Raw genomic sequence first — 41374 nt, 5'->3', positions numbered from 1 at the left:
GATCGGGGTGGAGTGAGGGGCGGGAGGCATGGTTTTCTTCGCCCCCGCCGCCCCTACCCGTTCCCATCCCTGGGGGGGGGCGCCCCCCGCCCCCCCCGGGGGGGGGGGGGGGGGGGGGGGGGGGGGGGGGGGGGGGGGGGGGGGGGGGGGGGGGGGGGGCCGCGGGGGGGGGGGGGGGGGGGTATGGGGGGGGGGGGGGGGGGGGTGGATCGGCCTGGACGGCCTCGTCCTCAAACGCCGGACGGGCTGAATGGTGCCGGCCGGTGCTTGGCACTTCAGCCCGTCCGGCGTTTGAGGACGAGCGCGTTCAGCGCGATTGCGGGGGTCTGGGGGCGCAGCCCCCAGAAGGATGGGAACGGGTAGGGGCGGCGGGGGCGAAGGAAAAAAGGCCGTTACCCGGGCTCCTGTTCCTCCATCAGCTGCAGCATCTGTTCCGCCTCCGCTCGCCGTGCCTGTGCCGAGTCCGCATCCGCGTTCTCTGCGTACGCGGACAGAACCCCCCGCGCCCGCGCCGCCGCCTCCGCGGGCCTGCTCAGGTCCGCCTCCAGCCAACCCGCCGCCAGCTCCGCGCCCGTGCGCCCGTGCAACCCCTCCTCGCCCAGGGACGCGAACACCGCGATCGCCTTCGTCATCTGGGCCAGTGCCTCCTCGAACGCCGCCTCGATCGCGCCGTCCTCCGCGTCCTCCGCGGCGGAGCGGGCCAGCAGGTCGCCGAACTGGCGGTGGGTGTGGGCGAGTTCGGCGCCCAGTTGTTCCCGGGACTCCAGGTCGTCCGCCTCCGACAGGGCTTGCGCGCACTCACCGATCGCGTCCCTCATCCGGAGCCGGGCCCCGGGCAGGCCCGACTCCGTGCGCAGCGCCAGCCACGCGCGGGCGCGCAGGGCGCGGACCAGGCCGTGCACATTGCCCAGCGAGCGCCACAGGTCGCCGGCGCGTTCGTAGGCCCGGTCGGCCTCCGCGGGGAGCCCGGCCTGGCCGAGGGACTCCGCGGCGAGGTGGGCCAGGGTCGCGTGGTCCTGCTGTTCCGGCCAGTGCCTGGCGATCTCCGCGGCCTTCAGGCGACGTTCCGCCGACTCGCGGTGCTCGCCCAGTTCGGACAGGCAGTCGGCGAGCCACCACAGGGTCTGCACCATCGCCCCGTCGCCGTGCGTCTCGGCGCCCAGGTCGGGCAGCGCGGACTCCAGCACCTCCGCCGCCTCCGCCCACCGGCCCTGCCGCAGCAGGAACCCGCCGAGCAGATGCCGGGCCCAGGCGCCGAGCGTCGGCCCCTCGCCCGCCTCGTCGGCCCAGTGCGCGGCCTCCAGGGCGTGGTCGGCGGCCTCGGCGACCTCGTCGCGCGCACCGAGGATCTCGGCGAGCTGGAGGTTCAGCTGGGCCTGGCCCGCCGCCTCCAGGTACGCCCCGCCGTGCTCCAGGGCTCCGCGCAGCGCCCGTTCGGCCCCGGCGACGTCGCCGAGGTGGTGGGCGAGTCCGGCCAGCCGGGCCTCGTACTCCACCGCGAACCAGGGCAGCCCCGCCGCGACGAACGCCTCCGTGGCCGAGGCGAAGAGGTCCGCCGCCCCGGACAGGTCCCCGGCACGCGTCGCCAGTTCGCCGAGCATGGCCTGCGCCTCGGCGCCGCGCGAGGCCAGCCGTACGTCGTCCCCGGCGTGGCCGTCGACGAGGGCCAGCAGCTCCCGTACGGCGTTCTCGGCGGCGGCCAGGGCGCGGTCGGTGCCCGTCTCCTCGACCCGGCGCATCAGGATGCGGGCGCGTCCCATCAGGACGGCGGCGGCCTGTCGTACGCCGGTGCCCTCGTCGGAGTAGAGGGCGAGGACCTCCTCGTACGGCTCGGAGACGGCCTCCAGGGCCGCGTCGATGTCGCCCTCCAGGGCACGGGCGTACGCGGCGCGGGCGCGGGCGGCCAGGGACTCGCCGGGGTCGCCCGCCTCGGCGTACAGCTCGGCGGCCCGCTCGAAGAGCGCGATGCCCTCAGGACCGCCCTCCATAGCCCTGTGATCGACGATCTCCGCCCGGTCGGCCACGGGTAGCTCGACGCCCTCGGCGGCCCGGGAGACGGCCGCCCACGCCTCCATCGCGTTCGGGAGCAGCCCGTCCGACATCCGGCGGGCCTCGGCGAGCAGCGCGGGCAGGTCGTCCGGGAGTGGGGGAGCGGGCGGGGTCCGCGGGTCGGCCGACTTCGCGGATTCCATGGGGCTGGTCACCGGCGGCCTGCGGGGAGCCGGGACGCCGGACGCCCGCACGCCCAGCGGGAGCCGGTCCACCAGCGGGCTCCGCGCCATGCGCGCGCGGACGTCCTCGCCGACGTACGGCGTGCCGTTGCGGGTGTCGAAGCGGGCGGAGAGCGAAAGGGCCTCCTCGCGCGCGTGGGCGGCGAGTTCGCGGGCGGTCCAGTCGCGTCCGGCCGGGCCCGGCACCGACTGGGAGCCCATGCCCAGGACGGTGAGCCGGTCCATGAGGAGGGCCACGGCGGCCATGAAGTCCATCCGGCTGCGCGGTTGTCCGGAGTCCGTGAAGTACGCGGGGCGCTCCGCGAGCAGCTCCAGGCCGCGCGCCTCGTTGCCGGTCAGCGCGCAGAACTCGACGTGGTCCGCGTACGCGCCGCGCATGCTCTCCATGGGCCGCACCAGGCGGAAGCCGCGGAGGTGGTGTGCGCGGGCCTCGTCCAGCCGCCCGAGCCGCAGCAGCGGGCCCAGGGAGGACGCCAGGACGGTGTGCGGTTCGTGGGCGCAGGTGAACTCGCCCTCCAGGACCGGCCGCCACAGGTCGAGCGCCTCCGCGTCGGCGCCCCGCTCGGCCTGCCACCAGCCCTGGCTGTGCAGTTCGCAGGCATGGCAGTCGGCCATGCTGTCGCGGTCGGCGGCCAGCCAGGCCGCGTACGCCCGTTCGGCCCGCGGGAGGTCGCCGACATGCGCGGCCACGCTGAACTCGGCGCCGCGCACGGCACGTTCGGAGTGCCCGGCGAGCCGGTAGCGGTGCTCCATCTCGCCGAGCCACTTCTCGATGGAGGCCAGCGGGATGTGCGGCTGGTCCAGCATCCCCGAGGTCATCCACTTGAAGACCCAGTGCAGCGTGTGGACCTCGTACTCGTCGAAGTCCTCGGGGCGTTCGTCCCACATGCGCAGCAGCCGCGCGAAGGGGACGAACATCTTGTCCTTCTCGGAGCTGTAGTTGTAGGCCTTCAGCTGGTGCCCGAGCGCCTCGATCACGGCGAGCGGGATGTTCAGCTTCTCCGCCTCGGCCAGCAGCTGCTCCGCGCGCGCGTTGCGGGCCGGTCCCTCGGGCTGCTCGCCGTTGAGCGCCATGGCCTCGCGGAGCGCGTCGAAGTCCTTGATCTCGCTCATCGCCGGCCGTCCTCCGTGGGCTCCGTGGGATCGCTGTGGGTGGCCCACTCCAGGAGGCCGATGAACGCGCGGTTCAGCAGCGCGGAGTCCGCGGGCCGCAGCGGGCGCTGCGCCATGAGCAGTGCCTGCCCGTACAGGGACTCCGTGGCGGTGCCGATCAGTTCCGGGGTGGCCAGGGAACTGATCCTCCGGATCAGCGGGTTGAGATGGTTGAGCACCAGCCGCGCGCGCGGGGCACTGCCCCGCAGCGAGCCGAGGATGCCGGCCCACAGGGCGTCGGCCTGCTCCTCGGCGTCCGCGCGGGCCTGCTCGTGCCGGGCCGCCCTGTCGTCCAGGTGCAGCGCGGGCACCGACAGCGGGTGGAAGGCCCGCAGCACGACATCGCACCCCAGGGGGTCGAGTTTGGCGCGTGCGGCCCCCAGGAAGGCCGCCAGGGCCAGCTCCTCGGCCGGGTCGACCGCGTCCAGGTGGGCGGTCACGGTGTCGGCGTCCAACTCGGCGACCACGGTCCCCGGGCGCACCGAGGGCAGCGCCTCGATCAGCTCGCTGTCGTACGTGTAGCCGCCGTTGATGACGCCGACGCCCTGCGCGGACGCGATCGGCGCCACCTGCCGGTACTCCTCGACGGACCGCGTGAAGTGCACCACCGGGTGCCGCTGCGCGAACTCCTCCAGGGACAGCTGCCCGTCGGTCGTCTCGAAGGGGAGCCACGGCAGCATCGTGCGCAGCATCTCCTTGTCGTGCCTGGCCAGCGACTTGACGCCCAGATGGTGCACCGACAGGAACGCGGCCAGCCGCTCCGGATCACCGGCGGCGAGCCCGGTCAGCCAGGAGCGAATCCTTTCGCCGAGGGCCTCGCGCACGGCGGCCAGCGTCTCGTCCTCGTACAGCGACTCGCGCGAGGCGGTCGGCCGCAGGCTGTCGGTGTCCAGCACGCACCGCACGAAGAACGCCCAGTCGGGCAGCAGCTGTTCGGCCCGCTCGGTGAGCAGCATGCCCTTGAGGTGCACGCGGTGACTGGCCCGCTGCGCCGGACTCACCGACGACGGCAGGACGTACGCCACCCCGCGGATCCCCGCGAGCGGCACGTCCAGGTCGATCGAGTCCAGCGGCGTGAACCCGAACAGGTCGTGACAGTGCCGCTGAAGGGCCACCCTCCGGGTGGCGGGCGACGGGTACGGCCGGTTCCAGGGCGCCGGCAGATCGGTGACCGCCTCGTCGCCCACCCGTACGTCGTACGGCAGCAGCGACCCGAAGTCCCGTGCCAGCGCGAGCACCCGCTCTTCGGTGAGCCACTCGCCGGCCCCCGGCCGCGCCACCAGGTGCACGGTGGTGCCCGGTTCGGGCCGGGCGTCGTCCGGGAGCGTACGCACGGTGTACGAACCGTCGTCCGCGGCCGTCCACTCCACGGGCGGCGCGTCCGGCGTACGGGCACTGCGGCTGACGACCCTGATCCGCTCGGCCACGACGAAGCAGGCCAGCAGCCCGATCCCGAACTGGCCGAGGAACTCCGAACGAGCTTCCTGGATGTCGCCGGGGTCCGCCCGCTTGGAGCTGCGGCCGATCGTGGCCAGCAGGTTGTGCACGTCCGCCTCGGTGAGACCGACCCCGGAGTCCTCGACCCGCAGGGTGCCGCCCTCGGCGTACAGCCGCACCCGCGCGGGTGCGTCGGGCTGCTCCGCGCGCCGGGCGGTGATCGCGTCCACGGCGTTCTGCAGCAGCTCGCGCAGGTAGACCTTGGGGCTGGAGTAGAGGTGATGGGAGAGCAGGTCCACCAGGCCGCGCAGGTCGACCTGGAACGTATGCGGTGACTGGGATGCCTGGGATGACTGTGAGGTCTGGGAGTCCATCGTCGCAGCGCCGGAGGGGGGACCAGGTTCTGGCGACGGCGCGGGGTCGGGCGGTCCCGGTGAGGCGGTGACCGCGGGGGATGGCCGGTGGCGCGTCATCCTAGGCCCGGAACGAGCCGTCTGACCAGCGGATTCGGCAGACGTATACGGCGATGTCAGTGCTGTGGTGTGCAATGGATCTCGTGCCCGCACTGGAAGAACCACTGAAGCAACCACTGAAATCAGTGCTCGGCCCCGCCACCGCGAAGGTGATGGCCGAGCACCTCGGCCTGCACACCGTCGGCGACCTCCTGCACCACTATCCGCGCAGGTACGAGGAGCGGGGCCAGCTCACCCACCTGGCCGACCTCCCCATGGACGAACACGTGACGGTGGTCGCTCAGGTCGCCGACGCCCGCCTGCACACCTTCGCCTCCTCGAAGGCCCGCGGCGGCAAGGGCCAGCGCCTGGAAGTCACCATCACGGACGGCAGCGGCCGGCTCCAACTGGTCTTCTTCGGCCACGGAGTCCACAAACCCCACAAGGAACTCCTCCCCGGCACCCGCGCCCTGTTCGCGGGCAAGGCGTCGGTCTTCAACCGCCGCCTCCAACTCGCCCATCCGGCGTACGAATTGCTGCGAGGCGACACCGACGAGGCGGCGGAGGCGGTCGGTTCCTGGGCGGGCGCCCTGATCCCGATCTACCCGGCCACCGCCAAACTGGAGTCCTGGAAGATCGCCAAGTCGCTGCAGACGGTGCTGCTCAGTGCCCCGGACGCCGTCGACCCGCTGCCCCCCTCCCTCCAGGAGGGCAGGGGCCTGGCCACCCTCCCGGAGGCGCTCCAGAAGATCCACCGTCCGCACACCAAGGCGGACATCGAACACGCCCGCACCCGCCTCAAGTGGGACGAGGCCTTCGTCCTCCAGGTGGCCCTGGCCCGCCGCCGTCACGCGGACGCCCAACTCCCGGCGGTCCCCCGCCGACCGACCCCGGACGGCCTTCTCACCGCCTTCGACGCGAAACTCCCCTTCACCCTCACGGAGGGCCAGCAGAAGGTCTCCAAGGAGATCTTCGACGACCTGGCGGCGGAACACCCGATGCACCGGCTGCTCCAGGGGGAGGTCGGATCGGGGAAGACAATGGTGGCCCTGCGCGCCATGCTCGCCGTCGTCGACGCGGGCGGCCAGGCCGCGATGCTCGCGCCCACCGAGGTGCTCGCCCAGCAGCATCACCGGTCGATCACCGAGATGATGGGGGAGCTGGCCGAGGGCGGAATGCTCGGCGGTGCCGACAAGGCCACCAAGGTGGTCCTTCTCACCGGCTCGATGGGCACTGCCGCCCGCCGCCAGGCGCTGCTGGACCTCGTCACCGGTGAGGCGGGGCTCGTGATCGGCACGCACGCGCTGATCGAGGACAAGGTCCAGTTCCACGACCTCGGCCTGGTCGTCGTCGACGAACAGCACCGCTTCGGTGTCGAACAGCGCGACGCCCTGCGCGGCAAGGGCAAACAGCCCCCGCACCTGCTGGTGATGACGGCCACGCCCATCCCGCGCACGGTCGCCATGACCGTCTTCGGCGACCTGGAGACGTCCGTCCTGGACCAGCTCCCGGCCGGGCGTTCGCCCATCGCCACCCATGTCGTCCCCGCCGCCGACAAGCCCCACTTCCTCTCGCGCGCGTGGGAGCGCGTGCGAGAGGAGGTCGAGGGCGGCCATCAGGCGTACGTGGTCTGCCCGCGCATCGGGGACGAGGAGGAGGACCCGAAGAAGGCCAGGAAGTCGGCCCAGGACGAGGCCGAGAAGCGTCCGCCGCTCGCCGTCGTCGAGGTGGCCGACCAGCTCACCCGGGGCCCCCTCCAGGGGCTCAAGGTCGAGATCCTGCACGGCCGGATGCACCCCGACGACAAGGACGCTGTGATGCGCCGCTTCGCCGCCGGGGAGACCGACGTCCTGGTGGCCACGACCGTCATCGAGGTCGGCGTCAACGTCCCCAACGCCACCGCGATGGTGATCATGGATGCCGACCGCTTCGGCGTCTCCCAGCTCCACCAGCTCCGGGGCCGCGTCGGCCGGGGCTCCGCCGCCGGTCTCTGTCTCCTGGTCAGCGAGATGCCCGAGGCGAGCGCCGCCCGCCAGCGCCTCAACGCCGTCGCCGCGACCCTCGACGGCTTCGAACTCTCCCGCATCGACCTCGAACAACGCCGCGAGGGAGACGTCCTGGGCCAGGCCCAGTCCGGCGCCCGCACCTCCCTGCGCATGCTCACCGTCATCGACGACGAGGAGATCATCGCCGAGGCGAGGGAGGAGGCGGCGGCCGTGGTCGCCGCCGACCCCGACCTGGAGAACCTCCCGGGCCTGCGCACAGCGCTGGACGCCCTGCTGGACGAGGAGAGGGAGCAGTACCTGGACAAGGGGTGAGCCGGACGTGCCCCAAAGGGGCGCGGGGAACTGCGCGAGCAACCACGACGAACCCGCAGTCGCCAACACCACAACGCACCCCCCACCCCCTCCTGCGAAACTGGACCCGCAACCACCCCTCCACCCCTCGGCCACGGACAAGGACCCCAGATGACCCGCGTGATCGCCGGCACAGCCGGCGGACGACGCCTAGCCGTCCCGCCGGGCACCGGCACACGCCCCACCTCGGACCGCGCCCGAGAGGGCCTCTTCTCCACCTGGCAAGCCCTCCTCGGCGGCCCCCTGGCCGGCGAACGCGTCCTCGACCTGTACGCCGGCTCCGGCGCCGTGGGCCTGGAGGCGCTCAGCCGCGGCGCCGGACACACCCTCCTCGTCGAGGCCGACCCCCGCGCCGCCCGTACCGTCCGCGAGAACGTGAAGACGCTCGGGCTGCCCGGCGCCGAGGTCCGCGCGGGCAAGGCGGAACAGGTTGTTCAGACGGCGTCCACAGAGCCGTACGACATCGTCTTCCTCGATCCGCCGTACGCCGTCGCGGACGACGATCTTCGCGAGATCCTGCTCACACTCCTGGCCGGGGGCTGGCTCGCGGCCGAAGCCCTCGTCACCGTGGAGCGCAGCACCAGAGGCGGCGAATTCGGCTGGCCGGACGGCTTCGAAGCGCTCCGGACCCGTCGCTACGGCGAGGGAACGTTTTGGTACGGTCGCGCCGCCTCTACGTGCGAAGACGCACGATGACCGGACCGGAGAGCGAGGGATCACTAGTGCGCCGCGCCGTCTGTCCCGGGTCGTTCGACCCGATCACCAACGGACACCTCGACATCATTTCCCGCGCCTCCCGTCTGTACGACGAGGTCTATGTCGCGGTCATGATCAACAAGTCCAAGAAGGGCCTCTTCGAGGTCGACGAACGCATCGACCTGATCCGCGAGGTCACCGCCGAGTTCGGCAACGTCCGGGTCGAGGCTTTCCACGGCCTGCTCGTCGACTACTGCAAGCAGCGCGACATCCCGGCGATCGTCAAGGGCCTGCGCGCGGTCAGCGACTTCGACTACGAACTCCAGATGGCCCAGATGAACAACGGGCTGAGCGGTGTCGAGACCTTGTTCGTGCCGACCAACCCCACCTACAGCTTCCTGTCCTCCTCGCTCGTCAAGGAGGTCGCCACCTGGGGCGGCGACGTCGCCCACCTCGTGCCGCCCACCGTTCTCGAAGCTCTGAACGAGCGGCTCCGCAAAGACTGAGGGGGCTACAGTCGACCCGTCCGTCTTCATCACAGCTGTAGAGAGTGGCGAGCACCCGGTGGACGTGCAACAGAAGCTCGACGAGATCGTCTCCTCGGTCTCCAGTGCCCGGTCGATGCCCATGTCGGCCTCGTGCGTGGTCAACCGCGCCGATCTGCTCGCGATGCTGGAAGAGGTGCGCGCGGCCCTGCCCGGCTCCCTCGCCCAGGCGCAGGAGCTGATCGGCGACCGGGAGCAACTGGTCGAGCAGGCCCGCCAGGAGGCCGACCGGATCATCCGGACCGCCCACGAGGAGCGCGGCTCCCTGATCTCCGACACGGAGGTCGCCCGCCGCTCGCAGAACGAGGCGGACCGCATCCTCGCCGAGGCCCGCAAGGAGGCCGAGGACGTCCGCGCCGAGGCCGACGACTACGTCGACTCCAAGCTCGCCAACTTCGAGGTCGTCCTCACCAAGACCCTCGGCTCGGTCGGCCGCGGCCGGGAGAAGCTCCTCGGCACCGGACCCGGCCTCGACGACCAGGGATACGAGGACGAGGACGCCCCCGAGCGCAGCCTCGACCCCGAGACCCTGCGCGTCAACGCCGACAAATACGTCGACGTCAAGCTCGGCGCCTTCGAGGCCGTCCTCGCCAAGACCCTGGAGGCGGTCGGCCGCGGCCGGCAGACCCTGCACGGCCGGATCGCCTCCGACGACCTCGGCGCCCTCGGCCAGGACGACGACGGCAGCCCCAGGCAGCACACCAGCGACGCCGACTACCTGGCCGACCTCGCCGCCGTCCCGGACTCCCCCGCCCAGCTGCCCCGCCCGGCGGAGATCCCGGCCCAGCAGCAGTACGGCCAGCAGGACCAGTACGGCTACCAGCAGCCCGCGGACCCCTACGGCGGCTACCAGCAGGCGTACGCCCAGCAGCCGGACCCCTACGGCTACCAGTCCGCCGACCCGTACGCCTACCAGGGCTACGACGGCCAGCAGGCCGCCTACGACCCCGCCCAGGTCCAGCAGGGGCACCTCCAGCCGGAACAGCAGCAGCACCAGCCGCAGCAGCCGCACGCCCTCGACGAGACCAGCTTCTTCGACACCACCATGATCAGCGCCGAGCAGCTGCGCGCCTACGAACAGGGGCGCGGCGGGCAGTAGCGGCGGGCGGCAAGTGCCCGTACGGGGACCGGATTGGGCCGTGGGCGGAAGGTCCAGTATCCTGGCTCTTCGGTCGCCTGTAACTCGGCGATCACCGCTGCCCGGAACCCGGGTTGCCGAGCGACGAAGATCGAAAGCAGGAATGGCTCTGAACGCCCGCCTCGACCACCGCAATCCTCTCGTGTTCGACACACACGAGCTGGGGCGGCGTCCTGGCGCGCTGCAGCGCCTGACCCGTGAGATCGACGCTCCCAAGGACTTCGGTCTCGCGGGAGTCATCGGAGTGCCGGAAGGCGCACCGGTGGAGCTCGGACTCCGTCTTGAGTCGGTCATGGAAGGTGTGCTTGTCACAGGCACCGCCCGTGCACGCGCCAAGGGGGAGTGCGTAAGGTGTCTGGAACCGCTTGAGCAGCAGCTCGAAGCGGAGTTCCAGGAGATGTTCTCGTACCCTGACGCCGACGACCGGGGCCGTGTGAAAGCGGAACCGGCCGACGACGCCGAGGACGACGAGGAGACTCTCTTCATCGAGGACGGCCTGTTCGACCTCGAACCCGTGCTGCGCGATGCGGTGGTGCTCGCACTGCCGATGCAGCCGGTGTGCCAGGACGACTGCCCCGGCCTGTGCTCCGAGTGCGGAGCCCGGCTGGCTGACGAACCGGGCCACCACCACGACGCCGTCGACATCCGTTGGGCGGCACTGCAGGGACTCGCCGGTTCACTCGAACCCGGCGAGAAGGACGAGATCAGCGGCGCCGACGCGCAAGCGGGCACCGACGAGAAGCAGGAGAAGTAGCCGTGGCTGTTCCGAAGCGGAAGATGTCGCGCAGCAACACGCGCCACCGCCGGTCGCAGTGGAAGGCTGCGGTCCCCAACCTGATTGCGTGCGAGCGCTGCCAGGAGCCCAAGCTGCAGCACATCGCGTGCCCGTCTTGCGGCACTTACAACAAGCGCCAGGTCCTCGAGGTCTGAGCGGCTGGTGAGAGGCACAGTGTCTAGCCCCAAAAAGGCGGATGACGTCAAGAAGCAGGTGCTCCGCGCAGGCGGAAGCGCCTCGGTGGACACGGCCTCGTCCCACACGCTTCTGGAAGGGCGGCTCGGCTACCAGCTCGAGTCCGCCCTTCTGGTGCGCGCGCTGACCCACCGTTCGTACGCGTACGAGAACGGCGGTCTGCCCACCAACGAGCGGCTGGAGTTCCTCGGGGACTCCGTGCTCGGCCTGGTGGTCACGGACACGCTGTACCGCACCCACCCCGACCTCCCAGAAGGCCAGTTGGCCAAGCTGCGGGCCGCGGTGGTCAACTCTCGTGCGCTCGCGGAGGTGGGCCGTGGGCTCGAACTCGGCTCCTTCATCCGGCTCGGCCGGGGTGAAGAGGGCACGGGCGGGCGGGACAAGGCGTCCATCCTCGCCGACACCCTCGAAGCGGTGATCGGCGCTGTCTATCTCGACCAGGGTCTCGACGCGGCGGGCGAACTCGTCCACCGTCTCTTCGACCCGCTGATCGAGAAGTCCTCGAACCTCGGTGCCGGCCTGGACTGGAAGACCAGTCTCCAGGAGCTCACCGCGACCGAGGGGCTCGGTGTCCCCGAGTACCTGGTCACGGAGACCGGTCCGGACCATGAGAAGACCTTCACTGCTGCCGCCCGCGTCGGAGGCGTCTCGTACGGCACCGGCACCGGCCGCAGCAAGAAGGAGGCGGAGCAGCAGGCCGCGGAATCGGCCTGGCGTTCCATCCGGGCTGATGCGGATGAACGTGCCAAAGCGGCTGCCGAGGCTGTCGTTGCTGAGGCTACGGTGCCTGTTGAGGAGGACGCGGACGTGTCTTCTTCTTCCCCTGCCTCTGCCTGAGGTTGCTCGCGTGCACCAGTGCTTGTCCCTGGCGGGACTTGCACTGGTGTTTTCGGTTGTTCTTCGGCTGCGGGCCCGTCGTGGCTTGTCGCGCAGTTCCCCGCGCCCCTAAAAGACAGGGCGTCTCCTGTGCCTGAGTTGCCTGAAGTTGAAGTTGTTCGGCGCGGGCTTGCTCGGTGGGTTGCCGAGCGGACCGTTGCTGATGCCGAGGTTCTGCATCCTCGGGCCGTGCGGCGGCACATCGCCGGTGGGAACGACTTCACTTACCGTCTCAAAGGGCATCGCTTCGGGACGCCCAGGCGTCGTGGGAAGTATCTGTGGCTGCCGTTGGAGGACAGCGGGCAGTCGGTGCTCGCGCATCTCGGGATGAGTGGGCAGCTGCTCGTTCAGCCGAACGACGCCGTCGACGAGAAGCATCTGCGGATCCGGGTGCGGTTCGCCGACGAGCTGGGTACCGAGCTGCGGTTCGTCGATCAACGCACCTTCGGTGGGCTGTCGTTGCACGACAACACCCCGGACGGACTGCCCGATGTCATCTCCCACATCGCGCGCGACCCCCTCGACCCGCTCTTCGACGACGAGGCCTTTCACGAGGCGCTGCGCCGGAAGCGTACGACGATCAAACGGGCCCTGCTCGACCAGTCGTTGATCAGCGGAGTCGGCAACATCTATGCGGACGAGGCCCTTTGGCGCTCGCGCGTCCACTACGAACGTCCCACCGCCGGCTTCACCCGGCCGCGTACGGCCGAACTCCTGGGCCATGTACGGGATGTGATGAACGCGGCGCTGGACGTGGGCGGTACGAGTTTCGACAGTCTGTATGTCAACGTCAATGGCGAATCGGGGTACTTCGACCGCTCGCTCGACGCCTACGGACGTGAGGGGCTGCCCTGCGGGCGGTGTGCGACGCCGATGCTCCGGCGGCCCTGGATGAACCGGTCCAGCTACTTCTGTCCGAAGTGTCAGCGGGTTCCGCGCGTGGTGTCGTAGCGCTCGCGCGCCGCCAGTACGGTGTCCATCCGGCCCTCCACGCAGTGGATGAGCGCGAGCAGACGCTCGGCGACCTCGTGGCCGAGGGGGGTCAGTTCGTAGTCCACGCGGGGCGGGTTCGTCGGCTGGGCCTCGCGGTGGACCAGGCCGTCGCGCTCCAGGGCCTGGAGGGTCTGCGACAGCATCTTCTCGCTCACGCCGTCGACCCGGCGGCGCAGCTCGTTGAAGCGGAGCGAGCCCTCCTGGAGGGCACCGAGCGTGAGCGCGCCCCAGCGGCCCGTGACGTGTTCCAGGGTGCCGCGCGAGGGGCAGGCCTTGGCGAACACGTCGTAGGGGAGGTCCTGTGCCTCCGTGGTGTTCATCATGGGTCCAGCGTACGCGAGCACAGCGCTGACCTGAAGATTGCGCTAACTGTTGGTTAGTGCAATCTTCAGGTCGCCCGGCCGGGGGTGCCGGTCAGTAGCCGAAGTCCTGCGTCCACCAAGGGCCGCCGGAGCCGAAGTGGACACCCACGCCCAGCGTCTTGAAGTCGCAGTTCAGGATGTTCGCCTTGTGGCCGGGGCTGTTCATCCAGGCCTCCATCACCGCGGCGGCGTCGGCCTGGCCCCGGGCGATGTTCTCGCCGCCGAGGTTCGTTATGCCGGCCTTGTCCGCCCGGTCCCAGGGCGAGAGGCCGTCGGGGTCGGTGTGGTCGAAGAAGTCCCGTGCGGCCATGTCCTCGCTGAACGACTCCGCCAGCTCCCGCAGCGCGCTGTTCGCGGACACCGCGCTGCAGCCGACCTTGGCCCGCTCCTCGTTCACGAGCTGAAGCACCTCGGCCTCGGCGGCGGCCTCCGCCGTCACCGTGATCGGGGCGGTGGACTGCTGCTTCTCCTTCGACTTCGTCGGCGTGGGCGCCGGCGTCGTCTCCGGAGCCTCGCTCGGCGTCACGGCCGACTTCTTCGGCGGAGCCTTGGTCGTCGGGGCCGCCGAGGCGGTCGACGTCGAGGGGGAGGGCGACGGGGACGTGGTGTCGCGGTCCGTGTCGCGGCTCGTCGACGTCCCGCTGTCGCGGTCCGGGTCGGCGCTGCCCGACGTACCGCCCTGCTGGGTGTCGTCGTTCGTCGGCGAGTCCGCGGCCTGCACCTTGTCGCCGCTGCTGCCGCCACCGATCGTGTACTTGTCACTGCCGCCGGGCAGTACGCCCGTCGCGACCGCGACCGTGCCGAGGGCCACCGCGGCGGAGACGCCGAGCAGTCCCGTACGGATCGGCCTGGACGAGCGCTTCTTGCGGCGGCGCGTGCCGCCCGGGCCCCGTCCGTCGAAGGGGCCGTCGCCGTGTGCCGCGTGGGCGCCGGTGTCGTCCGGGGCGAAGAGGTAGGCGTTGCTCTGCGCGTAGGCGTCGGAGTGCGCCTCGGGGTTCAGGTAGGGGGCGATGCCCACGGTCGTGGGCGCGTCCTCCCACAGCGTGCTGTAGGCGGTGTGCGGTATGTGAGGCGTGGGCGGGACCTCGGAGTCGTACGGTCCGTGATCGGATCCGTAACCGCCCGTGCCCGAATCGTATGTTTCCGTGACCCCCGTGGCGCGACCTGTGGCGGCGCGGCCGGCGGCGGAGCGTCGGTGGCGTCCCATGTTGTGGCCTTCCTCGTCCTTGCGGTCCGGGTGACTCACTCGATCGAGTGAGTTTCATATGAGATTCGTTGGGTGGGGACGGTACCCCATGGCGCAAGAGGAGGAAGTGCTGAGAGAGACATTGGCCCGTTAGCGTGCACCCATGAACGAGGATGTACGGCTGGTCGCCTGGGTGCGCGGACGCGTCCAAGGTGTGGGTTTCCGCTGGTTCACGCGGGCGAAGGCCCTGGAGATCGGCGGCCTGAGTGGTTTTGCTCTCAATTTGGACGACGGACGCGTGCAAGTGGTCGCGGAAGGGCCCCGTCCGGACTGCGAGGGACTGCTCGACTGGCTGCGGGGGAGCGACACGCCCGGCCGCGTGGACGGCGTCACCGAGATCTGGGACACACCCCGCCGGATCTACGAGGGCTTCGCCATCCGCTGAGGCGGTTCTGTAAAGCGGTCCAGGCGGCGGCCCGTGGGCATGCCACACGCACCTGTCCATGGCGGAAACGGGCAGGTGGTTGCCAAGAAGCGCAGGTCGTGGCAGGCTCCGCGGAAAACGCTTGTTGCCACGCCCTCGGGCCCCGCCGGAGTCGCAGCGCCGCCCCGCGGGGGCCGCGCGCCCCGGCGCCGCCCGCCAATACCGGGCGTGATCGTGTTGACCGTCAAACTTTTTGGTGAGACGCTGAAAACCCCGCGCACCTTAGCTGTTTGGCATGTAAGAACGGCAGCAAGAACTCCAGAGTGCCAAGCATCGCGGGTGCGATTCCCTCACGACCCACACCGCTTCGGTCGGTCACTCAGTGTGGAGGACCATCCATCATGGCAAAGGCGCTTCTCGGTTACGTCGGCGGCTCCGACCCGCGACTCCTCGCCGAGATGCGACGGCTCCAGCAGCGCGTACAGGACCTGGAATCCGAACTCGGACGCATCCAGGCGGAGAACGACGCGCTGACGGCTGCCGCTTCTCACGACTCGCTTCTCGAGAGCATCGACGCACGCCAGGCGGAGCCCGCGCTCACCTGATCGCTGCATCGGTACGACAGACACGCAGTGGTTGGGCTGCCCGTCTCGATCGCGTCAACAGCGCATCAACCGCTGAGTCGTCAGTGTTCAGTTTTTCGGCCAGAGTATTGCAAGGGACGCTTCGGCGTCCCTTCTTTATTTCCCCCGTGCTCCCTCGTGCTCCGTCGACCGACGGTCACCTCAAGCGCTTGCACTCTTCATTACGTCTGGTGTGCCCTGCACGTTCATCCGTGAAACCGCGGGGTATCCGGGGTTCAGTGTGTGACATACCGGCGGAAGGTAGAGTCCAGCGGCGTGCACCTCAAGGCCCTGACCCTCCGAGGGTTCAAGTCGTTCGCCTCGGCGACCACGCTCCGGTTCGAGCCCGGCATCACATGTGTCGTGGGACCGAACGGCTCGGGCAAGTCCAATGTCGTGGACGCGCTCAGCTGGGTCATGGGCGAACAGGGCGCCAAGTCGCTGCGCGGCGGCAAGATGGAGGACGTCATCTTCGCCGGCACGACGGGCCGCCCACCGCTGGGCCGCGCCGAGGTGTCACTCACCATCGACAACTCCGACGGCGCGCTGCCCATCGAGTACGCCGAGGTCACCATCACGCGGATCATGTTCCGCAACGGCGGCAGCGAGTACCAGATCAACGGCGACACCTGCCGCCTCCTCGACATCCAGGAACTGCTCTCCGACTCCGGCATCGGCCGCGAGATGCACGTCATCGTCGGCCAGGGCCAGCTGGACTCCGTACTGCACGCCGATCCCATGGGCCGCCGCGCCTTCATCGAGGAGGCGGCGGGCGTACTGAAGCACCGCAAGCGCAAGGAGAAGGCGCTGCGCAAGCTGGACGCGATGCAGGCGAACCTGGCCCGCGTCCAGGACCTCACCGACGAACTGCGCCGCCAGCTGAAGCCGCTCGGCCGGCAGGCTGCGGTCGCCCGCAGGGCCGCGGTCATCCAGGCCGACCTGCGCGACTCCCGGCTGCGGCTCCTCGCCGACGACCTCGTACGGCTGCGCGCGGCGCTCCGGACGGAGGTCGCGGACGAGGCCGCGCTCAAGGAGCGCAAGGAGGCGGCGGAGGCCGAGCTGCGGAAGGCACTCCAGCGCGAGGCGCTCCTGGAGGACGAGGTACGGCAGCTCACCCCGCGCCTCCAGCGCGCCCAGCAGACCTGGTACGAACTCTCCCAGCTCGCCGAACGCGTACGCGGCACCGTCTCGCTGGCCGACGCCCGCGTGAAGAGCGCCACCTCCGCGCCCGCCGAGGAACGCCGTGGCCGTGAGCCCGAGGACATGGAGCGCGAGGCCGCACGCGTCCGTGAGCAGGAGGCCGAGCTGGAAGCGGCCCTGGAGGCGGCCGAGCACGCGCTGGAGGACACGGTCGCGCACCGCGCGGAACTGGAGCGCGAGCTGGCGGTGGAGGAACGGCGCCTGAAGGACGTGGCCCGCGCGATCGCCGACCGCCGCGAGGGCCTGGCCCGGCTGAACGGCCAGGTCAACGCGGCCCGTTCCCGCGCGGCCAGCGCCCAGGCCGAGATCGACCGCCTGGCCGCCGCCCGCGACGAGGCCCAGGAGCGGGCGTTCACGGCCCAGGAGGAGTACGAGACCCTGAAGGCGGAGGTCGACGGCCTCGACGCCGGCGACGCGGACCTGGCGGAGCGGCACAATGCGGCGAAGGTCGCCCTAGCCGACGCGGAGACGGCCCTTACGGCGGCCCGTGAGGCGACGACAGCGGCCGAACGCCGACGCGCCGCGACCCAGGCCCGCCGCGAGGCCCTGGCACTGGGCCTGCGCCGCAAGGACGGCACAGGCACCCTCCTGGCCGCCCAGGACCGCCTCAGCGGCCTGCTGGGCCCGGCCGCAGAACTCCTGACGGTCACCCCGGGCCACGAGGTCGCCGTGGCGGCAGCCTTCGGAGCGGCGGCGGACGCCATCGCGGTGACGACCCCGTCCTCGGCAGCGGCAGCGATCCGCCTGCTGCGCAAACAGGACGGGGGGCGGGCTTCGCTGCTGCTGGCGGGGGCGCCGGAGGGGGCGGGGGAGCGGGGTGCTCTTGGCTCGGCGGGTGCCTCGCTCGGCGCTGCGGGTGAGGGGTCCGGCGGTGGCCTCGGAGCGCCGCGGCATGCTGTGCCCGCGCCGGACGGCCCGGCCCCCGGGGGCGTGAGCGGCTTCGGCGCCGGGGGTGATCCCGGTGCCCGAGGGCCCGGCGCGGGGCCTGCTCCGGGCGAAGGATCCGCTTCCGGCGATGCCCGCGATGCCGGTGCTGTCGGTGCCGTCGCTGGACAGGGCGCCGGATCTGGTGATGTGGGGGGCGTGGACGCCCTCGATCGGCCGGGTTCCGGAGGGTTGGGCGGGGGATTCGCCCCCCGCGATGCCCGCGATGCCCGCGATGCCCGCGATGCCCGCGATGCCCGCGATGCCCGCGATGCCCGCGATGCCCGCGATGCCGGTGCCGTCGCTGGACAGGGCGCCGGACTTGGTGATGTGCGGGGCGTCGATGCCCTCGATCGGCCGGGTTCCGGAGGGCCGGGCGGTGGAGCCGCCTCCGGCGAAGGCGCCGCTGCCCGACGCGGCATGCCCCTCCTCGCTGCCGACCTCGTCCGCGGTCCCGTCGAACTTATGCCCGCCGTACGCCGGTTGCTGCGGGGGATCGTCGTCGTGGAGACGCTCGAAGACGCCGAGGAACTCGTCTACTCGCGGCCCGAGTTGACCGCCGTGACCGCCGAAGGGGACCTGCTGGGCGCCCACTTCGCGCACGGTGGGTCCGCCGGGGCGCCCAGCCTGCTCGAAGTGCAGGCCTCCGTCGACGAAGCCGCCGCCGAGCTGGCCGAACTGGCCGTGCTGTGCGAGGAGTTGGTCGGGGCGCAGCAGAGCGCGGGGGAGCGGCGCAAGGAGTGTGCCGCGTTCGTCGAGGAGGTCGGGGAGCGGCGGCGGGCCGCCGACCGGGAGAAGTCGGCCGTCGCCCAGCAGCTCGGGCGGCTCGCCGGGCAGGCCCGGGGTGCCGCCGGGGAGGCCGAGAGGTCCACCGCGGCTGCGGCGCGGGCGCAGGAGGCGCTCGACAGGGCCGTAGAGGATGCCGAGGAGCTCGCGGAGCGGCTCGTCGTCGCCGAGGAGATGCCCGTCGAGGAGGAGCCCGACACCGGGGTGCGGGACCGGCTCGCCGCCGACGGGGCCAACGCGCGGCAGACCGAGATGGAGGCGCGGCTCCAGGTCCGTACGCACGAGGAGCGGGTCAAGGGGCTGGCCGGACGGGCCGACTCGCTCGACCTGGCCGCCCGTGCCGAACGTGAGGCACGCGCGCGTGCCGAGGAGCGGCGGGCGCGGCTGAGGCACGAGGCGGCCGTCGCCGAGGCCGTCGCCTCCGGGGCGCGGCAGCTGCTCGCGCACGTCGAGGTGTCGCTCGGGCGGGCCGAGGCCGAGCGGGTCGCCGCCGACGCCGCCAAGGCGCGGCGGGAGCAGGAGCTGGGCGCCGCTCGTGCACAGGGGCGCGACCTCAAGGCCGAACTCGACAAGCTGACGGACTCCGTGCACCGGGGCGAGGTGCTCGGCGCCGAGAAGCGCATGCGGATCGAGCAGCTGGAGACCAAGGCGCTGGAGGAGCTGGGCGTGGAGCCCGAGGGGCTCGTCGCCGAGTACGGTCCGCATCAGCCGGTGCCGCCCTCGCTGCCCGCCGAGGGCGAGGAACTGCCCGAGGACCCGGAGGACCCGCGCAACCAGCCGAAGCAGTTCCACCGGGCCGAGCAGGAGAAGCGGCTGAAGGCGGCCGAGCGGGCCTATCAGCAGCTCGGCAAGGTCAATCCGCTGGCCCTGGAGGAGTTCGCCGCGCTGGAGGAACGCCACAAGTTCCTGAGCGAGCAGCTTGAGGACCTGAAGAAGACGCGCGCCGATCTGCTCCAGGTGGTGAAGGAGGTCGACGAGCGCGTCGAGCAGGTCTTCACCGAGGCCTACCGGGATACGGCTCTGCAGTTCGAGGGCGTCTTCAGCCGGCTGTTCCCGGGTGGTGAGGGGCGGCTGATCCTGACCGATCCCGACAACATGCTCACCACCGGTGTCGATGTCGAGGCGCGTCCGCCGGGCAAGAAGGTCAAGCGGCTCTCGTTGCTCTCCGGTGGCGAGCGCTCACTCACCGCCGTAGCGTTGCTGGTGTCGATCTTCAAGGCTCGACCGAGCCCCTTCTACGTCATGGACGAGGTCGAGGCGGCCCTCGACGACACCAACCTCCAGCGGCTCATCCGGATCATGCAGGAGCTGCAGGAAGCCTCACAGCTCATCGTGATCACGCACCAGAAGCGCACGATGGAGGTCGCCGACGCGCTCTACGGCGTCTCCATGCAGGGTGACGGAGTGTCGAAGGTGATTTCGCAGCGGCTCCGCTAGCCCTTCTTCGCTTCTTCAATACTTGAACACAAATTGGCAGTCGATGCCTCTCATCTCACACTGGGCCCCCTCTTGACTTCGAAACTTGAAGGAATAGTCTCGGCAACGTAATTTTTACCTTCAGGTACCACCTACCTGGGAGTCGTACGTGACCAGCGCTGAGCAGACAAGCAAGTCGGGAGCCGGGACGGCTCACCCCGAGCATCTCGGGCATGTCATCTTCATCGCGGCGGCGGCTGCGATGGGCGGTTTCCTCTTCGGCTACGACAGTGCCGTGATCAACGGCGCCGTCGAGGCCATCCGGGGCCGTTATGACATCGGTTCCGCCGCTCTGGCGCAGGTCATCGCCATCGCGCTGATCGGCTGTGCGATCGGCGCCGCCACCGCCGGACGTATGGCCGACCGCATCGGCCGTATTCGCTGCATGCAGATCTCCGCCGTGCTGTTCACGATCAGCGCCGTCGGCTCCGCGCTGCCCTTCGCGCTGTACGACCTGGCCTTCTGGCGGATCATCGGCGGCTTCGCCATCGGCATGGCCTCCGTCATCGGTCCCGCCTACATCGCCGAGGTGGCCCCGCCCGCGTACCGGGGACGGCTCGGCTCCTTCCAGCAGGCCGCGATCGTCGTCGGCATCGCCATCTCGCAGCTGGTCAACTGGGGCATCCTGAACGCGGCCGGCGGTGACCAGCGCGGTCAGCTGCTGGGCGTCGAGGCCTGGCAGGTCATGCTCGGTGTGATGGTCGTACCGGCCGTGCTGTACGGGCTGCTGTCCTTCGCGATCCCCGAGTCGCCGCGCTTCCTGATCTCCGTCGGCCGGGACGAGCGCGCCCGTGAGGTGCTGCGCGAGGTCGAGGGCGACGGCATCGACATGGACGCCCGGGTCGCCGAGATCGAGCACGCCATGAAGAGCGAGCACAAGTCGACCTTCCGGGACCTGCTCGGCGGCACCTTCTTCTTCAAGCCGATCGTCTGGATCGGCATCGGGCTCTCGGTCTTCCAGCAGTTCGTCGGCATCAACGTCGCGTTCTACTACTCCTCGACGCTGTGGCAGTCGGTCGGCGTCGACCCGACGGAGTCGTTCTTCTACTCCTTCACCACGTCGATCATCAACATCATCGGCACGGTGATCGCGATGATCTTCGTCGACCGGATCGGCCGCAGGCCGCTCGCGCTCATCGGCTCGGTCGGCATGGTCGTCGGGCTCGCCCTGGAGGCCTGGGCCTTCTCCTTCGACCTCGTCGACGGCAAGCTGCCCGCCACCCAGGGCTGGGTCGCCCTGGTCGCCGCCCATGTCTTCGTCCTCTTCTTCGCCCTCTCCTGGGGTGTGGTCGTCTGGGTCTTCCTCGGCGAGATGTTCCCGAACAGGATCCGCGCCGCCGCCCTGGGCGTGGCCGCCGCGGCGCAGTGGATCGCCAACTGGGCCATCACCGCGAGCTTCCCGTCCCTGGCCGACTGGAACCTCTCCGCGACCTACGTGATCTACACGTTCTTCGCCGCGCTCTCGATCCCGTTCGTGCTCCGGTTCGTCAAGGAGACGAAGGGCAAGACGCTGGAGGAGATGGGGTAACCCACGCCTCCCCCCGACTCGGGGAGGCGGGCCAAGTCCCCGCTGCCCGCCTCCCCGTACCTCCCGCCGTCCCGGCTCGGCCACTGCCCGAGCCGGGGCGGCGGTCCCCGTACGTCACCGGGTTTCACCAGATGAGGACGCCGCCGCCGATCTCCAGGGCCTTGTGGGCGCTCTCCTCGATGATCCGCAGCCGGTCCTCGATGCCCTCGCGGTGCTCTGCCAGGGTCCGGGGCCGCTCCGTGCCGGCGGCGACCGCGTCCAGGTGGGTGCGCAGGAGGGAGACCTCCTGCAGCAGGGCCGGCACCTCCTCGGCCTCGACATAGAGATCGGCGTCGGCCAGTTGCGGCAGGAGGCGGGCGCCCAGCGCGCGTACCGGCTCCGATCCCCACACCGTCCTACGCCATGACTCGAAGCCGCCCGACTGGTACACGTCGGCAGGCACTTCGAGCAGCCGCAGCTTTCCGCTCGGCTCGCGGACGAACACTTCCACCAACAGGCTCATGACCGCAGGGAACCACTCGCGGACCCGACCGGACCACCGGATTTCGCAGGAGCAGGTCAGCCGCCCAGCGCCGGTACCACCCGCTCCCCGAACAGCCGCAGGCTCCGCCAGCCCTCCTCCACCGGCATCCCGCCCGACAGCGGATGCAGTACGTAGTTGTCCAGACCCTGCGCCACGCACTCCTCCGGCGTCAGGATCCGGTAGACGCCCTCGGCGCGCAGCTCCTCCACCGTCGTCGCCGCCGACTTCACGGCCGAGCGGATGTCGCCGGACTGCCAGGAGGCGTAGGTGCGGGCCTCGTGCAGGAAGTGGTGGCCGTGTTCGGACCAGGTCCGGTCCGGGTCCTCGGCGATGTGCAGGAGCGGGGTCTCGGCGGCCGGCATCATCGTCCAGCCGTCGGTGCCGTACTCGACCAGGCGTTCCTTGTAGTAGGCCTCCAGCTCGGGCAGGTGCGCGCTGGGGAAGAGCGGGAGGCCCAGGCGGGCGGCTCGCCTCGCCGCCGCCTTCGAGGAGCCGCCCACCAGGAGGAGCGGGTGCGGGGCGGTGTACGGGCGCGGGGTGACCCGTACCGTACGGCCCCGGTACTCGAACTCCTCGCCGGTCCAGGCCTTGAGGAGGGTCTCAAGCAGCTCGTCCTGGAGCTTGCCGCGCCGCTTCCAGTCGGCGCCGAAATGGGCGTACTCCTCGGGGCGGTAGCCGATCCCGGCGACCGTGACCAGGCGTCCGCCGCTCAGGAGGTCCAGTACGGCTATGTCCTCGGCGAGTCGCAGAGGGTCGTGCAGTGGGCCGATCACCGCCGACACCGTCACCGCGATCCGGCGCGTCGCCCCGAACACCGCTCCCGCGAAGGCGAACGGCGACGGCAGCCAGTTGTTGGCGACGCCGTGGTGCTCCTCGGTCTGGACGGTGGTGATGCCGTGGGCGTCGGCGTACGCGGCCATCTCGATCGCGGCCTGGTAGCGGGCGCGGAGGTCGGCGGGGGTGGCGTCGGGGGCGACCAGGTTGAAACGTACGACGGTGACGGCCATGGGTGTCCCTTCCGGCGGGTGTGCCGGGGGAGATTAGCTGACGGTGTGTCAGATCGCCAGGGGTAGCGGCAGAGGTAGGGAGAGGGGGCCGGGCGGGCTACCGGGGACGGACGCCGCGGAGGGCGGTCGCGCATACTGGTGCCGTTATGGAAACCGTCATCCTTGCTGTAGTCATCGCCGTGGTCGTGCTCGGTGTGCTCGGCGGGCTTGTCGTCGGCAGCCGCAGGAAGAAGCCGCTGCCCCCGGCGCCCCCCACGACACCCGACCTCACCGCCCCTCCGGCCGAGCCGCACATCGGCGACGAGGCCGAGACGCCGCGCGACGAAGCGCGCCGCACGATAGAGGAGGTGGATCTTCCCGAGGCGGGGGACGGCGCGGCCGTCGCCGTGGAGGAGCCTCCCTCCGCTCCCGTGATCGAGGTCCCGGAGCCCACCGCCGGGCGGCTCGTCCGGCTGCGCGCCCGGCTCTCCCGGTCGCAGAACGCGCTCGGCAAGGGGCTGCTCACGCTCCTCGCGCGCGAGCACCTCGACGACGACACCTGGGAGGAGATCGAGGACACCCTCCTCACCGCCGATGTCGGCGTCACGCCCACCCAGGAGCTGGTCGAACGACTGCGCGAGCGGGTGCGGGTGCTCGGTACGCGGACCCCTGAAGAGCTGCGCGGGCTGCTCCGTGAAGAGCTGCTCAAGATTCTCGAACCCGGGTTCGACCGGGCCGTGAACACCGACTCGCCCCTCGACACCCCGGGCATCGTGATGGTCGTCGGCGTCAACGGCACCGGCAAGACCACCACCACCGGCAAGCTCGCGCGCGTGCTCGTCGCCGACGGGAAGAACGTCGTCCTCGGTGCCGCCGACACCTTCCGGGCCGCCGCCGCCGACCAGCTCCAGACCTGGGGCGACCGGGTCGGGGCCCGTACGGTGCGTGGTCCTGAGGGGGGTGATCCCGCCTCCATCGCCTTCGACGCCGTCAAGGAGGGCATCGAGGCCGGCGCCGATGTCGTGCTCATCGACACCGCGGGGCGGCTGCACACCAAGACCGGGCTCATGGACGAGCTGGGCAAGGTCAAGCGCGTCGTCGAGAAGCACGCCCCGCTCGACGAGGTGCTCCTCGTGCTGGATGCCACGACCGGGCAGAACGGGCTCGTGCAGGCCCGGGTCTTCGCCGAGGTCGTCGACATCACCGGCATCGTGCTCACCAAGCTCGACGGCACCGCCAAGGGCGGCATCGTCATCGCCGTACAGCGCGAACTGGGCGTACCGGTGAAGCTGATCGGGCTCGGCGAAGGGGCCGACGACCTGGCTCCGTTCGAGCCGGAGGCGTTTGTTGACGCACTTATCGGCGACTGAACGGCCGGAGTGCCCGGGAGAGCCACCACCTGCTCAAAAAGTAGGTGCTCCAGCAAGGAAGAGGCCCGCCGCATGGTGCAGATGCGGTGGGCCTCTCGTTTCGGTGAGGTCCGGCGCTACGCCCGCGAGCGGTGCGCCACATACGCCAGTGTGCCCAGCAGCAGCCTCGCCGCCGGAGGCCGCGTCGCCGTGTCCAGGGCCGGCGGGCGCAGCCAGGTGACCGGGCCCAGGCCGCCCCGGTCGGACGGGGGCGCCGTCAGATACGTACCCGTGCCCAGGCCGTGCAGGTCGAGGGACGCGTCGTCCCAGCCCATGCGGTAGAGGAGTGCGGGCAGTTCGGCGGCGGCGCCGGGGGCCACGAAGAACTGGGCGCGGCCCTGCGGGGTGGCCGTGACCGGGCCGAGGGGGATGCCCATGCGCTCCAGCCGGACCAGGGCGTGCCGGCCGGCCGGTTCGGCGACCTCGATGACGTCGAAGGCGCGGCCCACGGGGAGCATGACGGCGGCGCCGGGGAACTGGCCCCAGGTGTCCATGACCTCGTCGAGCGTGGCGCCCGCCGCGACCCGGGGCGCGAAGCCCAGCGGGTGTGCGCCCGGCGCGGGACAGCCCGTCAGACCGCAGGAACAGGCGCCGCCCGCCGCGCGGGCGCCGGCCACCACGTCCCAGCCCCAGAGGCCCGTGTACTCGGCCACCGCGGTGCACTCCGAGGACGACCGGCCACGGCGGCGCGTGCCCGTCCGGATCTCGCGGATGCCCCGGCTGCTGCCGATGCTGCCGATCGTGAAGCCCATGCCCCCTCCAACGGGTCCGACGCGCCGGTGGTTACGAACCGCGTGCGGAACGTGACCCTGTGTTTCCGACTGCCCGGCACCCCTGCCCGCCACGACCTGTTCCAGTCGGCGCCCGGAGGTGCCCCGGGTAGTGCGTTCGCCGGCGCGCGCCCTCGTGTGCATCGCTCCGCCCACTCCCGGCTGTCCTCTGTCAAGTGAATCCTGTGCGGGCGTCCGGGAGTTCATTCGAAGGGGTGGCGAATGGTGGCGTTTCCTGGATCGCCATGGCTAGAGCCGTGATCGTAGGATTACTTTGAGTGCACGAGGCCTGAGGGTGCATGCGCTTGTGGGTATGCCGGAGGCAAGTCGGGTTCCCGTTCGAAGGGTGAGAACCGGCGGACGCGAAGCCTATTTACCGGCATTCTGATAGGGCTTGGCGCACTCGGCGTACAAGTGGTCTCAGGGAATGGGGGCGTTCCAGTGGGCGGCAACAGCGGAAGCGCGACGACCTCGGCAGGCGCTGACAAGCGGCCGAACGAGCTGCTCGGCTCGTGGTTCGTGCGCAGCGGCTGGTCCAAGGGCGAACTGGCGCGCCAAGTCAACCGCCGGGCCCGCCAGTTGGGCGCCAACCACATCTCCACCGACACCTCCCGGGTGCGGCGCTGGCTCGACGGCGAGAACCCGCGCGAGCCGATCCCGCGCATCCTGTCCGAGCTGTTCTCCGAGCGCTTCGGCTGCGTCGTCTCCATCGAGGACCTCGGGCTGCGCACCGCCCGCCAGTCCCCGTCCGCGTCCGGCGTCGACCTGCCCTGGACCGGACCGCAGACCGTCGCCCTGCTCAGCGAGTTCTCCCGCAGCGACCTGATGCTGGCCCGGCGCGGCTTCCTCGGCACCGCGCTCGCCCTCTCCGCCGGACCGACCCTGATCGAGCCCATGCAGCGCTGGCTCGTCCCCGTGCCCCCCGCCCCGCCCGAGGAGCCCGAGCACCCCGCCGCGCCCCGGGTCGGCCGGCTCTCCAAGCCCGAGCTGGAGCTGCTGGAGTCGACCACCGCGATGTTCCGGCAGTGGGACGCCCAGTGCGGCGGCGGCCTGCGCCGCAAGGCGGTCGTCGGCCAGCTGCACGAGGTGACCGACCTCCTCCAGGAACCCCAGCCCGACTCCACCACCCGCAAGCTGTTCAAGGTCGCCGCCGAACTGGCCGAACTGGCCGGCTGGATGTCGTACGACGTGGGGCTCCAGCCGACCGCCCAGAAGTACTTCGTCCTCGCGCTGCACGCGGCCAAGGAGGCCGGGGACAAGCCCCTCGGCTCGTACATCCTGTCGTCCATGAGCCGCCAGATGATCCACCTCGGCAGGCCGGACGACGCGCTCGAACTGATCCATCTCGCGCAGTACGGCAGCCGTGACTGCGCGAGCCCCCGCACCCAGTCGATGCTGTATGCGATGGAGGCACGCGCATACGCCAATATGGGACAGCCCGGAAAGTGCAAGCGGGCCGTTCGTATGGCCGAGGACACGTTCGCGGACGTACACGATTGGGACGAGCCCGACCCCGACTGGATCCGCTTCTTCTCCGAGGCCGAGCTGTGCGGCGAGAACTCCCACTCCTTCCGCGACCTGGCCTATGTCGCCGGCCGCAGCCCCACCTACGCCTCCCTGGCCGAGCCGATCATGCGCAACGCCGTCGACCTGTTCGCGAAGGACACCGATCACCAGCGGTCGTACGCGCTGAATCTGATCGGCATGGCCACCGTCCACCTCCTCCAGCGCGAGCCCGAGCGGGCCACGGTGCTGGCCGGTGAGGCCATGGTCATCGCCAAGAAGGTGCGCTCCGAGCGGGTCAACACTCGTATCCGAAAGACCGTCGACACGGCTGTACGCGATTTCGGGGATCTCACCGAGGTCGTCGACCTGACGAACCAGCTCGCCATCGATCTGCCCGAGACCGCCGAGGCGGTCTGAAACCCCGGAACCCCGGCCGCGGCAGGCCTTCCCGACAGCCCGACTCGGCTCCCCCGCCAGGTCATCGGAAGGCCCGCCGCGGTCGGCTCAGGGGCAGGGGTGAAGGTTGCGCCACGATAACGATCGGCGCGTCCGAGATCTGCCAGTTCATCGATCCGTAACACGCAAGGCACCTTCGTCACTGCGGCGAAACATCGAGGGGCGTCCACCGAAACGGCGCTGCGCCAATCTCTGGCCCATAACCGGCCCACCCCTCAATCCGCTCAGGCTTCGCCCGCACGGGGCCGTACCAATGACGAGGAGACGCCGATGGCATCAGCCGCCATCACGCTAGCCGCAGACGCGCCCACGCTGTCTGCCGCCAACACCGGGTTCATGCTGATCTGTTCGGCCCTGGTGCTGCTCATGACCCCCGGACTCGCCTTCTTCTACGGAGGCATGGTCCGGGTCAAGAGCACTTTGAACATGCTGATGATGAGTTTCATCAGCATCGGCATCGTCACCATCCTGTGGGTGCTGTACGGCTTCTCCCTCGCGTTCGGCACCGACAAGGGCAGCCTCATCGGCTGGAACTCGGGCTGGGTCGGCCTCAGTGACATCGGCACCGCCGACCTCTGGGACGGCTACACCATCCCGATCCTGGCCTTCATGGTCTTCCAGATGATGTTCGCCATCATCACGCCCGCCCTGATCAGCGGTGCCCTCGCGGACCGCGTCAAGTTCACCGCCTGGGCGCTGTTCGTCGCCCTCTGGGCCACGATCGTGTACTTCCCCGTCGCCCACTGGGTATGGGGCGCCGGCGGCTGGGCCTTCGAGCTCGGCGTCATCGACTTCGCCGGTGGTACGGCGGTCCACATCAACGCGGGTGCCGCGGCGCTCGGCGTGATCCTGGTCATCGGCAAGCGGGTCGGCTTCAAGAAGGACCCGATGCGCCCGCACAGCCTCCCGCTGGTCATGCTCGGCGCCGGCCTCCTGTGGTTCGGCTGGTTCGGCTTCAACGCCGGCTCGTGGCTGGGCAACGACGACGGCGTCGGCTCGCTGATGTTCGTCAACACGCAGGTCGCCACCGCCGCCGCCATGCTCGCCTGGCTCGCCTACGAGAAGATCCGCCACGGCGCCTTCACCACCCTGGGCGCCGCCTCCGGCGCGGTCGCCGGTCTGGTCGCCATCACCCCCTCGGGCGGCGCGGTCTCCCCGATCGGTGCCATCGCGGTCGGCGTCATCGCCGGTCTGCTCTGCGCCATGGCGGTCGGCCTCAAGTACAAGTTCGGCTACGACGACTCGCTCGACGTCGTCGGTGTCCACCTCGTCGGCGGTGTCGTCGGCTCCCTGCTGATCGGCTTCTTCGCCAGCGGCAAGGGCCAGTCCGACGTCCAGGGCCTCTTCTACGGCGGCGGCCTCGACCAGTTCTGGAAGCAGTGCGCCGGCGTCTTCGCGGTCCTCGGCTACTCCCTCGTCGTCTCCGCGGTCCTCGCCTTCCTCCTCGACAAGACGATCGGTATGCGCGTCTCCGAGGACGACGAGATCGCCGGCATCGACCAGGCCGAGCACGCCGAGACCGCATACGACTTCAGCGGCGCCGGTGGCGGCGCGGCCCGTACGTCCGTCACGGCGGCCGTCGGTGGCGAGAGCAAGAAGGTGGACGCATGAAGCTCATCACCGCCGTTGTGAAGCCCCACCGGCTCGACGAGATCAAGGAGGCCCTCCAGGCCTTCGGGGTCCACGGCCTGACGGTCACCGAGGCGAGCGGCTACGGTCGTCAGCGGGGCCACACCGAGGTCTACCGCGGCGCCGAGTACACGGTCGACCTGGTACCCAAGATCCGTATCGAGGTCCTCGCCGAGGACGACGACGCCGAGGGTCTGATCGACGTCATCGTCAAGGCGGCCCGGACCGGCAAGATCGGTGACGGCAAGGTCTGGTCCGTCCCGGTCGACACGGCCGTCCGGGTCCGGACCGGCGAGCGCGGCCCGGACGCGCTCTGAGGCAGGAAAGAAGAACAGGAGTCGCTGGGTGACGAGTACGAACGTGCGTAAGGATGCAGAGGACTCCGGACCCAGCGGCTATGCGGCGGCCCGGCTGCGTCTCCTCACCGAGGGGACGCGGTCCGGGCCGCCGCGCCGTGCGGCCCTCGCCGAACTGACCGACGACTGGCTGGCCGGCCTGTTCACGGCGGCTGCCGAAGGCCTGCAAGGACTCCGCGGGGTCTCCCTGGTCGCCGTCGGCGGCTACGGCCGGGGCGAACTCTCCCCGCGCAGCGACCTCGACCTGCTCCTCCTCCACGACGGCGGCGACTCCGCCGGGGTCGCCGCCCTCGCGGACCGCCTCTGGTACCCCGTCTGGGACCTGGGCCTCGCCCTCGACCACTCCGTCCGCACCCCCGCCGAGGCCCGCAAGGTCTCCGGCGACGACCTCAAGGTGCAGCTGGGCCTGCTGGACGCCCGCCACCTGGCCGGCGATCTCGGCCTCACGGCAGGACTGCGCACCGCCGTCCTCGCCGACTGGCGCAACCAGGCCCCCAAACGCCTCCCCGAACTCCAGGAACTCTGCGCCGAACGGGCCGAACGCCAGGGCGAGCTGCAGTACCTCCTCGAACCCGACCTCAAGGAGGCCCGCGGCGGCCTCCGCGACGCCACCGCCCTGCGCGCCGTCGCGGCCTCCTGGCTCGCCGACGCCCCGCGCGAGGGCCTCGCCGACGCCCGCCGACGCCTCCTCGACGTCCGCGACGCCCTCCACCTGACGACGGGCCGCGCCACCGACCGCCTCGCCCTCCAGGAGCAGGACCAGGTGGCGGCGGAACTCGGCCTCCTCGACGCCGACACCCTTCTCCGCCAGGTGTACGAGGCCGCCCGCGTCGTCTCGTACGCCAGTGACGTCACCTGGCGCGAGGTGGGGCGCGTGCTGAGATCACGCGCCGTACGCCCGCGCCTGCGCGCCATGCTGGGCGGCGGCAAGCCGGTGGCGGAACGTTCCCCCCTCGCCGAGGGCGTCGTCGAACAGGACGGCGAGGTGGTGCTCGCCCGCGCCGCCCGTCCCGACCGCGACCCCGTCCTCCCGCTCCGCGCAGCCGCCGCAGCAGCCCAGGCGGGCCTCCCGCTCTCCCTGCACGCGGTGCGCCGCATGGCGGTGGCGGCCCGCCCGCTGCCGACCCCCTGGCCGGCAGAGGCCCGCGAACAACTGGTCACGCTGCTCGGCTCCGGCCGCCCGACCATCGAGGTCTGGGAGGCGCTGGAGGCCGAGGGCCTGATCACCCACCTCCTCCCCGACTGGGAGCGCGTCCGCTGCCGCCCGCAGCGCAACGCCGTCCACATCTGGACGGTCGACCGCCACCTGATCGAAACAGCGGTGAGGGCCTCCGAGTTCACCCGCCGGGTCAGCCGCCCCGACCTCCTCCTCGTCTCCGCGCTCCTCCACGACATCGGCAAGGGCTGGCCGGGCGACCACTCCGTCGCCGGGGAGATCATCGCCAAGGACGTCGCAGCCCGCATCGGCTTCGACCGCGCGGACGTGGCGGTACTGGCGACACTCGTACGGCACCACCTCCTCCTCATCGACACCGCCACCCGGCGCGACCTGGAGGACCCGGCCACCGTGCGCTCGGTCGCCGAGGCGGTCGGCTCGCAGAGCACCCTGGAACTCCTCCACGCGCTCACCGAGTCCGACGCCCTTGCCACCGGCCCGGCCGCCTGGTCGACCTGGCGCGGATCGCTCGTCGCCGACCTGGTCAAGCGCGTCGCAGCCGTCCTCGCCGGGGACGCCCCCGAGGAGCCCGAGGCAGCCGCCCCCACCGCCGAACAGGAACGCCTCGCCATCGAGGCCTTCCGCACGGGCGGCCCGGTGCTGTCACTGCGCGCCCAGACGGAGTCCCCGGCGGAGGCGGCAACGGAGGAGGAACCCTCGGGCGACCCCGAACCCCTGGGCGTGGAACTGCTGATCGCCGTACCCGACCAGCCGGGCGTCCTGCCCGCGGTGGCCGGCGTGCTGGCGATGCACCGCCTGACCGTCCGCACGGCGGAACTCCGCGCACTGGACCTCCCCGACGGCGTCGAGGGCGCGGTCCTGCTCCTGGACTGGCGGGTAGCGGCGGAGTACGGCTCCCTGCCCCAGGCGGCCCGCCTGCGCGCCGACCTCGTACGGGCGCTCGACGGCTCCCTGGACATCGCGGGCCGCCTGGCGGAGCGCGACGCGGCGTATCCACGGAGGCGGGGCGTGGTGGCGCCGCCGGCCCGGGTGACCGTACATCCGACGGCTTCGCGGCTGGCCACGGTGATCGAGGTGCGCGCGCAGGATGCTCCGGGGTTGCTGCATCGGATCGGGCGGGCGCTGGACGATGCGGGGGTTCGGGTGCGGAGTATGCATGTGAGCACGCTGGGGTCGAATGCGGTGGACGCTTTTTACGTCACCGGCAGCGAGGGTGCGCCCCTGCCGGGGGGCGAGGCGTCCGCGGTGGCCCGGAAGCTGGAGGAGACGCTGCGGGCGTGAGCGCCCGGACGTGTTCCTGTCCCCGCCCGCTGAATCAGCGGGCGGGGACGAATTGCTTGCAGGGCCCGATACCCTGGAGAACAGCCCACTCTGCCCCCTACTCCGAGGACCGACGCCGCCGTGTTCGATACTCTCTCCGATCGCCTCCAAGCCACCTTCAAAACGCTCCGGGGCAAGGGCCGGCTTTCCGAGGCGGACATCGACGCGACGGCCCGCGAGATCCGTATCGCGCTCCTCGAAGCGGACGTGGCCCTGCCGGTCGTGCGGACGTTCATCAAGAACGTCAAGGAGAGGTCGCTCGGGGCTGAGGTCTCCAAGGCCCTCAACCCGAGCCAGCAGGTCCTCAAGATCGTCAATGACGAGTTGGTGACCATCCTCGGCGGCGAAACCCGCCGCCTCCGCTTCGCCAAGAACCCCCCGACCGTCATCATGCTGGCCGGTCTCCAGGGTGCCGGTAAGACGACTCTCGCGGGCAAGCTCGGCAAGTGGCTCAAGGACCAGGGACACTCGCCCCTCCTCGTCGCCGCCGACCTCCAGCGCCCCAACGCCGTCAACCAGCTGAGCGTCGTCGCCGAGCGGGCCGGGGTCGCGGTCTACGCGCCCGAGCCGGGCAACGGGGTCGGGGACCCGGTCAAGGTCGCCAAGGACTCCATGGAGTTCGCGAGGACCAAGGTCCACGACATCGTGATCGTGGACACCGCAGGCCGCCTCGGTATCGACGCCGAGCTGATGCAGCAGGCCGCGGACATCCGGGATGCCGTGAGCCCGGACGAGATCCTCTTCGTCGTCGACGCGATGATCGGCCAGGACGCGGTCAACACGGCCGAGGCCTTCCGGGACGGTGTCGGCTTCGACGGTGTCGTCCTGTCGAAGCTCGACGGTGACGCCCGCGGTGGTGCCGCGCTCTCCATCGCCTCGGTGACCGGCAAGCCGATCATGTTCGCGTCGAACGGCGAGAAGCTCGACGACTTCGACGCGTTCCATCCTGACCGGATGGCCTCCCGCATCCTCGACATGGGTGACCTCCTCACCCTGATCGAGCAGGCGGAGAAGACGTTCAGCCAGGAAGAAGCGGAGGCCATGGCCTCCAAGCTGGCGTCCAAGAAGGGCCAGGACTTCACCCTGGACGACTTCCTGGCCCAGATGGAGCAGGTCAGGAAAATGGGGTCGATCTCCAAGCTCCTCGGCATGCTGCCCGGCATGGGGCAGATCAAGGACCAGATCAACAACCTCGACGAGCGCGACGTCGACCGCACGGCGGCCATCATCAAGTCGATGACGCCCGCCGAGCGCCAGGACGCGACGATCATCAACGGCTCGCGCCGCGCCCGTATCGCCAAGGGCTCCGGTGTCGACGTCAGCGCGGTCAAGGGCCTGGTCGAGCGGTTCTTCGAGGCCCGCAAGATGATGTCCCGCATGGCCCAGGGCGGTGGCATGCCGGGGATGCCCGGGATGCCGGGCATGGGTGGCGGCCCGGGTCGGTCGAAGAAGCAGCCCAAGCAGGCCAAGGGCAAGCAGCGCTCCGGCAACCCGATGAAGCGCAAGCAGCAGGAGCAGGAGGAGGCCGCGCGCAGGGCCGCCGGTGCCCAGGGGGCTCCGGGCGGCGCGTTCGGTCTGCCGGGTCAGCAGGGCGGCCAGGACTTCGAGCTGCCGGACGAGTTCAAGAAGTTCATGTGAGAACCCGATGAGCTGATCACCGAATATCCGTACGTCGTTCAGGGCGCCCCTCTCCGGAGGGGCGCCGTCGCGCTTTCTGTGCGTGCCGTGCCCGTGCCCGAGGCGTACCGGGTCGCCGGGATCGCGCGTCTGGGCAAGGGCGACTGAGCCGGTTCACGCCGTGCGGGCGATGAGGTACCGGAAGACGTTCGGCATCCAGATCGTCCCGTCCCGCCGCTGGTGCGGGTGCAGGGCCTCCGCCAGTTCCTTGTCGACCTGTTCCTGGCCGGCCGCGGTGATCGCCGCGTCGAAGATCCCCGTCGACAGCAGTCCGCGTACGGCGCTGCCCAGGTCCGCGTAGCCGAACGGGCAGGCGACCCGCCCCGAGCCGTCCGGGCGCAGGCCGGCCCGCTGGGCGACCTCCTCCAGGTCGTCGCGGAGGGCGGGGCGCCAGCGGCTGCCCGGGACGCGCAGGGGTTCCGCGAGGCGGGTCGCGACGCGCAGGGCGGCCGACGTGGCGCAGCGCTCCGGTGGGCCCCAGCCCGCGAGCACCACCGGGGTGCCCCGGCCGACCTGCGGTACGGCCGCCGCGAGTGTCCCGGCGAGGCCCTCTTCGGCGCCCGCCGGTGAGCCGATCGGCTCGAAGGCGGTCACCAGGTTGTACGGGGGAGTGTCCGCCTCGCCGGGTCCCCCGGGGAGGCGCGACAGGAGCCGGGTGTCGGCACGCGCGTGTGTGCCCGGCGGTTCCGGCAGTAAACGCTCCCGGGCGAGGCTCAGCCGTTCCGGTGATGCGGCCTCGACGCCGGTGACGGCGGCGCCTCTGGAGGCGGCCATCAACAGGGCCAGGCCCGCGCCGCAGCCGAGGCCGAGGAGCCGGGTGCCGGTGCCCACTTCGAGCCGTTCGTAGACGGTCTCGTAGAGCGGTACGAGCATGCGCTCCTGGATCTCCGACCAGTCACGCGCGCGTGCGCACAGGTCCACGCGGGTCGCCGGACCCGTATGAGGCTGGTGCTGCCGCACGAGCGTAGGTGTCATCGAAAGCGCCCCAATCCGCCGAGAGTTGCCGCTGTGATCGATGTGGTGGCCCCCGTGCAGTGCGCTCGCACTTCCCCCGTATGCCAGGAAACTCCGCACCCGTCCTGCCGTCCAGGGGTTGTGGAGCCGAGGTTGTGCGCCGGCTGTGCTCACGAAAAGAATTCACATGCCGGCAACGTGGGCCCGTAGCATCGCGTCATGGCAAAGGCACCCGTACTCACGCCGCAGGCAATTGACTTCCCCCGCTGGTACCAGGATCTGGTCGGCAAGGCGGAGTTGGCCGACAACGGCCCGGTGCGGGGCAGCATGGTCATCCGGCCGTACGGCTACGGCCTGTGGGAGCGGATGCAGGCCGAGATGGACGCGCGGATCAAGGAGACGGGCGCGCAGAACGCCTACTTCCCGCTGCTGATCCCGCAGTCGTACTTCACCAAGGAGGCCGAGCACGTCGAGGGGTTCGCGCCGGAGCTTGCCGTGGTCACGCACGGCGGCGGCAAGGATCTCGACGAGCCCGTGGTGGTGCGTCCCACCTCCGAGATGATCGTCAACGACTACTTCTCGAAGTGGGTGCAGAGCTACCGCGACCTGCCCCTGCTGATCAACCAGTGGGCGAACGTGGTGCGCTGGGAGCTGCGCCCCCGGCTGTTCCTGCGCACGACGGAGTTCCTGTGGCAGGAGGGGCACACCGCGCACGCGTCCCGGGAGGACGCCCGGGAGTTCGCCGCGCACATCCACCGGGAGGTCTACGAGGACTTCATGGTGAACGTCCTGGCGATGGACACGGTTCCCGGTCGCAAGACGGTCAAGGAGCGGTTCGCGGGCGCGATCAACACACTCACCCTCGAAGGCATGATGGGCGACGGCAAGGCGCTCCAGATGGCGACCAGTCATGAGCTGGGCCAGAACTTCGCCAAGGCGTTCAACACCCGCTTCCTGTCGAAGGAGGGCCGGGAGGAACTCGTCTGGCAGACGTCCTGGGGTTCGACGACCCGGATGATCGGCGCCCTGGTGATGGCGCACGGCGACGACGACGGCCTGCGGGTGCCGCCGCGGCTGGCCGCGATCCAGGCCGTGATCGTGGCGGTGAAGGGCGACGAGGCGGTTCTGGCCAAGGTCCGCGAACTCGGCGACCGGCTGAAGGCGGCGGGCGTACGCGTGCGCGTGGACGACCGTACGGACGTGCCCTTCGGCCGCCGCGCCGTCGACTGGGAGCTGAAGGGCGTGCCCGTGCGCGTCGAGGTCGGCCCCCGTGACCTGGAGAGCGGCACGGCGATGCTCGTCCGCCGCATCCCGGGCGGCAAGGAGCCGGTGGCCCTCGACAGCCTCGTACGACTGCTGCCCGCTGTCCTCGAAGAGGACCAGGCGCTGCTGCTGGCCCAGTCGCGCGAGCGGCGGGAGGCGCGTACGGCGGAGGTGTCGACGTTCGGGGAGGCCGTCGAGGCGGCGACGGCCGGCGGCTGGGCGCGGATTCCGTGGGCGGTGCTCGGCGAAGAGGGCGAGGCCAGGCTGGGTGAGCACGGGGTGACCGTACGGTGTCTGGTCGCGGCGGACGGGTCGGTGCCGGACGCGGACGACGCACCGGGTAACGTCGCGGTCGTCGCGCGCGCTTACTGACGTAGGGGCGAGAGCGACCGAAACGCCTCTTGCGCACCCGACGACCCCAGGTGCCCCGGCGTGCGGACGGCGTCTACACGCCGGGTCGTACGTGGGGCTACGCACCGGCTTGGTATGAGCTGTGAGGCTTCTCCGCAGATCAGCGCACCCGCCCTCGTCCGGACGCATCAGCGGCAACTGACGGGTACGTGCAAATTATTTGGGATGGCCCGGAATCGGAACACAGCGGCACTCAGGCTCGTTGTCATTACGTGAGCACGACACAGACACCACCTGTTCTCGCCGCAGAACTGGCGCAGGCGTGGGCCGACATTCAGCGGTACCACCCCGAGCTGCCCGATCTTGCCGCGCCCGAGTCCCTGATCGGAGAGTCGTCGTCCGCCTGCGGGCACGCCCTCTCCTTCGAGCGACTGCTTCATGAGGCAGTCCATGGCATCGCCGCCGCCCGCGGAGTCCGCGACACCTCCCGGGCCGGCCGCTACCACAACCGCAGATTCCTCGCGATCGCCGAGGAGCTGGGCCTGGACCACCCCGAGGAACCGCATCCCAGCAGCGGCTTCTCGCTGGTCACGCTCAACCCCGAGGCCAAGCGGCGCTACCGCCCCACCATGGAGCGGCTGCAGCGCGCGCTGAAGGCACACACGGTGGCCACCTCCGCGGACACGACCCGCGCCTTCCGCGGCCCGGCCGCGCGCCATGGCTCCTCCGGGGGCGGGGTGCGCGTGAAGGCCGTCTGCGACTGCGGTCGCAACGTGCGCGTCGTCCCGTCGGTGCTGGCGCAGGCGCCGATCGTGTGCGGGGGCTGCGGCAAGCCGTTCAGAATCCCCGAGATCGTGGGCGCGGGCGCCGCGTGAGGCTCCGCTCCGTCGCGTGATCGAGCCCGGCATCTCGTGGGTGCCGGAGGAACACGTGGGGAAGATGTTCGCCGGGGTGCCGCCGGGGGCGGCACCCCGTACAGCTCCGGGCTGCGCGACGCGCCCGGACGGCACTCGTACGCCGGGTGCCTCTGAGGCGTGCGCCCACGTACCCTCCGGTGCAGGCGGCCCGCAGGGTGTGGCAGAATGGCCAGCTGTACTCGACAGCCGCACAGGAACCCTCTCGCCTCCGGCTGACGCGTCCATCGGGCACTCGGGTACCGCAACCCCACGCGGCAATCTCGCCGTGCCCAACCACGTCAAATCCAGGAGAACCCACTCCCGTGGCAGTCAAGATCAAGCTGAAGCGTCTGGGCAAGATCCGTTCGCCTCACTACCGCATCGTCGTCGCCGACTCCCGTACCCGCCGTGACGGCCGGGCCATCGAGGAGATCGGCCTGTACCACCCGGTGCAGAACCCCTCGCGCATCGAGGTCGACACCGACCGCGCGCAGTACTGGCTGGGTGTCGGCGCGCAGCCGACCGAGCCGGTTCTCGCCATCCTCAAGCTGACCGGCGACTGGCAGAAGTTCAAGGGTCTGCCCGCCCCGGCCCCGCTGCTCGTGGCCGCTCCGAAGGCCGCGCGTCCGCTGTTCGAGGCCCTTGGCGGCGACGACACGGGCAAGGGTGAGGCCATCACCCAGAAGAAGAAGGCTGAGAAGAAGGACGAGGCCGCGGCCGAGTCCACGTCGACCGAGGCCTGAGCATGCTCGAGGAGGCTCTCGAGCACCTCGTGAAGGGCATCGTCGACAACCCCGACGAAGTGCAGGTGGCCTCGCGCACCCTGCGTCGCGGGCGCGTTCTGGAGGTCAGGGTCCATCCCGACGACCTCGGCAAGGTGATCGGCCGCAACGGCCGTACCGCACGTGCCCTGCGCACCGTCGTGGGTGCCATCGGCGGACGCGGTGTCCGGGTCGACCTCGTCGACGTGGACCAGGTTCGCTGATCACACGCAGCACCGGCTCGGGCCGGGGAGGGCCACTTGGGCCGTCCCCGGCCCGTAGTCGTACGACAGGAGATTTCAGAAAGTGCAGCTCGTAGTCGCGCGCGTGGGCCGCGCCCACGGCATCAAGGGCGAGGTCACCGTCGAGGTACGTACCGACGAGCCGGAGCTGAGGCTCCCGCCCGGCGCCGTCCTGGCCACCGACCCCGCCACGGCGGGCCCGCTGACCATCGAGACGGGCCGCGTGCACAGCGGTCGGCTCCTGCTGCGCTTCGAGGGCGTACGCGACCGGACCGGCGCCGAGGCCCTGCGCAACGTCCTGCTGATCGCCGACATCGACCCCGAGGAACTGCCCGAGGGGGAGGACGAGTACTACGACCATCAGCTGATGGACCTGGACGTGGTCCTGACGGACGGCACCGAGGTCGGCCGCATCACCGAGATCTCGCACCTGCCCTCCCAGGACCTGTTCGTCGTGGAGCGCCCCGACGGCAGCGAGGTGTACATCCCCTTCGTCGAGGAGATCGTGGTGGAGATCGACCTGGAGGAGCAGCGGGCGGTCATCGACCCGCCGCCGGGTCTGATCGACGACCAGGCAGAGATCGCGTCCTCGCGAGACGAGTCGTAATGCGCCTCGACGTCGTCACGATCTTCCCCGAGTACCTCGAACCCCTGAACGTCTCGCTCGTCGGCAAGGCACGCGCGCGTGGACAGCTGAATGTGCACGTGCATCATCTTCGGGACTGGACGTACGACCGCCACAACACGGTCGACGACACGCCCTACGGCGGCGGCCCGGGCATGGTCATGAAGACCGACCCCTGGGGCGACGCCCTGGACGACGTCCTGGCCGACGGCTACGAGACCGGCTCCGGGGCGCCCGCGCTGGTCGTGCCCACCCCCAGTGGCCGCCCCTTCACCCAGGCGCTCGCCGTCGAACTGTCCGAGCGGCCCTGGCTGGTCTTCACGCCCGCGAGGTACGAGGGCATCGACCGGCGGGTCATCGACGAGTACGCGACCCGCATGCCCGTGTACGAGGTGTCCATCGGCGACTATGTGCTCGCCGGCGGCGAGGCTGCCGTACTCGTCATCACGGAGGCCGTCGCGCGGCTGCTGCCCGGGGTCCTCGGCAACGCCGAGTCGCACCGGGACGACTCGTTCGCGCCGGGCGCCATGGCCAACCTCCTGGAAGGGCCGATCTACACCAAGCCGCCCCAGTGGCGCGGCCGGGAGATCCCGGACGTGCTGCTCAGCGGCCACCACGGCAAGATCGCGCGCTGGCGCCGGGACGAGGCGCTGCGGCGCACGGCGGCCAACCGGCCCGACCTGATCGAGCAGACCGACGCGTCCGTCTTCGACAAGAAGGACCGCGAGATGCTCTCGATCATGGGGTGGCAGCCGGCCCCCGGCGGCCGATTTTGGCGCAGGCCGGAGGCCGTGGAAGAATAGGTCGCTGTTGTGCGTCGTCCGGCGTGCGCCCCTGCCACGGGGGGACACGACGCCCGCCCCGGCACGGACAGCATTCTTCCGTAAACCAAGCTCCCGTTGATGACCTGTGGCATCAACGAAGAAAGCAGACGAAATGTCTCACCTGCTCGACTCCGTCGACGCCGCGTCGCTGCGCGACGACATCCCGGCCTTCCGCCCGGGTGACACCGTCAACGTCCACGTCCGCGTCATCGAGGGCAACCGCTCCCGTGTGCAGCAGTTCAAGGGCGTTGTCATCCGCCGTCAGGGCGCCGGTGTCCGCGAGACCTTCACGGTCCGCAAGGTCTCGTTCTCCGTCGGCGTGGAGCGCACCTTCCCGGTGCACACCCCGATCGTCGAGAAGATCGAGCTGGTCACCCGTGGTGACGTGCGTCGCGCGAAGCTGTACTACCTCCGTGAGCTGCGCGGCAAGGCCGCGAAGATCAAGGAGAAGCGCGACAACTGAGCTTTCGGCGAGCCCGATATAAAGAAGGCTCACATCGAGGCCGGATAACATCCTGCCCCGATGAACACCGAAACACAGCCGCCGGAGCGCGACCGCTCCTCCCGCCCTGCTCGATCCGAGGAGAACTCGGACACCGAGGGGCCGGAGGACCGGTCGCGTTTCGCGTTGGTGTCCCGGGTGGCCGAGTGGCTCCCGGGCGGACGGATCACCCTGAGTGTGCTGATCTGCCTGCTTTTTCTGCTCCTCTTCAGCAGGTTCGTCATCCAGCCGTTCGAAATTCCCAGCCGCTCGATGGAGAGCGGATTGAGGATCGGGGACCGCGTTCTCGTAAATAGGTTGGCGTACCGTTTTGGTGCCGAGCCGCAGCGTGGTGACGTCGTCGTGTTCGACGGAACCGGCTACTTCGGGCACGCCGACTACATCAAGCGCGTTGTGGGTGTGGGGAGAGACCACGTGGTCTGCTGCGACAAGGAGGGGAGGATCGAGGTGAACGGCCGGTCGGTCGACGAGTCGACGTTCCTCTACTCCGGTGACAGCCCGTCCACGGTGTCCTTCGACGTGGTCGTGCCCGAGGGCAGGCTGTTCGTCATGGGGGATCACCGCAGCGACTCCAGCGACTCCCGGGACCACCTGGGTTCGCCCGGCGGTGGCATGGTCCCCGTGGGCAGGGTGATCGGCCGGGCCGACTGGATCGCCTGGCCCAGCGGCCACTGGACCCACCTGGACCGACCGGACGCGTACGCGCGCGTGCCCGCCGCGGACGGTGTCCATGGGTAACCGCGGTAAGCCGCGCGGTGTGCCCGTCAGCGCCGCCGAGCAGCTGCTGCCCACCGGTTCGCGCCGGGCGTCCGGCGCCGCCGCGCGGCCGGGCCGTGCCGAGCGGCGCAAGCTGCAGCGCAAGGTCAAGCGGCGCAGGCGGCGCTCGGCCGTCAAGGAGATACCCCTGCTGGTGGGCGTCGCCGTCCTGATAGCCCTGGTCCTGAAGACCTTCCTCGTACAGGCGTTCGTGATCCCGTCCGGGTCGATGGAGAACACGATCCAGATCGGCGACCGCGTCCTCGTGGACAAGTTCACCCCCTGGTTCGGCTCCGAGCCCCAGCGCGGCGACGTGGTCGTCTTCAAGGACCCCGGCGGCTGGCTCGACGACGAACCGGCGGCCAAGACGGGCGAGGACCCGATCGTCGTCAAGCAGGTCAAGCAGGCGCTCACCTTCATCGGCCTGCTGCCCTCGGACAACGAGAAGGACCTCATCAAACGGGTCGTCGCCGTCGGCGGCGACACCGTCAAGTGCTGCGACACCCAGGGCCGCGTGACGGTCAACGGCATGCCCCTCAACGAGACGACGTACATCCACCCCGGCAACCAGCCGTCGTCGATCCCCTTCGAGGTGAAGGTCCCCGCGGGCCGCCTGTGGGTGATGGGCGACCACCGGTCCAACTCCGCGGACTCCCGCTACCACCGCACCGAGGCCTACAGCGGCACGGTGTCCCTGGACTCGGTCGTGGGCCGGGCCATGGTCATCGCCTGGCCGTTCGGCCACTGGACCCAGCTGGAGGAGCCGGACACGTTCTCCTCGGTGCCGGGTGTGACGGCCACCGCCCTCGGCCAGTCGCATAGGGTGGCTTCCGCGGATCGGTACGGATCGATCCCGCTCCCGACCCCTGCGGAACTCCCGCTCGTTATGGGAGTGGTGGGCCTGCGTCGCATCCGGCGCAGGCGGCGGCACGGAGTGAGGAGTGGATGTGGGGGATTTGGCGGTCGGCGCACGGTCCGGACAGGACGGTCCCGAGGAACAGCGCCCCGCGGAACCGGTTCCACCGGCCGCCGGGG

General features: G+C 70.7%; 36 protein-coding genes (2 of these 36 cut by a window edge). 28 read left to right on the top strand and 8 right to left on the bottom strand.

Annotation, left to right across the window (positions count from 1 at the left end; translation table 11 throughout):
* Positions 1–392 precede the first annotated feature (392 nt).
* A complete protein-coding gene (locus CW359_RS32520; protein ID WP_105973787.1) occupies positions 393–3344 on the bottom strand; it encodes a hypothetical protein in 2952 nt (983 codons plus the stop codon).
* Complete coding sequence (locus CW359_RS32515) at positions 3341–5194, bottom strand: HSP90 family protein (protein ID WP_105973786.1); 1854 nt, start codon at positions 5192–5194, stop codon at positions 3341–3343. The genes CW359_RS32520 and CW359_RS32515 overlap by 4 nt, the downstream gene beginning before the upstream one ends.
* A gap of 173 nt (positions 5195–5367) precedes the next feature.
* On the opposite strand from CW359_RS32515, the gene recG reads away from it, so the two are divergent.
* The 8 genes from recG to mutM all read left to right on the top strand — a co-directional run bounded on the left by recG (position 5368) and on the right by mutM (position 12805).
* A complete protein-coding gene (gene recG, locus CW359_RS32510; protein WP_105973785.1) occupies positions 5368–7590 on the top strand; it encodes an ATP-dependent DNA helicase RecG in 2223 nt (740 codons plus the stop codon).
* Between the two features lie 150 nt (positions 7591–7740).
* Positions 7741–8325: a 16S rRNA (guanine(966)-N(2))-methyltransferase RsmD gene (gene rsmD, locus CW359_RS32505; protein WP_105973784.1), complete on the top strand. Its 585-nt coding sequence runs from the start codon at positions 7741–7743 to the stop codon at positions 8323–8325.
* 26 nt (positions 8326–8351) lie between these two features.
* The gene (gene coaD, locus CW359_RS32500; protein WP_198655476.1) at positions 8352–8831 is read left to right on the top strand and encodes a pantetheine-phosphate adenylyltransferase; all 480 of its coding nucleotides are present in this window, start codon (positions 8352–8354) and stop codon (positions 8829–8831) included.
* A 58-nt stretch (positions 8832–8889) separates the two neighbouring features.
* A complete protein-coding gene (locus CW359_RS32495) occupies positions 8890–9969 on the top strand; it encodes an ATP synthase F0 subunit B (protein WP_105973782.1) in 1080 nt (359 codons plus the stop codon).
* Positions 9970–10111: 142 nt separating this feature from the next.
* Positions 10112–10762 (top strand): YceD family protein, encoded by a 651-nt coding sequence (locus tag CW359_RS32490; RefSeq protein ID WP_105973781.1) that lies wholly within the window; start codon positions 10112–10114, stop codon positions 10760–10762.
* 2 nt (positions 10763–10764) lie between these two features.
* Positions 10765–10938 carry a 50S ribosomal protein L32 gene (rpmF, locus tag CW359_RS32485; RefSeq protein ID WP_105973780.1) on the top strand — a complete coding sequence of 58 codons (174 nt, stop codon included), beginning with the start codon at positions 10765–10767 and terminating at the stop codon, positions 10936–10938.
* Positions 10939–10945: 7 nt separating this feature from the next.
* Positions 10946–11815, top strand: coding sequence for a ribonuclease III (rnc, locus tag CW359_RS32480; protein ID WP_198655474.1), 870 nt, complete (start codon positions 10946–10948; stop codon positions 11813–11815).
* A gap of 129 nt (positions 11816–11944) precedes the next feature.
* On the top strand, positions 11945–12805 hold the full coding sequence (gene mutM / locus CW359_RS32475) for a bifunctional DNA-formamidopyrimidine glycosylase/DNA-(apurinic or apyrimidinic site) lyase (RefSeq protein WP_105973778.1): 861 nt from the start codon (positions 11945–11947) through the stop codon (positions 12803–12805).
* Here mutM and CW359_RS32470 read toward each other — a convergent pair.
* Positions 12778–13170 (bottom strand): winged helix-turn-helix transcriptional regulator, encoded by a 393-nt coding sequence (locus CW359_RS32470; protein WP_408647542.1) that lies wholly within the window; start codon positions 13168–13170, stop codon positions 12778–12780. The genes mutM and CW359_RS32470 overlap by 28 nt on opposite strands.
* A gap of 91 nt (positions 13171–13261) precedes the next feature.
* Positions 13262–14416, bottom strand: a complete 1155-nt coding sequence (locus CW359_RS32465; RefSeq protein ID WP_105973794.1) for a CAP domain-containing protein — start codon at positions 14414–14416, stop codon at positions 13262–13264.
* Between the two features lie 142 nt (positions 14417–14558).
* On the opposite strand from CW359_RS32465, the gene CW359_RS32460 reads away from it, so the two are divergent.
* The 4 genes from CW359_RS32460 to CW359_RS32440 all read left to right on the top strand — a co-directional run bounded on the left by CW359_RS32460 (position 14559) and on the right by CW359_RS32440 (position 21356).
* On the top strand, positions 14559–14840 hold the full coding sequence (locus CW359_RS32460; RefSeq protein ID WP_105973776.1) for an acylphosphatase: 282 nt from the start codon (positions 14559–14561) through the stop codon (positions 14838–14840).
* Positions 14841–15220: 380 nt separating this feature from the next.
* Positions 15221–15424 (top strand): hypothetical protein, encoded by a 204-nt coding sequence (locus tag CW359_RS32450; RefSeq protein WP_079659246.1) that lies wholly within the window; start codon positions 15221–15223, stop codon positions 15422–15424.
* Positions 15425–15718: 294 nt separating this feature from the next.
* The gene (locus tag CW359_RS32445) at positions 15719–19789 is read left to right on the top strand and encodes an AAA family ATPase (RefSeq protein WP_105973775.1); all 4071 of its coding nucleotides are present in this window, start codon (positions 15719–15721) and stop codon (positions 19787–19789) included.
* Positions 19790–19937: 148 nt separating this feature from the next.
* Positions 19938–21356, top strand: a complete 1419-nt coding sequence (locus CW359_RS32440) for a sugar porter family MFS transporter (RefSeq protein ID WP_105973774.1) — start codon at positions 19938–19940, stop codon at positions 21354–21356.
* 124 nt (positions 21357–21480) lie between these two features.
* On the opposite strand, the gene CW359_RS32435 is transcribed toward CW359_RS32440, so the two are convergent.
* Positions 21481–21858: a hypothetical protein gene (locus CW359_RS32435; RefSeq protein WP_105973773.1), complete on the bottom strand. Its 378-nt coding sequence runs from the start codon at positions 21856–21858 to the stop codon at positions 21481–21483.
* Positions 21859–21914: 56 nt separating this feature from the next.
* Positions 21915–22886 (bottom strand): LLM class flavin-dependent oxidoreductase, encoded by a 972-nt coding sequence (locus CW359_RS32430; protein WP_105973772.1) that lies wholly within the window; start codon positions 22884–22886, stop codon positions 21915–21917.
* A gap of 146 nt (positions 22887–23032) precedes the next feature.
* On the opposite strand from CW359_RS32430, the gene ftsY reads away from it, so the two are divergent.
* Positions 23033–24235 (top strand): signal recognition particle-docking protein FtsY, encoded by a 1203-nt coding sequence (ftsY, locus tag CW359_RS32425; RefSeq protein WP_105973771.1) that lies wholly within the window; start codon positions 23033–23035, stop codon positions 24233–24235.
* A gap of 116 nt (positions 24236–24351) precedes the next feature.
* Here the strand turns inward: ftsY and CW359_RS32420 are convergent, their stop codons facing one another.
* The gene (locus tag CW359_RS32420; protein WP_105973770.1) at positions 24352–25026 is read right to left on the bottom strand and encodes a bifunctional DNA primase/polymerase; all 675 of its coding nucleotides are present in this window, start codon (positions 25024–25026) and stop codon (positions 24352–24354) included.
* Positions 25027–25485: 459 nt separating this feature from the next.
* Between CW359_RS32420 and nsdA the strand changes: the two genes are divergently transcribed.
* The 5 genes from nsdA (at position 25486) to ffh (ending at position 33126) form a co-directional block, all read left to right on the top strand.
* Positions 25486–26967, top strand: coding sequence for a transcriptional repressor NsdA (gene nsdA / locus CW359_RS32415; RefSeq protein WP_105973769.1), 1482 nt, complete (start codon positions 25486–25488; stop codon positions 26965–26967).
* A 309-nt stretch (positions 26968–27276) separates the two neighbouring features.
* Complete coding sequence (locus CW359_RS32410; protein WP_105973768.1) at positions 27277–28617, top strand: ammonium transporter; 1341 nt, start codon at positions 27277–27279, stop codon at positions 28615–28617.
* Entirely contained in the window at positions 28614–28952 is a 339-nt protein-coding gene (locus CW359_RS32405; protein ID WP_105973767.1) for a P-II family nitrogen regulator, read from the top strand. The genes CW359_RS32410 and CW359_RS32405 overlap by 4 nt, the downstream gene beginning before the upstream one ends.
* A gap of 28 nt (positions 28953–28980) precedes the next feature.
* The gene (locus CW359_RS32400; RefSeq protein WP_105973766.1) at positions 28981–31449 is read left to right on the top strand and encodes a [protein-PII] uridylyltransferase; all 2469 of its coding nucleotides are present in this window, start codon (positions 28981–28983) and stop codon (positions 31447–31449) included.
* Between the two features lie 120 nt (positions 31450–31569).
* The gene (ffh, locus tag CW359_RS32395; RefSeq protein WP_105973765.1) at positions 31570–33126 is read left to right on the top strand and encodes a signal recognition particle protein; all 1557 of its coding nucleotides are present in this window, start codon (positions 31570–31572) and stop codon (positions 33124–33126) included.
* A gap of 153 nt (positions 33127–33279) precedes the next feature.
* Here ffh and CW359_RS32390 read toward each other — a convergent pair whose 3' ends face one another.
* Positions 33280–34140 carry an SAM-dependent methyltransferase gene (locus CW359_RS32390; protein WP_105973764.1) on the bottom strand — a complete coding sequence of 287 codons (861 nt, stop codon included), beginning with the start codon at positions 34138–34140 and terminating at the stop codon, positions 33280–33282.
* Between the two features lie 198 nt (positions 34141–34338).
* Between CW359_RS32390 and proS the strand changes: the two genes are divergently transcribed.
* Positions 34339–35754 (top strand): proline--tRNA ligase, encoded by a 1416-nt coding sequence (gene proS / locus CW359_RS32385; protein ID WP_105973763.1) that lies wholly within the window; start codon positions 34339–34341, stop codon positions 35752–35754.
* 251 nt (positions 35755–36005) lie between these two features.
* Positions 36006–36608, top strand: a complete 603-nt coding sequence (locus CW359_RS32380) for a hypothetical protein (protein ID WP_105973762.1) — start codon at positions 36006–36008, stop codon at positions 36606–36608.
* A 344-nt stretch (positions 36609–36952) separates the two neighbouring features.
* A complete protein-coding gene (rpsP, locus tag CW359_RS32375; RefSeq protein WP_105973761.1) occupies positions 36953–37372 on the top strand; it encodes a 30S ribosomal protein S16 in 420 nt (139 codons plus the stop codon).
* A 2-nt stretch (positions 37373–37374) separates the two neighbouring features.
* Positions 37375–37614, top strand: a complete 240-nt coding sequence (locus CW359_RS32370) for an RNA-binding protein (RefSeq protein ID WP_105973760.1) — start codon at positions 37375–37377, stop codon at positions 37612–37614.
* Between the two features lie 82 nt (positions 37615–37696).
* On the top strand, positions 37697–38239 hold the full coding sequence (gene rimM / locus CW359_RS32365) for a ribosome maturation factor RimM (protein WP_105973759.1): 543 nt from the start codon (positions 37697–37699) through the stop codon (positions 38237–38239).
* Positions 38239–39060 (top strand): tRNA (guanosine(37)-N1)-methyltransferase TrmD, encoded by an 822-nt coding sequence (gene trmD, locus CW359_RS32360; protein ID WP_105973758.1) that lies wholly within the window; start codon positions 38239–38241, stop codon positions 39058–39060. Before rimM ends, trmD begins: the two co-directional genes overlap by 1 nt.
* Before the next feature lie 133 nt (positions 39061–39193).
* The gene (gene rplS / locus CW359_RS32355; protein WP_105973757.1) at positions 39194–39544 is read left to right on the top strand and encodes a 50S ribosomal protein L19; all 351 of its coding nucleotides are present in this window, start codon (positions 39194–39196) and stop codon (positions 39542–39544) included.
* A gap of 60 nt (positions 39545–39604) precedes the next feature.
* Positions 39605–40321 (top strand): signal peptidase I, encoded by a 717-nt coding sequence (gene lepB, locus CW359_RS32350; protein WP_105973756.1) that lies wholly within the window; start codon positions 39605–39607, stop codon positions 40319–40321.
* Positions 40314–41374: the 5' portion of a signal peptidase I gene (gene lepB / locus CW359_RS32345; RefSeq protein ID WP_105973755.1), read on the top strand. The gene runs 22 nt beyond the window's last position; the window shows 1061 of its 1083 coding nt (coding positions 1–1061); it begins with the start codon at positions 40314–40316; the stop codon falls past the right edge of the window. The genes lepB (CW359_RS32350) and lepB (CW359_RS32345) overlap by 8 nt, the downstream gene beginning before the upstream one ends.
* Positions 41287–41374: the 5' portion of a signal peptidase I gene (lepB, locus tag CW359_RS32340; RefSeq protein WP_232838709.1), read on the top strand. The gene runs 950 nt beyond the window's last position; the window shows 88 of its 1038 coding nt (coding positions 1–88); it begins with the start codon at positions 41287–41289; the stop codon falls past the right edge of the window. The genes lepB (CW359_RS32345) and lepB (CW359_RS32340) overlap by 110 nt, the downstream gene beginning before the upstream one ends.

The organism is Streptomyces geranii (genome assembly GCF_002954775.1).
GTDB classification, from domain to species: domain Bacteria; phylum Actinomycetota; class Actinomycetes; order Streptomycetales; family Streptomycetaceae; genus Streptomyces; species Streptomyces geranii.
This window is presented reverse-complemented; position numbering and strand designations above follow the sequence as displayed.

Bases quoted from the DNA above. Each gene is read 5' to 3' on its own strand.
- CW359_RS32520 (WP_105973787.1), bottom strand. From the start codon at position 3,344: ATGAGCGAGATCAAGGACTTCGACGCGCTCCGCGAGGCCATGGCGCTC.
- CW359_RS32515 (WP_105973786.1), bottom strand. From the start codon at position 5,194: ATGGACTCCCAGACCTCACAGTCATCCCAGGCATCCCAGTCACCGCAT.
- recG (WP_105973785.1), top strand. From the start codon at position 5,368: ATGGATCTCGTGCCCGCACTGGAAGAACCACTGAAGCAACCACTGAAA.
- rsmD (WP_105973784.1), top strand. From the start codon at position 7,741: ATGACCCGCGTGATCGCCGGCACAGCCGGCGGACGACGCCTAGCCGTC.
- CW359_RS32490 (WP_105973781.1), top strand. From the start codon at position 10,112: ATGGCTCTGAACGCCCGCCTCGACCACCGCAATCCTCTCGTGTTCGAC.
- CW359_RS32470 (WP_408647542.1), bottom strand. From the start codon at position 13,170: ATGATGAACACCACGGAGGCACAGGACCTCCCCTACGACGTGTTCGCC.
- CW359_RS32465 (WP_105973794.1), bottom strand. From the start codon at position 14,416: ATGGGACGCCACCGACGCTCCGCCGCCGGCCGCGCCGCCACAGGTCGC.
- CW359_RS32460 (WP_105973776.1), top strand. From the start codon at position 14,559: ATGAACGAGGATGTACGGCTGGTCGCCTGGGTGCGCGGACGCGTCCAA.
- CW359_RS32450 (WP_079659246.1), top strand. From the start codon at position 15,221: ATGGCAAAGGCGCTTCTCGGTTACGTCGGCGGCTCCGACCCGCGACTC.
- CW359_RS32435 (WP_105973773.1), bottom strand. From the start codon at position 21,858: ATGAGCCTGTTGGTGGAAGTGTTCGTCCGCGAGCCGAGCGGAAAGCTG.
- CW359_RS32430 (WP_105973772.1), bottom strand. From the start codon at position 22,886: ATGGCCGTCACCGTCGTACGTTTCAACCTGGTCGCCCCCGACGCCACC.
- ftsY (WP_105973771.1), top strand. From the start codon at position 23,033: ATGGAAACCGTCATCCTTGCTGTAGTCATCGCCGTGGTCGTGCTCGGT.
- CW359_RS32420 (WP_105973770.1), bottom strand. From the start codon at position 25,026: ATGGGCTTCACGATCGGCAGCATCGGCAGCAGCCGGGGCATCCGCGAG.
- CW359_RS32410 (WP_105973768.1), top strand. From the start codon at position 27,277: ATGGCATCAGCCGCCATCACGCTAGCCGCAGACGCGCCCACGCTGTCT.
- CW359_RS32405 (WP_105973767.1), top strand. From the start codon at position 28,614: ATGAAGCTCATCACCGCCGTTGTGAAGCCCCACCGGCTCGACGAGATC.
- CW359_RS32390 (WP_105973764.1), bottom strand. From the start codon at position 34,140: ATGACACCTACGCTCGTGCGGCAGCACCAGCCTCATACGGGTCCGGCG.
- proS (WP_105973763.1), top strand. From the start codon at position 34,339: ATGGCAAAGGCACCCGTACTCACGCCGCAGGCAATTGACTTCCCCCGC.
- CW359_RS32370 (WP_105973760.1), top strand. From the start codon at position 37,375: ATGCTCGAGGAGGCTCTCGAGCACCTCGTGAAGGGCATCGTCGACAAC.
- trmD (WP_105973758.1), top strand. From the start codon at position 38,239: ATGCGCCTCGACGTCGTCACGATCTTCCCCGAGTACCTCGAACCCCTG.
- rplS (WP_105973757.1), top strand. From the start codon at position 39,194: ATGTCTCACCTGCTCGACTCCGTCGACGCCGCGTCGCTGCGCGACGAC.
- lepB (WP_105973756.1), top strand. From the start codon at position 39,605: ATGAACACCGAAACACAGCCGCCGGAGCGCGACCGCTCCTCCCGCCCT.